The following is a 57671-nucleotide window of genomic DNA, read 5'->3' as shown; positions in this document are numbered from 1 at the left end:
CTCAGGGTGGAACGTAATGTAATTCGCCCCCGCCTTGGCAAAATCAGGAATGAGGCGATCGACGGGCTTAACCATCAAATGCACATCAATGGGTGCGGTGATGCCATAATCACGCAACGCTTTGCACACTTGTGGTCCAAAGGTTAAATTCGGCACGTAGTGATTGTCCATTACATCAAAGTGAATCACATCGGCGCCCGCACGCAAAACCTCGGCGACATCATCACCAAGACGCGCTAAATCTGCTGATAAAATAGACGGAGCGATTAAATATTGCATAGTGTACCTGTATGATTTTTCAAAACGCGTTAAGATAAACAGTTTACTACGTTAGGCAAATAGTGTGAAATAAATTCATCTCATTAAGCAAGGAGTTTTTTATGGCATTTGATCCAAGCCAAATCACCTTTTTTGCGCGTTTTGAGCGCGATATTCTCGCGGGACGCAAAACCATCACTATTCGCAACCGTGATGAAAAAGACTATATTCCGAACACCCTAGTGGATGTTCGCACGTTTGAAGCAGGGCGTTGGTTTGCCAAAATTCGCATTTTAAGTGTAACACCGATTAGCTTTGATGCGATCAATGATGAGCATGCCAAACAAGAAAATATGACGCTTGACCAGTTAAAATCGGTGATTAGCGACATTTACCCCAATGAAACCGCACTTTATGTTTTGACCTTTGAGGTGGTAGCACGCTAAAGTAACGTGTGGTCATTTTTTGCGATTTTTGCGCCATTTTTTTAATAATGGCTCGCTGTGAATAGGCTCTTCTTGATAGTCGAATACGGGCAGCGATAAGCGAAAATAAATTGCCAGTAAACGCAACCCAAACCCTGCTAGCAGTGTGATGATGACCACCAAATCGTGTGGTACACCAAAGTGCGGTAGCCCCCAATAAATGGCGGCAGAGAGCATCGCAATGCTGGCATAGAGTTCTTTTTGAAAGACGAGCGGAATGCGGTTGCACAACAAATCACGCAGCACACCACCAAATGCCCCAGTAATGACGGCGGCCACAGAGGCAATGATAAAGCCGTGCCCCATGCTAAGTGCCACTTGCGCACCGATGATAGAAAAGACGATAAGCCCAAGTGCATCCAGCACTAAAAAGACGGTGCGAAAATAGCGCATCAGTGGTGCGGTGAACACAGTTGCCACCGCAGCTCCAGCCACGATGAGAATATAATGTGGATGGGCCACCCAGCCAAGCGGATAGTGCCCAAGCAGCATATCCCGAATCGAGCCTCCACCAATGGCGGTCATCGAGGCGATAATAATGACGCCAAAGAGATCCATTTTCTCACGCCCCGCCGCCAGTGCGCCTGTTATGGCTTCTGCGGTTATCCCAATGATGTATAAAATGCTCAGTAGCATACATTTCACCTCAATTATTAAGCGCATAGACTAAAACGAAATGCCCGAAAAATAAAGTGAAAAGTGCGGTTTGGCATGTGGTATGGGATTGATTTTGTGATCTTAGGCGAACTTTGTGATGTTAGAGATGGATAGGTGGTTTTTTATCCGTTATGATGTGAAAAAAATGTTAATGGCATATGCTATGATTCACGTTAAAACCCAAGCCTATTGGCGAGCGACCGCACTTTTATCGCTTTCATCGTTTTTGGTGTTCTGTAACCTTTACACGGTGCAACCCTTGTTATCGATGTTTGCTGAGCGTTATCAAATAGGTATTCAGGTGGCAAACTGGATTTTTGCCTCCGCATCGTTGGGCATGAGTTTGTGTTTGATTCCATGGGCGATTTTGGCGGATCGCTATGGACGTCGTTTGGTCATGATCATCAGCCTCAGTTTGACCGCACTTTTTACATTTTCACTGATCTTTAGCCATTCTACCTACCTGTGGATTGTGTTGCGCTTTTTGCAAGGCGTGGCGTTGGCAGGGCTGCCTGCTGTGGCGGTGGCGTATATTAGTGAAGAATTTGAAGCCAACGCAGTGGTTGCGGCGGTGGGGATTTATATCGCAGCGAATTCCATTGGGGGGATTTCAGGACGGTTGATTGGCGGCTTTTTGGCGCAGTGGTTTGATATACATGCACCGATGGTGTTTACAGGCGTGATCACGCTCATCGGAGCATTATTGACCGCACTTTATCTTCCACGAGAGCAGCATTTTTCCCCCCAAGCCTTAGGTGTGAGGACTATTTTTGCCAATTTATGTGGGCATATTAAAAACCCATTGCTGTGGCGGACGTTTATTATTAGTGGCATTTGTTTTGGTATGTTCATTAATCTTTATTCCGTAGTGGGGTTGCGGCTACAAAATAGCCCATGGCATTTAAGTACCTCTCAGGTGTCGATGCTCTTTTTGTGCTATCTTTCAGGGACGTTTGCTGCGTCAATGGCGGGGCGTTTTAGCCGTCGTTTTAATGCACCACGCGGTATGCTGATTGGTTGGGTTATTTTGATGTGTGGCATTGGTTTTTTGGCAAGTTCGTCGCTGTGGTTGATGGTATTCGGTTTATTGATTTGTGCTGTTGGCTTTTTCTTTACTCATGCACTTGCCAGTGCGTGGGTTGGCAAGAGTGCTAAAAATGCGCGTGCACTTGCCAGTGCACTTTACCTTTCTTGTTATTACCTTGGCGCCAGTTTTGGTGGTGATTATTTACTGGCAGTATGGCAGCATGCGCCATGGCATTGGGTGCCGTTTGCAGCGATGGGATTATTATTAATTGTGTTATGGCTAATATTGGGGTTGCACAAGGCGTGTAAATAAAACATTACATTATTGTTTTTGGATTAAAAAAGTTTAATATGATATTGAATATTCCTATGCTAGTCGGTAGAATTTTGTATCCTATATGGAAATGAGATGTAAATAATAATATACAATTTTAAACTGACGATATTAGGATATTCTATGACGAAGGAACTCAATGACGTAGCTTCTTATTCTGCTCTACGTTACCGCATCAAGGCATTTGGACCCGGTATTTTAATGGCATCTGCCGCAATTGGCGGTTCACATCTTATAGCTTCTACGCAAGCTGGAGCAATTTATGGCTGGCAGCTTGCACTGATTATTGTACTTGCGAATTTTCTTAAATATCCCTTTTTTCGTTTTGGTACGCAATATACGTTAGAAACGGGGGAAACACTACTTGATGGCTATATGAAAAAAGGTAAAGTCTATATTTGGGCCTTTTTGATCACGAATGTGATTATGAGCGTAGTGAATATTGCGGCAATATCGTTGTTATGTGCGGTGATTATGGGGTTTCTGTTGCCTTTCAATGCGGATATTCCTGTTTTGACGGTCTGTGTGATGATAATTAGCACCTTGATCCTCGTGTTTGGCAAATACCGTGTTCTTGATAGTATCTCCAAAGTTATTATGTTGACATTAACGATTGCGACAGTGATTGCCGTTGTTATTGCATTGAGTCGCGGTGCTGTGGCTTCTGCGGATTATATTGGTCCAAGCCCTTGGAATATGGGGGCATTAGGTTTTATTGTTGCACTTATGGGATGGATGCCAGCGCCAATGGATATTACGGTATTTAATTCTATGTGGGTGGCAGCTAAACGACGTTTAATGCCTGTGTCTTATCGTGAGGGAATGTTAGATTTTAACGTTGGTTATATAACAACCGCACTTTTAGCTCTTATTTTTCTCGCATTAGGCGCATTAGTACAGTATGGTGCGGGCGAAACAGTACAAATTGCAGGTGCGCAATATGTTGGGCAATTAATTAATATGTATGTTGTTACCATTGGCGAGTGGGCTCGCATTTTGATTGCTTTTATTGCATTTATGTGTATTTTTGGAACCACGCTGGCTGTCATTGATGGGTATTCCCGTGGCACTCTAGAAAGCATTCGAATTATGTTAAGGAAAAAACAGAGCCGCCCAACTTATGTGAATTCAGTGATTATTTTAAATGTGATTGCAGCATTAATTTTGGTTTTTTTCTTCAAAAATGCACTGGGACCAATGTTAAAATTTGCGATGATTATGTCCTTTGTATTCGCACCAGTTTATGCAAGCCTAAATTTTACCTTAGTGCGAACGGGTGAACATCGTGTTACAGGCTGGCTGTATTGGTTATCGGTAATTGGATTGCTTTATTTGGTTGGATTTTCGCTTTTCTTTATCATACAACAGATTGGTTTGTTGGACTAAAACAATAAAAGTGCGGTTTTAACCGCACTTTTGTATTTTATCACTAATTTATTTCGTCTGCTTAAAGGCGATTTTAAACATATTTCTATCTAATATCTTATCTTAATTGCAAAATAAACCAATAGATTATTGCTTTATTTTTAGCACTTTATTTTGTTTTTACCATAACTGTTGGTTATCAATTTGTTAAATTTTATTTGCTAATTCATTGAGTATTAAATAAAATCAGAAAAAAGTTGTTTGGTGGTTTAACATCTTTTTATTTTATTTAATATTGTTTTTTTATTTTTTTATAGACAAATATTTTATTTTACATAAATTGGCGAATATCTCTCAACATCATCATGTTTGCCATTTGATGAAATACTAAGGAGCAGTTATGCAAAATGCCACATCCCCCGATCATGAACACTCGACTTGGAATTCGAAATTACGCGCACTTGGCCCTGGCATTTTAATGGCATCAGCGGCAGTAGGTGGCTCGCATCTTATTGCATCAACTCAATCTGGTGCAATTTATGGTTGGCAGTTGGCGTTGATTATTGTATTGGCGAATCTATTTAAGTATCCGTTTTTCCGTTTCGGTGCGCAATATACGTTGGATACTGGCAATACATTGCTGGAAGGGTATCGCCAGAAAGGTCGCATTTATTTGTGGATTTTTACGATTATGAATTTGTTTGCCACTGTGGTGAATACTGCCGCAGTAGGATTATTATGTGCGGTGATTTTAACGTTTGTGTTGCCGTTTAGCGTGCCATTACCTTTATTGAGTATGGTGGTGTTGGTCTTGAGCTTAACCATTTTACTTTTTGGTAAGTATCGTATTTTAGACAGTATTTCCAAAGTCATTATGATTGCGTTAACGGTATCAACCGTAATTGCGGTTATTATTGCCTTTGGACGTGGTGCCGTTGCTCCACCAGATTACATTGGCGCAACACCGTGGAATATGGGTGCATTAGCCTTTATTGTTGCGTTAATGGGGTGGATGCCTGCACCTATTGAAATTTCTGCCGTTAATTCTATGTGGGTGGTGGCAAAGCGTCGTTTAAATAAGTTTTCTTATAATGACGGCTTGTTTGACTTTAACGTGGGTTATATAGGGACTGCTATTTTAGCTTTGGTTTTTTTAGCATTAGGGGCATTAGTACAATATGGCTCAGGTGTTGAAGTTGAAAAAGTAGGGGGCAAATACATTGCACAATTAATTAATATGTACGCCTATACGATTGGCGACTGGTCGCGTTGGCTTATTGCGTTTATTGCATTTGCCTGTATGTTTGGCACGACAATTACGGTGATTGATGGCTATACCCGCACCAGTGTGGAAAGTATCCGTTTGTTATTAAATAAAAAGCATACTCGCCAAAGTGTATTAAATGTTGCAATGGCAATCACCACTGTTTCAGGGATTGTTGTGCTATTTTTCTTCAATAATGCGCTGGGGCCAATGTTGAAGTTCGCGATGATTGCCTCATTCGTCTTAACGCCAATTTTTGCTTTCTTGAATTTATTGTTGGTTATGAAAGGTGAGCATCGTGTGCGTGGTGGCTTGTTTGTTCTTTCTATTGTAGGCTTAATTTATTTAACAGGTTTTGCACTATTGTTCATTGCGCAACAGCTTGGTCTATTTAGCTAATAGAGTATGACGATTATCATCAAAGTGCGGTTTTGACCGCACTTTTTGTTTTTGACATTTGGCAAGCAAAAAAAGCGGAAAATCTAGCCGTAGGGGGAATATTGCGGTACAATCCACCAATTAACTTGAAGATAAAAAAGACTGTAAGAGAGCCTTTTTGTAGATGAAAAATATTCGTAACTTTTCTATTATTGCCCATATTGACCATGGGAAATCAACTTTGTCGGATCGCTTGATTCAAACCTGTGGTGGACTTTCTGATCGTGAAATGGCAGCACAAGTGCTAGATTCCATGGATTTAGAGCGTGAGCGTGGCATCACCATAAAAGCCCAAAGTGTTACGTTAAATTATAAAGCCAATGATGGTGAAACTTATCAATTAAATTTTATTGATACGCCAGGGCATGTGGATTTTTCTTATGAAGTATCGCGTTCACTTGCTGCATGCGAAGGGGCGTTGTTAGTGGTGGATGCGGGTCAAGGTGTGGAAGCACAGACACTGGCAAATTGTTACACTGCCATTGAAATGGATCTAGAGGTAGTGCCGATTTTAAATAAAATCGATTTGCCAGCGGCTGAACCAGAGCGTGTGGCAGAAGAGATTGAGGATATTGTCGGCATTGATGCCATTGATGCCGTGCGTTGTTCAGCGAAAACGGGCGTGGGCATTGATGAAGTTTTGGAAGAGATTGTTAAAAGGATTCCCGCACCAGAGGGCGATCCAAATGCGCCACTGCAGGCATTAATTATTGATTCGTGGTTTGACAACTACCTTGGTGTGGTGTCTTTAGTGCGGATTAAAAATGGCACACTCAAAAAAGGCGATAAAATCAAAGTAATGAGCACAGGTATTGCTTATGGTGTTGATCGGTTGGGGATTTTTACTCCGAAACAACTTGATACGACGGAGTTAAAGTGCGGTGAAGTGGGTTGGATCGTCTGCGGCATTAAAGATATTTTAGGGGCACCAGTGGGCGATACGCTGACATTGCAGCACAATTCAGCGAGTGCACCGTTGCCTGGTTTTAAAAAGGTTAAACCGCAGGTATATGCTGGCTTGTTCCCTGTCAGCTCGGACGATTATGAATCGTTTCGTGATGCCCTCGGCAAATTAAGCCTCAATGATGCTTCACTTTTCTACGAGCCTGAAAACTCGACCGCACTTGGCTTTGGTTTCCGCTGTGGTTTCCTTGGACTTTTGCATATGGAAATCATCCAAGAGCGGTTAGAGCGAGAGTATAATCTCGACTTGATTACCACGGCACCAACCGTAATTTATGAAGTGCAGTTGACAGATAACACAGTGGAATACGTTGATAGCCCAGCCAAGTTACCGCCGTTGAATAATATTGCAGAAATCCGCGAGCCGATTGCAGAATGTAATATTTTGGTGCCGCAGGATTATCTCGGTAATGTGATCACGCTGTGTGTGGAAAAGCGCGGCGTGCAGACGAATATGGTTTATCATGGTAATCAAGTGGCATTGACCTATGAAATTCCACTGGGTGAAGTGGTGCTTGATTTCTTCGATCGTTTAAAATCCACTTCGCGCGGTTATGCCTCTCTGGATTATGGTTTTAAACGTTTCCAAGCGGCGAATATGGTGCGGGTTGATATTATGATTAACGGCGATAGAGTGGATGCCTTAGCGTTAATTGTGCATAAAGACAATGCGCCATATCGTGGTCGTGAGTTGGTGGAAAAAATGAAAGAACTCATTCCACGACAACAATTTGATATTGCGATTCAAGCGGCAATTGGTAACCATATTATTGCGCGCTCTACGGTAAAACAGCTACGCAAGAATGTATTAGCGAAATGTTATGGTGGGGATGTCAGCCGTAAGAAAAAACTCTTACAGAAACAAAAAGAGGGTAAAAAACGGATGAAATCACTCGGTAATGTGGAAGTCCCGCAAGAGGCCTTTTTAGCGATTTTACATGTTGGTAAAGACTAACAGGAGAGTGTATGTCTAAATTTTTTCTCCCCCTTTTACTGGTTGGCGGATATGTATTTTGGCGTTTTTTAGACAGCCAAAATTTACCGAACACCTTTTCGATTTTGTTAATTGTATTCACGCTGATTTCAGGTGCTGTGTGGTGTTATAACCGCTTTTCTCTTGAACCTAAACGTAAGCGTCAAATTGCTCGACTTGAACAACGCTCTGGCAAAACATTGAGCGAAGATGAACGTGCGAAAGTTGAGCCACTTTCAGAGGGGGGGGAATTTATTGCGTCACTTTTCCCCGTGTTAGGGATTGTGTTGTTGGTGCGTTCGTTTATTTTTGAACCGTTTCAGATTCCATCGGGCTCAATGGAACCAACTCTACGTGTTGGGGATTTTTTGTTGGTCGAGAAATACGCTTACGGCATCAAAGACCCGATTTTTCAGCATAAGCTCATTCCAACAGGTGAGCCAAAGCGTGGTGATGTGGTTGTGTTCAAAGCACCACCACAACCGAATGTGGATTATATTAAACGCATTGTTGGTTTGCCAGGTGATCACATTCATTATGATCAACAAAGTGGTACGTTGACTGTCACGCCAGCACAGTGTGAAACCGCACTTTGTAAGCCAGACGTCTATCAATACAGCGATGTTAAACCGAATCCAGAATTTTTCTATCATGGCAATGCACAGTTGGAATTAACCGAAAAAGGCGCAGTGACACATCAAATTTTATTGAATCCTGTGCGTTTTTATTACGATGCGGCTTATTTCAAGCAGCCAAATTTGCCTGCTGGGCAATGGGTGGTGCCAAAAGGCGAATATTTTGTCATGGGTGATAATCGTGATAACAGTGATGATAGTCGCTTCTGGGGCTTTGTGCCAGAGCAAAACCTCGTGGGTAAAGCACGCTGGATTTGGTTAAGTTTAGATAAGAAACAAGGGCAATGGCCAACGGGCATTCGTGCTAGCCGCTTTTTCACTAGTATTGAATAGGACAATAAATGCAACACGATCTTGCACGCTTGCAGCGTAAATTAGGCTATCAGTTTCAGCATATTGGGTTGTTGAAACAAGCATTAACACATCGCAGTGCGGATAGCAAACATAATGAGCGTTTTGAATTTTTGGGCGATTCCATTTTAAATTTTATTATTGGCGAAGCACTTTTTCATCAGTTTGCTCGCGTTGATGAAGGGGATTTGAGTCGCATGCGCGCCACGTTAGTGCGTGAGCAAACACTAGCACAACATGCACGTAACTTTGAATTAGGTGATTATATGCGCCTTGGTGCCGGTGAACTAAAAAGTGGTGGTTTTCGTCGCGATTCTATTTTAGCTGATTGTGTGGAAGCCATTATTGGGGCAATGTATTTGGATTCCAATTTGGAAACCGTCATGCCAGTGGTGCAAATGTGGTATAAAACTGACTTGGCTAATATTAAGCCTGGGGAAAATCAAAAAGATCCCAAAACACGCCTGCAAGAGTATTTGCAAGGCAAACATTTAGCGTTGCCAAGCTATGAAGTGATCGCAATTGAAGGTGAAGATCACAACCAATCATTCAAAGTGCGGTGTGATGTCAGTGGCCTGAAGCTGACCGCACTTGGTATTGGGCAAAGTCGCCGAAAGGCAGAACAAGCTGCTGCTGAGCAGATCTTAGCACAGATTTTATAAGAGATATTATGACAAAACAGAATGAACATCAGCCAACCTATTGTGGCTTTATCGGGATAGTCGGTCGCCCGAATGTTGGAAAATCCACACTATTAAATCGCCTGTTGGGGCAGAAAATTTCTATTACCTCTCGCAAGGCACAAACGACTCGTCATCGCATTTTAGGGATTGATACTGAAGGTGCTTATCAAGCGATTTATGTGGATACGCCGGGTTTACATATCGAAGAAAAGCGTGCGATTAATCGCTTGATGAACCGTGCAGCTAGCAGCACGATTGGCGATGTAGATTTAATTTTCTTTGTGGTCGATGGCACGCATTGGACAGACGATGATGAAATGGTGCTTAACAAACTACGCAACTCTCGTGCACCGATTATTTTAGTGATCAATAAAATTGACAACATCAAAAATAAAGATGAATTATTACCGTTTATTGCCGATATGGAGAAAAAACTCCATTTTATGGCGGTCGTACCTATTTCAGCGACGCATGGCAATAATGTTGATCAATTGAAAAAATTAGTGCGTGAGCATTTACGTGAAGGGGTACATCATTTTCCTGAAGACTATATTACCGACCGTTCACAACGTTTTTTAGCCTCTGAAATTATTCGTGAAAAATTGATGCGTTTTATGGGGGAAGAGTTACCTTATTCGGTCACAGTGGAAATCGAACAATTCAAAACGAATCCCAAAGGCGTGTTGGTGATCCATGGGCTGATTTTGGTTGAACGAGACGGTCAGAAGAAAATGGTCATTGGTAAGCAAGGGCAGAAGATTAAAACTATTGGTATCGAAGCACGTGCCGATATGGAACGCTTATTTGAAAGTCAAGTCCATCTGCAATTGTGGGTTAAGGTTAAATCAGGCTGGGCAGATGATGAACGGGCGTTAAAAAGTCTCGGCTACAGTGATGATTAAGCCGTTTAATACCAATTTGTTCGTGAGAGTAAATTGGTATTTTTTTATCAATTAAAAACCGCACTTTACTTATTATGATAAAGGAAATATATGAACAAGCTACTTTACCAAGTTGAAGATAAACCGCCATTTTTATTAAGCCTATTACTCGGCGGGCAACATTTGCTTGCAGCACTTGGCGGTATTATTGCGGTGCCATTAGTGATTGGCAATGTACTGCAATTAACAACGGAAGATACGATCATTTTGGTTAATGCTGCTTTGTTAGTATCAGGGATTGTTACAATGATCCAATGTCAAGGTGTAGGGGCTGTAGGCATTCGTTTGCCAAGTGTGATGGGAACAAGCTTTACATTTGTGGCGGCCGCATTGGCGATAGGTTTTAGTCAAGATGGGGTAAGTGGCATTTTAGGCGCATCGTTAGTTGGTTCATTGGTGATGATTATTGGCAGCTTTTTTATGCCAACTATTCGGAAATTGTTCCCACCGGTGGTCACAGGGACGGTGGTTATGATGATCGGATTGAGTCTGATTCCTGTTGCGGTTGATTGGTTTGCAGGTGGGCAACGAGGTGATGCACATTATGCAGACCCAGCTAATCTTGCGATGGCAACGTTTGTACTGTTGATTGTGGTCGTGTTGGTGCAATGGGGGAAAGGCATTTTTTCTGCGGCGGCAATTGTGATTGGCATGCTCACTGGGTATATTTTATGCTTGATTTTAGGTTGGGTCGATTTTTCGGGCGTGCAACATGCACAAGCCTTTGCATTGCCTCAACCATTACATTTTGGGCTGAGTTTTCCAATCTCAGGCATCATTGGCATGAGCATTGCTTACTTGGTGACGATTGTTGAATCCAGTGGTAATTTTTTGGCTTTAGGCAACGCCACGCAAACTGAGATTACAGGTAAGCATTTGCGTGGTGGTGTATTGTGTGATGGCTTGGGGTCTGCGTTTGCGGCAGTTATGTCAACCACGCCATTTTCCTCATTTTCACAAAATATTGGTGTGATTTCACTTACTGGCGTTGCCAGCCGTTATGTAGTCACAATAACAGGTACACTATTAGTGTTGGCGGGGCTGTTCCCAGTGTTCGGTGCATTGATTGTCTCCATTCCTTTGCCCGTGCTAGGTGGGGCGGGACTGATGATGTTTGCGATGATTATCGCCGCAGGTATTCAAATGCTTGATCAAGTTGAGCGAAATAAACGTAATGGATTAATTATTGCTATCTCAATTGGGTGTGGCTTGGCAGTGACAACACGACCTGAAATTTTGGATAAATTGCCGAGTTTTGTGAAAGAAATTTTTGGTTCAGGCATTACTGTCGGTTCGCTATTGGCATTGATTTTAAATGCGATTTTACCGCATGATCTTGGTAATACGACAGAGAAATCCTAGTTGCAAAAGTGCGGTTTTAAACGCTAAGATAGGGCGATGAGTGAGTATTGGCAACGGGGATTTGTCCTGCATCGAAGCCCCTATAACGAAAGCAGTTTATTAGTCTCGCTGTTTACCGAACACAGCGGGCGGTTGACTGTGCTGGCGAAAGGCGCGCGAGCTAAACGCTCCCATTTAAAAAGCCTATTGCAATCCTTTACCCCCTTATTGTTGCGTTTTAGTGGCAAAGGTGATTTAAAGTTGCTCACAAAAGCAGAAGCCGCTGCGTTGGCGTTGCCGCTGGAAAATACCGCACTTTTTAGTGGTTTTTATGTGAATGAACTGCTCTCACGGGTGCTTGAACCCAACACCGCTTATCCGCACTTATTTGACGATTATCTTACCTGCTTGACCGCACTTTGTCAGGCGGGTAACCATGTTGAGCCTGAGTTGCGCCGTTTTGAATTTAAACTGTTGCAAGCCCTAGGCTATGGCGTGGATTTTACACATTGTGCGGGCACAGGCAAGCCTGTTGAGCCAGAAATGTTTTATCAATACCGCGCTGAAAAAGGCTTTATTGCCTCCATGTTGGATAACCAACTGCGTTTTAAAGGCGAAGCCCTGCTTGCTTTTGCCAGTTTAACCTTTGATAGCCCTGAGATTTTACACGCCGCAAAGCGGTTTACACGAATGGTGCTTAAACCTTATCTAGGTGCTCAGCCATTGAAAAGTCGTGAACTTTTTTTAGCACAAAATTTGCACTCAAAATAGCCATTAAGCGTTGGCAAGTGTGCTTCTTATCGGTAAACTTAATGATTACATCAATTAATGGGAGGGGCTTGTGAAATTGCGTATGAAGCCATTTTGGCGTTTCGTGTTATCAGGCGTGTTTGCGTTGAGTTCTATGGCGTATGCCGAGCAGACAGTATTACTTAAAGTGCGGGGTATCGATAATCCAGAGCTTTATAATAATGTGCGCATTTACCTTTCTCAGTTAAGCAATGACGAAGCCGATGGCTCAGAACGTTACCAGTATTTGGTCACTCAAACGATTGAAAATGCGTTGCGTGCCTTAGGGTATTTTAATAATAAAATCAGCTACACGTTTGAGCCACGGGCTGGCATAAAAGACTTACTTTATGCCAATGTTACGCTTGCACAGCCTGTAAAGCTCGGTGAAAATGAAGTGTCTATCATTGGCGATGCAGCCCAAAATCAAGCCTTTCTGGATTTAAAGAAAACTATTCCGAGTGCAGGCACGATCCTCAATCAAGGCACGTATGACGATTTTAAATCTACATTACAGACGCTGGCGGTCAAACAAGGCTATTTTGATGCTGATTTTCAAATCTCACAATTGCTGGTGATGTTGCAAGAACATTTGGCGATTTGGCACATGATTTTTGATAGTGGGCAACGTTATCATTACGGCAACGTAACATTTGAACATGCGCAAATTCGAGAGGATTATTTGCGTAATATGCTCAATATCAAATCGGGCGAACCTTATTTGATCAACGATCTTTCTACAATGACCGCCAATTACACGTCAACGAACTGGTTTAGCTCTGTACTCTTACAACCCACACTGGTCAGTGAAGAAAAACGGGTGGATTTAAATGTCTTAATGCGTCCGAAGAAAAAGAATAATATGGAGATCGGTATTGGCTATGCCACTGATGTTGGACCACGCTTACAATTGAGCTGGAATAAACCGTGGATTAACAGTCGTGGACACAGTTTTAGAAGCAGCTTCTATATTTCTAAACCGCAACAAACCGTGGAAATGACCTATAAAATTCCCTTGCTGAAAAATGCGTTGAAATATTATTACGAATATTCAGCAGGACTTGATCGTGAACGCACCAATGATACCCATGCCGATACGGTCACGTTAGCGGGGCTACGGTATTGGAAGCACGAGAGCGGTTGGCAGTATTTCTTGGGGTTACGTGCACGTTATGACGCTTTTACCCAAGCTGATGTCTCTAACCGCACTTTGTTGATTTATCCGACCGCAGGGCTCAATCGTACTCGGCTGCGTGGTGGAATGTTTCCAAGCTGGGGGGATGCGCAAAATATCACGTTTAATCTTGGGCAAAACATCTGGGGTTCGGATGTCAATTTTTTTAGCGTGAGAGCCAGCTCTGCCTGGATTCGGACTTATTTTGATAACCATCGTATTTTACTGCGTTTTGACGCAGGTTATATGAAAAGTGCGGATTTTAATCGTATCCCACCCGCGTTACGCTATTTTGCAGGGGGCGATCGCTCCATTCGAGGCTATGGTTATAAAAAAATCTCCCCTAAAGACAAAAATGGCAAGTTAGTGGGGGCATCACGCTTAGCGACCGCCAATTTTGAATATCAATATCAAGTTTACCCAAATTGGTGGGGCGCGGTGTTCTACGACACAGGATTGGCGGCTGATAGTTATCGTAGGAAAGCACTGCGTTCAGGCGCGGGTGTAGGGGTACGATGGGCTTCGCCTGTAGGCGCAGTAAAACTGGATATTGCCACTCCTGTGCGTGATAAAGATGGCAGCCATAATATTCAATTTTACATCGGATTAGGAACAGAATTGTAATGGCAGAACAAGCGGAAAAAGTGAGCACCACATCAGAACAACAGCCGCAGAAAACGCACAAGCATAAGTGCGGTTGGCGTAAGTTCTTGTGGGTCATCTTGTGTTTTGTGGTACTGGTGGTCGTTGCTTTTGGTGTGCTGCTTGGTACAGGCGTGGGGCAACGCAATGTGCTGAAATGGGCAGATAGTTTGTTGGATCAGTTGCACATTGGATCGATTGAGGGCAGCTTGAGCGAAGGCTTGGTGCTAAAAGAACTCACTTATCAAGCAAATGGCGTTGCAGTACGTGTGGGCGATATGCGTGCCCAATGGCAATTAGGGTGTTTGCTTCAACGTAAAATTTGCATTGATGATATTACGGTGCGACACGCCGATATTGCGGTGGATACCAGCCAATTACCGCCGTCAGAGCCATCACCACCGCGTGAAATGCAGAAAATTCATCTGCCTGTGGCGGTGGAGATTAAGCACGTTCAGTTAAGCGAGATGACCACTCAAATCGATCAAACGCAGGTAAGTCTGGGTAATTTTACGACCGCACTTTCATTGAATAATGACAGTGGGTTGACCATTATGCCCACGACGATCGACGGTGTAGCTGTGCATCTGGTGGCACGGGAAAGTGAAAATCAAACCTCAGAGGCGGAAAGCCGAGAGGAAAAAACAGCAAGTGCGGTTAATCCGATGGATTGGGACGCATTACGCACACAATTACAACAGCCATTGTTGGGCAAACTGAAAACAGTGGTGTTGCCATTTGCTATCAATGTGCAGGGCATTCAAGGGCAAGATTGGCACTATCAGCAACAACATAGCACTGGCGATGATTTGGCTATTGCCGTTGCGCAATTGCGAGTACAACTGCAAGCCGATGAAAGCAAAATTGCCTTGCCGCAGTTGATGCTCAAGAGCAATCTGATTGATCTTGAAGGGCAAGGCGAAATCACGTTAAGTGGCGAATATCCGCTTGATGTTCACCTTCAGGGGCAAACCTATGATCTGAAACAAGGCGAACGGGTATTATTGCCAGCCACTAAACTGACTGTGGAGCTTATTGGTGCATTAGCACAAACCACCCAGTTCACACTCTCTACCAGCGAGGGGTTTGAGGCGAAGCTGGCTGGGGATATTCAACTTAGCCAGTCAAAGAATCCATTCAACGTGACGCTTAGCGCACCGCACTTTCATTATCCATTGGCACTGCACAAAGATGAGAGTCCGCAGTTCGCTGCTGAAAAACTGAATGTCAATGTGAGTGGCGATTTACTGAACTATCATATTGCATTTGATAGCCTGTTACGGGGGCAGTCTATCCCTAAATTGCACGCGAATTTAGCAGCCGACGGCGAATTGACCGCACTGAATATTCACGCATTAACCCTTGATGGCTTGCAAGGGCAAAGTCAACTGCAAGGTCAGTTGGACTGGACGCAAGGGGTGCGTTGGCAAACCGCACTTTCGCTACAGCATATTAACACTGCTGAATTTACTCCAGATTGGAAAGCCGTACTCAATGGCGGTTTGAAAAGTGAAGGTGTGGTCAATGGTGAGACGTGGCAGGCTAGTGTGAGTGAATTAGATGTGCAAGGTAAACTCAATGGGCAGCCTTTACAACTCACTGGACGGGCACAAAGCAGCACTGAACGCCTATTGAATGCCGATGATCTCAAATTACTTTATGGCAATAATACATTGCGTGTGAATGGTTATTTGGATCAGCATTCTGATTTGCGGGTAGATATTAATGCACCGAATCTTGCGGGATTGCTGCCAGGATTAAGTGCGAGTATGCAGGGTAATGTGGTGCTGCAAGGCGATATTAAAAAGCCGTATGCGTTGTTGGATCTGACCAGCTCCAGATTGGATTTTAACGACGTGCACCTGCGTAATCTGTCTGCAAAAGGCAAAGTCAATGTTGATGAGCAAATCCAAGGTGGGTTGTATCTTGATTTAGCCTCGTTGCAGTTTAATGATATTCAGCTGAAACAGACGAAGATTATTGCTGATGGCAGTGAGCAAAATCACAAACTGAATATTCGAACCCAAGGCGAGCCTGTGTCTGGTACCTTTAATGTGTATGGAAGTTTTGATCGTGCCAAGCAAGTATGGGGCGGAACGTTGGCGAAAATTCAGCTAACATCGCCAGTCGGAAGTTGGAAAAATGATCAAAATATCAAATTAAACGTTGATCTTGCTAAAAGCGAGGCGGAGGTTGCCGCGCATTGTTGGTTAAATAATCAAGCACAAATTTGTTTTCCTTCCGCGTTTAAAGCAGGCAAGCAAGGAGACGTGCCGTTTGAGTTAAAACACGTTAATCTGACCATGCTAACGCCTTTTTTAGACGATAAAATGCAGCTTACAGGCATGCTGAACGGACATGGGCACGTTGCGTGGTTTGATAATAAACCGTTTGCATTAGACGTTAATATCAATAGCCCAGCGATTGCGTTTAAGCAAAAAATAGATTACCGCACTTTCCAACTGGATCTGAGCAATTTGAGCCTGAACAGTACCATTAAAGATAATACGTTGAACCTTAAAAGTGCGGTTGAGATTAATCATCAAGGGACATTGAGCAGTGATATTAACATTGCAGATTTACCGAAATCTCGCCAACTTAGCGGTAATGTGGCACTCAATGCACTGCGGCTAGGGCCGTTGGTCAATCCATTATTGGCAAAAGGCGAGCAAGTAAAAGGGGCGATAAATAGCTATTTGCAATTTGGCGGGAGTTTGCAAGCCCCCTTGCTTAACGGACATTTTAATGTATCGGATTTGGCGTTAAAGATGTTCACCAGCCCTGTTCAAATTAGCGATGGGCAGCTTAATCTTGCATTTAATGGCACGTCATCAACTTTACAAGGGGTGTTGAAAACACCTGATAGCCAGTTAAATTTAAGCGGCGATGCGTCATGGAAAACGCTTGAACAGTGGCAAGCCCATTTAAATGCGAACGCTAACCGCTTTAAGGTGAATATTCCGAAAATGGCGAAATTAGAGGCAAGCCCAAATATCGATGTGCATGCAACCCCTAAATTGGTCAACGTAACAGGGACTGTAGATGTGCCTTGGGCGAGAATCAAAATTGAAGAATTGCCTGAAAGTGCGGTTGCAGTGAGCAGTGATATGGTCATTGTTGATGCGAAAAATCGTGCCACAGTGCGTAATGTCGTGCCTCGCCAAGAGACAATGCAGTTCTCTTCTGATGTGAAGGTGAATATTGGTGATGATGTATTCCTCGATGCGTATGGTTTGAAGGCAAATTTGGTTGGCACGCTGGATGTGCGTCAAGAAAAAAATCTTGGACTCTATGGGCAAGTGGATATAAAAAATGGACGCTATAATTCCTATGGGCAAGATTTGCTGATTCGTCGTGGACAAATCAGTTTCTCAGGACTTGCTTCGCAGCCATTTTTAAATATTGAAGCCATTCGCAATCCCGAAGCGATGGAAAACAGCAAAATTGTGGCAGGTTTAAAAGTCACGGGCATTGCTGATCAGCCTGATGTACAAGTGTTCTCCGAACCTGCCATGTCGCAAGATGAAGCACTTTCTTACCTCTTAACAGGACGTGGGTTGGATAATAGTGGTGATGCCGCCTCAGGTGCCTCTATTGGTGCCGCTATGTTGGGCTTAGGGCTTTCCAAAGGTGGAAAAGTGGTTGGTGGCATTGGCGAAGCCTTTGGTATTAGCGATCTTTCACTCGACACCGCGGGCATCGGCGATAGTTCGCAAGTGGTTGTCAGTGGTAATATCACGCCACGGCTGCAAGTGAAATATGGCGTTGGATTATTTCAACCGATAGCTGAACTGACACTACGCTACAAGATCATTCCACAACTGTATTTGCAGTCCGTTTCGGGGGTTAATCAAGCGGTTGATTTACTCTACCAATTTGAGTTCTAAACGCTAAAAGTGCGGTTCATACCGCACTTTCTGTTTTTTCGCAACGGTGTGATTGAATTGTACGCAAAAAACGATTATGTTATCAAAATAAGGTTATTTTATTGAAGAGAGCAGCATGAAGCACACGAGCCAGCCAGAAAATACCGCACGCACTGTGCGGGAATTCGCCGCCATTGATCTTGGGTCAAATAGTTTTCATATGATTATTGCACGCATTGTCAATGGGTCAATTCAAGTGCTGTCTCGGTTAAAGCAGCGTGTACAGTTAGCGCAGGGGCTTGATGAAAATAACCAGCTTAGCCAAGCGGCGATTGCCCGTGGTGTGGCGTGCTTAGCCCTGTTTGCTGAACGTTTACAAGGCTTACCCACAGAGAATATTCGTACCGTTGGAACTTACACCTTACGCCAAGCGGTGAATAAAGCCGATTTTCTTAAGGCGGCGAAAGCGGTTTTTCCCTATCCTATTAACATCATTTCAGGGGAAGAGGAAGCAAAGCTGATCTACTCTGGCGTGTGCCACACGCAGTCTGAATCGGGGCGAAAATTGGTGGTGGATATTGGCGGTGGTTCAACGGAAATGATTGTTGGCGACGGTTTTTTACCCTTGCTTGCCAACAGTCGTAATATGGGCTGTGTGAGCTTTGAGGTGGCTTTTTTCCCGAATGGCGAGATTAGCCGTGAACGTTTTAATCAGGCGCATCAAACCGCACTTTCACGCATTGCGGACCTTGCAAAACCTTATCAAACCTTGGGTTGGGATACTGTGCTAGGTTCATCGGGTACCGTCAAAACGGTAAGTCAAATTGTGCAGGCGAATTTTGACCCCAGCGGGCTTATCACCGCAGAGATTTTGCAGAAATTGATTGCCAGTGTCTTGCAAGTGGATCATTTTTCTAAACTCAATTTAAAAGGCTTAAATGCTGAGCGAGCCAGTGTTTTTGTACCTGGATTGGCGATTTTAAGTGCCTTGTTTGAGAATTATGGCATCAAGCAGATGCGCTATTCCGATGGGGCATTACGCGAAGGGGTCATGTATGGGCTGGAGAACGGGTTTATTGTGGATAACATTCGTGAGCGAACCGTTGAAAGCCTGATGGAGCATTTTGTCGTGGATAAAGCGCAAGCGTTGCGGGTTACCGATACGGCAATGCTATTGGGGCAGAAATACCGCTGTTGGGAGAACCGCACACAGGCAGAAGAGCTGTTGAATATCTTATTTTGTGCCGCATTTATTCACGAAATTGGGTTATGTATTAACCATAAAGGTGTGCAAAAACATTCGGCCTATATTGTGGAACATAGCGATTTGCCGGGCTTTGATTATCATCAACAGCAACTGCTAGCAACCTTAGTACGTTTTCATATAAGTGCGGTGCATCTGGATGATATAACCATTCCAGCTCGTTATGTTCAGCGTGATGTTGTGGCGTTACTGGTAATGTTACGTTTGGCGATTATTATTAATCGCTCTCGCCAAGCCACAGAGCCTGCCGAGCGGTTTGAATTTCAGGTGCGAGAAAAGTGCGGTGTGTGGCAATTGCAATTTGAGCCAAATTATCTGGCGCGCAATCCGCTAACCGAAAAAGAGTTATTAGAAGAAGGCGCGCTGTTGCATGCACTTGGCATTGAGTTGCGCATTGCGTGATTAATTTTCTAACACGCCACCAAATTCATCGCGTAATTGCGTTATAAAGGTCAGTAGCGTGTCGCTCATTAAGAGAAAATCTGCCTCAAAACGTTGTTGCACATCTTCTTTGACAATATCATCATTTTGCTGGCGTAAATGGTCGCTAAATTTAATCCGTTTGAGGCTAGCATCGTTGGCGAGTACCGCACTTAAGCGATTTTCCCAGTCTAATGCTAATTTACTGACCACTTTTCCGGCATTAAAGTGCGCCTGAATTTCATCGCTGTCGAGTTCTTGTTGCTTGCAGCGAATGACGGACTCATCACGGCTAGAAATCAACTCAGCCTCGCCTAGCGTGTTCAACCATGCGGGCAGTTCATCATTGGCTATCCACGCCGTCATAACCGCACTTGGCTCATTGATAAACGCCAGTGGAACAACGGGCAACGAGCCGAGCGATTTGCGTAATAGAGCAAGGGTTGCTTCTGCGCGAGTTGCACTGGCAGCATTGATGAAAATAAATCCAGCTGCGGGATCAATAAAAAGTGCGGTCTGCTGGTGTTTGCTGAATGCTTGTGGTAGGAGCGAATGCACCACATCATCTTTTAACGCTTGTTTCTCCACTTTACTTAATTTGCGTTGTTCTTGATCTTCACGCTCGAATAAACGTTCTTCAAATGCTTTTTTTACCACGGCTGCGGGCAGAATTTTTTCCTCTTTTTGTGCGATTAAAAATAGTCTTCCAGCGTGGGCAAATAGCAATTCATCACTGCCAGCCAGTGGAGCAAACCAGCCAAAATGGCTTAGGTCGTGCTTGCCACAAGGGTGAAAGGCTTGCGCTTGTAACGCTTTGCTCACGGTTTGCTCGCTTAAGTCAATCGTTTTGGTTAAGCGGTAAACCATCACATTTTTAAACCATTGCATTATATCTTTCCATTATCACTCAATGATAGAATAGATTTATTGTACTGATTCTTGAGCGAGATAGCGATGAAAAATACAAAAATCGCCTTTATTGGCGCAGGTAATATGAGCAAGGCGTTAATTTCAGGGTTATTGCGGTCAGGTGTTGCGGCTCAGCAGTTAATTGTAAGCAACCCGAGCCAGCCGAAATTGACCGCACTTTCACAACACGGGGTTCACACCACGCAAGATAATAATGAGGCAATGGATTTTGCAGATGTTGTGGTTTTGGCGGTGAAGCCACAGATGATGGCAAGCGTATGCCAAGGGGTAAGTGCGGTAAATCTACACAATAAGCTGTTGATCTCCATTGCCGCAGGAATGCTGATTGCGCGTATTCAGCAGTTGTTGCCCACTGCGTCAGCCATTATTCGTGCGATGCCGAATACCCCTGCATTATTGCAAGCGGGGATGACGGGGCTCTTTGCCAATGCACCGTGTTCACATGAACAAAAAATGCTTGCTGAAACACTGTTTGGTGCGGTGGGTAAAGTGTGTTGGGTTGTCGCAGAACGCGATATTAATGCGATCACCGCAGGTTCAGGCTCAAGCCCCGCGTATTTTTTCTATGTGCTAGAGGCGATGCAAACCGCACTTTTAGCGATGGGGCTGACGGAGCGGCAAGCCAGAGGGCTGATTGAGCAAGCGATGGCTGGTTCTGCCAAAATGGTCGTGGAAAATCCTCAGCTCAGTTTGGGGGAATTGCGTACGCAAGTAACCTCAAAAGGCGGCACCACAGCCGCTGCAATTGCAGAATTTGAAAAGTGCGGTTTGGCAGATATTATCGCTCAAGGTATGCACCAAGCGGTTGCTCGTGCGCAGGAAATGGAGCAGCAATTGTGATTAAACTTTCTCCTTTTGCTTGGTTGATTGCCAGCTTTATCGGCTATTTCGCCGCATATGGTGTATTTTTGCCTTTTTTGCCTGTTTGGCTACAATCGCAGCATTATAGCGATGAGATGATCGGGCTGATTGCCGCCAGTGCATTTTTATTTCGTTTCATTGGCAGTATGGTGTTTTCTCAGTGGATAAAGCTGCCCTCGCATCTGATTCCCACCTTGCGTGCGATAGGTTATGTTAGTTTGTTGCTCACAGTGGGAATGATTTTTAGTGCGCACAGTGCATGGTTGTTGTTTATCTTTATTGCACTATTTAATGTGGTATATGGTGCAGGTGTGCCGTTGACGGATTCTTTGGCGGGCACATGGCAACAGCAGGTGCCGTTGGATTATGGCAAGGCGCGCTTAACGGGATCTTTGTCATTTATTGCGGCGAATTTGCTGGCAGGGTATGTGCTGGCATTATGGGGGGATGAAAATACACTGTGGTTAATGAGTGTGCTGCTGCTGGTGTACATTATCGCACAGCATGCCACCCCCACGGTTGTGCCACAAAATCCGACAGATGACGAACAGGCGCATGAGGAGGCAAGCTATAAACGCATTTTCACTAACCGTCCGTTGGTTGCCTTATTGGCGGTGTTGGCATTAATTCAGGGGGCACACGGCGCATATTACGCTTATGGCGTGTTGTATTGGGCGCAGCAAGGTATCAGCGTTGAGCTTACCGGTTGGCTGTGGGGCATTAGTGTCGCTGCGGAAGTGATGTTATTCTTTTTTGCTAGCCGCTTATTCAAAGCAACCTCGTTGACCGCACTTTTAACGGTATCTGCGTTATTTTCTGTGATTCGCTGGGCGGGTATGGCGTATGTCGACGGCTTTTTTGCTTTTCTATTATTGCAATGCTTGCATGCGTTTACCTTTGCGATCTGTCACTTTGCCACCGTGCGCTATATTTCCGCTCAGCCAAGCCGTTTAATCCCTAAATTACAGGCGTTATATAGCGGTGTGTGTAGCTGTTTAAGCGTTGCATTGCTCATGTTGCTAGCGGGTGGGTTGTATAACAGCAATCCTGCGTGGGCGTTTATGGCAATGGCATTAGCGATTGTGCCGACATTCCCATTACTGGCGTATATTAAACGCCATTTGGTGTAAAACGAGACCGCACTTTACACAAAAGTGCGGTTAACATTAAGGCAAAAAGAGCTTTATTTCTTAGCATAAAAATTTTATACTACCGCCCTAGTTCCAATAAGGAACTAGATTATGCAACATGTAACGTCAAATTATACCTATCACAGCCTGCCATTGCGCGGCATGCTTAACTATTTCCATTGGCAACGATCCTCATTTATTGAGGATTTTTTTTGCCCGCAAAACACAACAGCACTACACTATCATAATCTCGGAGTAAACGATGCAACACGTTCGTACTTTTAACACCTATATCCGCGACGAAATCATTAAACAAGGTGGCTGGGTCAATGCTCACGCTCACGCAGACCGTGCTTTCACGATGACTCCTGATAAAATCGACATTTATCGGCGTTGTAACTTGCAACAAAAATGGGATTTAGTGGATGAAATCAAACGTCAATCAAGTGTGGAAGATTATTACGCACGTTTTTGCCAAGCAATTGAAATGATGATTCAGCAAGGCGTAACAGCATTTGGCACGTTTGTTGATATCGATCCTGTGTGTGAGGATCGCGCGATTATCGCAGCCCATCGCGCGCGCGACGTGTATAAAAATGACATTATCCTTAAATTTGCGAATCAAACCCTGAAGGGGGTGATCGAGCCAACCGCACGTAAATGGTTTGATATTGGTGCCGATATGGTAGACATGATCGGCGGTTTGCCATACCGTGATGAGCTTGAGTATGGTAAGGGTTCAGAAGCCTTTGATATTTTAATGGAAGCGGCAAAATCGCGTGGCATCATGTGTCATGTGCATGTGGATCAGTTTAATACACCGAAAGAAAAAGAAACGGAAATGCTGTGTGATAAAACAATCGAACATGGCATGCAAGGGCGAGTTGTCGGCATTCATGGCATTTCCATTGGCTCACATTCGAAAGAATATCGTTATAAATTATATGAAAAAATGCGTCAAGCCCAGTTAATGATGATTGCCTGTCCAATGGCGTGGATTGATTCTAACCGTAAAGAAGACTTAATGCCATTTCATAATGCCCTAACCCCCGCTGATGAGATGATTCCCGAAGGTATCGTCGTGGCATTAGGCACGGATAATATTTGCGATTATATGGTGCCATTGTGTGAAGGTGATATGTGGCAAGAATTAAGCCTGCTTGCCGCAGGTTGTCGTTTCCCAGACATTGAAGCGATGATTAATATTGCTAGCGTGAACGGGCGTAAAGTCCTTGGATTAGATTAATAGCAGTTATCATTTTGTCATCGCTAACCGCACTTTATATGCTATAAAGTGCGGTTTGAGTTTACGCTGAGTGTGAATATGCATCATGCTGTAAACGGTATTGCACCAAATCTTCTATGGTTAATACACACAACTGATGTTGCATCGCAAATGCCACAATGTCATTGGTGCGTGCCATAGAGCCATCATCGTTTGTTATCTCACAAATCACGCCTGCGGGAATCAAGCCAGCAAGGCGAGCTAAATCAACAGCGGCTTCGGTGTGTCCACGCCGAGTTAGCACACCACCTGATTGTGCCTTTAATGGAAAGATATGGCCAGGACGGTTGAGATCGTTCGGTGTGGCATTCGGGGCGATAGCGGCTTTAATGGTAGTTACGCGATCGGTGGCACTGACCCCCGTACTCACGCCGTGTGCCGCTTCAATGGTAACCATAAAGGCGGTGCGGTTTACGCAGGTGTTGTGTGCGACCATCGGCTGAAGTGCTAGCTGTTCACATTGATTTTCCGTTAGACAAAGGCACACAATACCGCTGCCAAAACGAATTAACATGGCCATTTGTTGTGGCGTAATGGTTTGTGCGGGGAAAATTAAATCGCCTTCATTTTCACGATCTTCATCATCCAACACCAATACACCTTGACCTGCGCGAAAGGCATCAAGTGCACGTAGTACACGTTGTTCACTGTTGCCAAATGGGGAAAGAATAGACTGATTCATAGTAATATCCTTGTATTAAGTTACTAGAATCAGGGCATGATGATTAGCGTATAGCACATGCCATACGCAACACAGACAACTGTGTCCTCTTTCATCCAGACTGTAACTGTCGGCTTCGGAATTGCACCGAATCTGCTGACTTTAAGCGAGGCTTAAACGCTCGTGGGCTTTACCACCGGTGGGGAATTACGCCCCGCCCTGAGAACGCCTTTATTATATGCTAAATTTGTGTTGTGTGGATAAATAATTTCCATTTAGGGCAGCAATTTCGTAAAATGGAGCATATATATTTACATTGAATAAAAAAGGAATATTTATGCTAAATCCAAAAAAATTGGAGCAAATTGCACAGCAAATTCATGATGCCTTGCCAAAAGGTATTAAGGAATTTGGTGGTGATATGGAAAATAAGCTCAAACAGGTAATCCAGGCGCAATTAACGAAACTTGATGTGGTAAGTCGCGATGATTTTGAGGTGCAAACCCAAGTGCTAATGCGTACACGTGAGAAGCTGACCGCACTTGAGATGCGAGTCGATGAACTTTCACGTCTATTGGGCAAAACCCAAGTGCAGAATGATAGCAGCATTGAGCCAGCCCCAGCGGTATTTAATGAAAATGATACAGCTCAATAGATGAGATAAAAGGAGTGCAATATGTCATTTGCGTATTTACAACAAAAACGTAAACAGCTTAATTTAAAAGTCAATGAAGTATGCGAGCAAGCCGGTGTAACGCGTGCTTACTTTAATCAACTCGTGAGTGGCAAAATTAAAAATCCTAGTGCAATTAAATTACAGGCATTGCATAAAGCACTCAATATTACTGCACAAGTGGACAAAAAAGTGGGTGTCATTTTTGGCAAATTTTATCCCGTACATACAGGGCATATTAATATGATTTTTGAAGCCTTTAGTAAGGTGGATGAAATTCATGTGGTGGTGTGCACGGAAAGTGAGCGTGATTTGAAGCTGTTTTATGACAGTAAAATGAAAAAAATGCCAACACCACAAGACCGCCTGCGCTGGATGCAGCAGATTTTTAAATATCAACAAAAGCAAATTTTTATTCATCATCTCGTGGAAGATGGCTTGCCAAGTTATCCTAACGGGTGGGAAGCGTGGTCTTTGCGTGTACAAAATCTTTTTCAGGAAAAAAATGTTAATCCCACCATTGTGTTTAGCAGTGAACCACAAGATAAAGCACCTTATGAAAAATACTTGGGCTTGAAAGTGCATTTAGTCGATCCAGAACGCAAGTTTTTCAATGTGTCGGCGACCAAAATTCGTAACCATCCATTCCATTATTGGAAATTTATCCCGAAAGAAGTGCGTCCTTTCTTTGCAAAAACCATTGCGATTTTAGGGGGCGAAAGTAGCGGTAAAACCGTGTTAGTCAACAAATTAGCTACGGTGTTTAATACAACGTCGGCATGGGAATATGGGCGCGAATATGTCTTCGAACAGCTCGGCGGTAATGAACAAGCCATGCAATTTTCTGACTACCCGTTAATGGCGATCGGGCATTTGCGTTATGTGGATTACGCGCTTCGCCATGCGCACAAAGTTGCTATTGTGGATACTGATTTCATTACAACACAAGCATTTTGTATTCAATACGAAGGCAAAGCACATCCATTTTTGGACTCAATGATAAAAGAATATCCCTTTGATATTACGATTTTACTGTCGAATAATACCAAATGGGTGGACGATGGACTTCGTAGCCTTGGCGATAAAAAATCACGTCAACGGTTTCAAGATTTGCTGAAAAAACTGCTGGATAAATACCAAGTGCCTTATATTGAAATCAATTCGCCGAGTTATCTTGAACGTTATGATGCAGCTAAAGCGATTGTGGAAAAAGTCCTCAATGAAGAAGATTTGCCTCAATTGCATCATGATGATGTGAAAGGAGCTTAAATGTTACTGTTTGCAGGTGATCCTCATGGCAGTTATGAACATTTATTGCCGATTGTGCAAACACAGCGTGATATTGCGCTGATTATCCTAGGAGATTTGCAGTTACAAGATTGTGCTGCTCTCGATCAACTTGGACAATTTTGTGATTTGTGGTTTATTCATGGCAATCACGACAGTAAAACAGTACAGGCATTTCAGGCCTTATGGGGAAGTCATTGGTGTGAGCGAAATTTACATGGCAAAGTCGTGGAGATTCAAGGGGTAAAAATAGCGGGGCTTGGCGGGGTGTTCCGTGGGCAAGTCTGGATGCCACCGAATAAACCGCTCTTTTTTGATCCTATTCACTACTGCCAATATTGCCCGCCAGAAAAAATTTGGCAGGGCGGATTGCCATTGCGCCACCGCACATCCATATTTTTATCTGATATTGAAACCCTCGAGCAACAACAAGCCGACATTTTAGTGTGCCATGAAGCCCCTAAACCGCACCCGTCGGGGTTTCACGTGATCAATCAACTGGCAGGGCGAATGGGGGTGAAAAAAATATTTCATGGACACCATCACGATAGTTTTGACTATACCGCCTATCCTAAACGCGATGCTTTTGACGTAATTAATGTCGGTTTTCGCAGCCTTGCCACCCAAGATGGCGAATTTTTATTAATCGGGATTGATGATAGAGAATAAAAGTGCGGTTATTGACCGCACTTTTTACGCAGATCTTAGTTGACATACTAGCTGACTAAAAAAGTCAAATAAACACGAGCAGAAATGGAAAAGAACGGTTAAAATACCTACAACAATGCAAATCCCTTCACCCAATTAGATAAAAGGACACAAGATGAATATCTTAATCATTGGAAACGGCGGACGTGAACACGCACTGGCATGGAAAGTGGCACAATCAGAGAAAGTTGAACGCGTGTTTGTTGCGCCAGGTAACGCGGGCACCGCACTTGAGCCTAAAGTCGAAAATATTGCTATTGCCGTTACAGATGTGGCACGTCTGGTCGAATTCGCCCGAGAGAAAGCCATTGATTTAACCATTGTTGGTCCTGAAGCACCACTGGTTTTAGGGGTGGTCGATGCTTTCCGTGCAGCAGGATTGAATATCTTTGGTCCAACCAAAGCAGCTGCTCAGCTTGAGGGGTCGAAAGCATTTACTAAAGATTTTCTTGCTCGACATAATATCCCAACGGCACAGTATGCCAATTTTACCGACGTTGAGTCTGCGCTTGCGTATGTGAGAGAAAAAGGTGCGCCAATTGTGATTAAAGCGGACGGTTTGGCGGCGGGGAAAGGGGTCATTGTTGCAATGACGCTTGAAGAAGCAGAAAGTGCGGTTCAGGATATGTTAGCGGGCAATGCGTTTGGTGATGCGGGGCATCGTATTGTCGTCGAAGAGTTTCTGGACGGTGAAGAAGCCAGTTTTATCGTGATGGTCGATGGTAAGCATGTTGAGCCGATGGCGACCAGTCAAGACCATAAGCGTGTAGGCGAGAATGATACTGGTTTGAATACAGGCGGCATGGGAGCGTATTCGCCAGCCCCTGTGGTAAGCGATGAGATTCATCAGCGTATTATGAATGAAGTGATTATGCCTACGGTGGAAGGAATGGCGGCAGAGGGGAATACATACACTGGCTTTTTATACGCAGGATTGATGATTATGCCTGATGGACAACCGAAAGTGATTGAATATAACTGCCGCTTTGGCGATCCAGAAACCCAACCAATTATGATGCGTTTGCAATCGGATTTGGTTGATCTCTGCCTAGCAGCGTGTGCAGGGCAACTGGATAAAGTGCAATCCCAGTGGTGCAGCCAAGCTGCATTAGGCATCGTGTTAGCGGCCGAAGGTTATCCTGGAGACTACCGCAAAGGCGATGAAATTTTAGGTGCGAAAAGTGCACTTGATGGTGCGAAAGTGTTTTTAGCTGGCGTAAAAGCGCAAGACGGTAAATTAGTTACTGACGGGGGGCGTGTACTCTGTGCGACAGTATTGGGCGATAGCGTGGCGCAGGCACAGCAGAAAGCGTTGGCATTAGCGGAAAAAATCACCTGGAATGGACGTTTTTATCGCAGTGATATTGGGCATCGCGCCATTGCACGGGAGAAGGTCAACGCTTGAGAGCAGGATTAACCGCACTTTGCTGTTGCGCGTTGTTAGGGTGTGCACATCAAGAGGAACAAATGGCTTCATCTGCGTTAGTCGGTGAGTGGGTATGCCCGATGACACAAGCAAAACAACGCATGGCACAGACGGATTATGTCACATTTAAGCCAGACGGCACACTCCATGGCAAAGGTAGCTTTGTGTACCCGATGAACAAACCGCGATTTCGTTTCAGCCAAACATTTCAAGGGAAGTGGCGTATGGAGGGCAATGTGGTGCATATTTCGGTTGTGAATGCTTCGCTTGAACGTCAACATAGCAACAGCACGCAACACCGCTTGAAAACATCAACGAAATGGCGTGCACAAGAGCAGACATTATTTGCAAAAGCAAATGCACAGTATCGATCTGGGAAAGTTGACGCCACATTTGAGGTGATTGATCTTTCTAAGCGAGAATTTTCCTATGTGCAATATCGCTCCGATCAACGTTACTACGGCGGCTGTGTGCGAGCGCATACTCAACGGCGCGAAAGATGAAATCCGAGCTGACTGCACTTTGTATAATATTCCATTATGAAAGGGAACTGGCGAATAGAAATTTTATGGTGGCTGCAAGCGTTAATGAATCCTATTCATTGATGGTGTGAAAAAATTGATGATGTTGACTATTTGAACACAGCGCAAAAACCGTTAGACTATACACAATTGACCTCCAATAAAACAAGGAAAAACTATGTTAAAACGTGCTATGAATATCGCAGATTATGATCCACTGTTGTGGGAGGCTATCAAAGCGGAAGATCGCCGCCAAGATGAGCATATTGAATTAATTGCGTCAGAAAATTACGCCAGCCCACGAGTGATGGAGGCGCAGGGATCACAATTAACCAATAAATATGCGGAAGGTTATCCTGGTAAACGTTATTATGGTGGTTGTGAGCATGTTGATGTGATTGAGCAATTAGCCATTGATCGTGCGAAAGCATTATTTGGAGCCGATTACGCCAATGTTCAACCGCACTCTGGTTCTCAAGCGAATGCAGCCGTGTATATGGCGTTGTTAAATCCTGGTGATACGATTTTAGGCATGAGTTTGGCACATGGTGGACATTTGACTCACGGTGCTGCGGTCAGTTTCTCTGGTAAAATTTATCATGCTGAGCAATATGGTATTACTGATGATGGCGTGATTGATTATGATGCGTTACGCGAGCAAGCCTTGGCAGTTAAACCGAAAATGATTGTGGGTGGATTCTCAGCTTATTCACAAGTGGTGGATTGGGCAAAAATGCGTGAAATCGCCGATGAAGTAGGCGCATATTTATTTGTAGATATGGCACACGTCGCAGGGCTGATTGCCGCAGGTGTATATCCAAGTCCAATTGAGCATGCGCATATTATTACGACAACAACCCATAAAACATTAGCAGGCCCGCGTGGCGGCTTAATTTTGGCGAAAGGTGGTGATGAAGAGCTTTATAAAAAACTCAACAGTGCGGTGTTCCCAGCAGGGCAAGGTGGCCCATTGATGCACGTGATTGCCGCGAAAGCCGTATGCTTTAAGGAAGCGATGGAGCCAGAGTTTAAAGCATATCAACAGCAAGTGGTGAAAAATGCCAAAGCTATGGTTGAGGTATTTAAAGCGCGTGGTTATAACATTGTATCCAATGGTACAGAAAATCACTTATTCTTAGTTGATTTAGTCAATAAAGGATTAACAGGCAAGGCTGCTGATGCTGCACTGGGTAAAGCGAATATTACCGTGAATAAAAATGCAGTGCCAAATGATCCGAAAAGCCCATTTGTCACCTCAGGTATCCGTGTCGGTACACCGTCCATCACGCGTCGCGGCTTTAAAGAGCAAGAGGCTGAAGTGTTGGCGGGTTGGATGTGTGATGTATTAGACAATATCGAAAGTGATGAGGTGATTGCACAAACCAAAGAAAAAGTGATGGCGTTGTGCAAACGTTTCCCTGTTTATGCGTAATATGCAATATAAAAGCGAGAGTTATCTCGCTTTTTACGTTCATTAGCAAAGTGCGGTTAGACCGCACTTTTTATTATGTATTGCTTACATCGTGTAGTGTATTTTTGCGTGTAAAGATATTTAATAAAATATAGCCCAAAATCGCAGAAGAAACAGAGCCCATTAAAATACCGATACGTGAAAGGGTATTAATCTCTTCACCTGAAAATTCAAAAGCAAGCCCTGATAAGAACATCGCCATTGTAAAACCGATACCACATAGCGTGGCAACAGCGAAGATCTGTTTTAAATTCACCTCAGGTGGCAGTTTCGCTAATTTTAATGCCACTGCGATATAAGAAAATCCAAATACACCGATGGTTTTTCCAACTAATAATCCTAGTGCGATCCCAACAGGGAGGGCACTGAAAAGCGTATCACTGCTTATTCCCACAAGCGATACACCAGCATTTGCAAATGCAAAAATGGGTAAAATAAAGAATGCCGACCATGGATTTAACGTATGTTCTAAATGTTCAAGTGGGCTGTCGCCATGTTTGTCTTTTAATGGGATCATAAAGCCAAGCACCACGCCAGCCAGTGTGGCGTGCACGCCTGATTTGAGTACGCATATCCACAATACTAAGCCAACCAGCATATAGCCAGTTAATGAGCTGACTTTTAGGCGATTCATAATAAATAATACGCTGATACAGATAGCAGCTCCGATCATTGCGGCACTGCTCAATTCACTGGCGTAGAAGATCGCAATCACAACAATGGCACCGAGGTCGTCAATAATGGCTAATGCCAGCAAAAAGATTTTCAATGAAAGCGGTACTTGTTTGCTGAGTAATGCCATAATGCCCAGTGCAAATGCGATATCGGTCGCCATTGGAATTGCCCAGCCCTCCATGGCAATAGGATCGCTGTGGTTTATTCCCCAAAAGACAAGTGCGGGCATAATCATCCCACCAATAGCGGCTAAGACGGGCAAGATAGCTTGCTGATAGCTTGATAACGAGCCGATGAGGATTTCACGCTTAACTTCTAACCCCACCAATAAAAAGAAAATGGCCATTAGTCCATCGTTGATCCATAACAACAATGCTTTGCTTAACCCATATTCTCCGAAGCTCACGGTGAACTTGGTATTGAGCAAGTCAAAATAAATCGCTGCTAATGGCGAGTTTGCAAAAATCAGTGCCAGCACCGACGTGGACAATAAAATAATGCCACCTGCGGATTCTAATTTTAAAAACTTTTCGATAAACGAGGTCATATTACTCCTTAGATTTCAAAATGCCTTTTTATTTGCATAAAGTGCGGTTCTATTATAACTGATTCTTATAAGAGATGAGGATAAGAATATAGAGTTAGTTCACACTTTTGTATATTTATATGGATAACTGATTGACACCGTCATAGTGTAGCTATATTTTCAATGTTACATAAATGTTCAACAAATGTTAATTTATTTTGGGTAAGGAGATCGTATGAAATTGGTAAAACATTCATTCGCGGCATTAATGGGTGCATTTTGCGTTCTTGGTTTAAGTGCATGTGATGAGAAAAAAGAGAATACAGTTGCACAATCAGCAGAGAACCCTAGTACAGAACAAGAGGGCTTGCAGACTAAATTTGTGACAATTGCCACAGGCGGTGCGTCTGGGCCGTATAATATTATTGCCACTACGTTAGCCGAAATTTATGCGAAAGATTTCAATACGAATTCAAAAACACAAACCACAGGTGCTTCTGTCGAAAATATCAATTTGATTAATCAAGGTAAAGTCGAAATGGCGTTTGTGATGAGCGATGTTTTAAGCGATGCGGTTAATGGCACAGGTAATTTTAGTCAAAAGTTAGATAGTGTTAGTGAAATAGCTGCACTTTATCCTAACTTTGTACAAATCGTTACCTCAGGGAAAACTGGGATCAAGACCATTACGGATTTAAAAGGCAAACGTGTGGCAACGGGTGCACAAAATTCAGGCGTGGAAGTGAATGCACGCAATTTGCTGGCGGGTTTTGGCATTACTTATGATGATATTAACGTGGATTATCTTGGTTATGCAGAAGCGGCTGATGCCCTTAAAGCAGGCAAAATTGACGCCGCCTTTCTCACGAGTGGCTTGCCTAATTCGTCATTGATGGAATTACAACAAGGTTTTGATTTGCAGCTAGTCAGTATCCCAGCTGAAGGCGCGGCCAAAATTGCTGAAAGCAAACCTTATTTTACCCCAATGGACATTCCAGCTAACACCTATGGCAATGCAGAACCTGTACCGACCGTGGCAATTAAAAATGCGTTGGTGGTACAAACTAGCATGAGCACTGACGATGTCTATAAATTAACTAAGCGTTTTTTTAAAAGTTTACCGCAACTTGTCACTGCTCACCAAGCGGCTAAAGGCATTAGTGTAGAGGGCGCACAGCAAGGACTTGTTGCACCGTTGCATCCAGGTGCTGAAAAATATTATGCTGAAGTGAACGCCCAATAATGAGAAAACACCAAAAGTGCGGTTTAATCGGTATTGTGCTGACCGCACTTTTGAGTTTCTATCCGCTTCAAGGAATTGAAGTTAAAAGCCAAAACATAAATTGCCTGTTGCACACGAGTGCATTTCAGTTGCGGTGGCGGCATTCGGTAGAGTATCAATTATGGATTGAACAATACCGTGTTGAAAAACAAAATATAGTGCTCTTTGCAACATGGCTGCAAACATTTGGCGCGGGTACACCGTCACAAGGAGAATACATCGCCGCACCGCCAGGATTTATCGGCTTAAAACAAGATATTACATTGCCTGAACTCAACTGGGCGGTATCACGCAATATGCAAGGTGTATTATTAGCAAATAATGATGAATTTGAACTGTATCAACGTGTTCCTGATTACAGCAACGTGACGATTCGAGTAGCAAAACGTCCAATTTATTTGTTTTTATGGAGAAAATGTCAATGAGTGATATAAACCACTCGTCCACCACATTGAGTGCGCATGAACGCGCTGTTTTAGAAAAATTTGATCGCGAATCGGTTACTCGCCAGTTAAAGTGCGGTTTTCAACGTTATGCTGTCTCAAGCATTGCGATTTTTTATTCTTTGTTCCATCTCTATATTACATTTTATCCGCTACCGACGTTGTTGCAGCGATCCGTACATGTTGGCGTAGGCTGTTTGTTGATTTTTTTACTATATCCGGTATCAAAAGCCGCAAGACGCGATAATATTGCGTGGTTTGATTGGATTTGGGGAGCCGCAGCATTAGCAGGTGTTGGTTATTTAATCTATCAGTATGATGCCATTATGACTGTGCGTGGCGGTATACCTAATCAGTTTGATATTATTTTTGCGATGTTAACCGTTTTAGTGGTATTAGAAGCGGCAAGGCGGATTACTGGCTGGATTTTGGTGATTTTTGCGTTGATTTTTTTAGCCTATCCCTTTATTAGCTCTATGAGTTTTATGCCAAATCGATTATTGACTCGCCCTTACGATATTGGTGATATTTTTGGACAGCTTTATCTTAAAACGGAGGGGCTATATTCGTCTGCTATTGGTGCATCCGTGACATTTATTTTCTTGTTTATTCTCTTTGGTGCATTTTTAGGGCGTTCGGGTATGGGGCAGCTATTTAATGATCTTGCCTTGGCATTAGCGGGTGATAAACAAGGTGGACCTGCTAAAGTTGCCGTAATTTCGAGTGGATTTATGGGCAGTATTAATGGTGCCGCAGTTGCAAATGTGGTGAGTACTGGCGCATTTACGATTCCATTGATGAAAAAAATAGGCTACCGCAAGGAATTTGCGGGAGCCGTGGAAGCAAGTGCATCCGTAGGGGGGCAAGTATTACCGCCTATTATGGGGGCAAGTGCATTTATTATGGCGGAAACGACAGGCGTGAGTTATGGCACTATTGCACTAGCCGCACTTTTACCTGCGGTGCTGTATTATTTAAGCGTGATTGCACAGGTTCATTTTCGTGCAGGCAAGCGCAATTTAAAAGGCATTGCGCGTGAGCAATTGCCACAATTGGGTGCAGTAATGAAAGCGCGTGGACATATGCTATTACCTATTGTTGCGTTAGTCTGGTTTTTAATTGAGTCAGTTCCGATTGGCTATGCCGCTGCATATACGATCGGCATCACTGTATTGGTCAGTCAACTACGACGTGAAACTCGCATGGGGTGGCAAGATATTCTCGGTGCGTTAGAAGATGGGGCGCGTCAAGCTCTTCCTGTAATGGCGGCTTGTGCGGTGGTTGGGATTGTGATTGGCGTGGTAAATTTAACCAGTTTTGGATCAGTGATGACCTCATCAATTGTTGCATTAGGCGCAGGATCGCTATTGTTAACGTTGATTTTAACGATGCTGGCGTCGATGGTATTAGGTATGGGCTTGCCTTCTATTCCAGCTTATATCATCACAGCAACTATGGCAGCACCAGCGTTAGCAACGTTTGATATTCCTGTGTTAGTTGCACATATGTTTGTCTTTTATTTTGGTATATTTGCAAACATTACCCCACCTGTCGCGTTGGCTGCGTTTGCAGGGGCGGGTATTTCAGGCGGCGATCCCATGAAAACAGGCTGGCAATCTTTACGCTTAGCACTTGCTGGTTTTATTGTCCCATTTATGTTTGTCTATAATCCGACTATGTTAATGATAGACCCAACAGGGCTTGCGATAACGGCGAGAGAGTTCCCATTGCCAAGTTTGTTGGCGATTCTCAGCGTGATTGCGACTTCTCTGATTGGTGTGTTAGGGCTTTCTGCCGCGCTAGAAGGCTATTTTAAACATAACCTATTGTTATGGCAGCGTATTATTTTAGCGTGTGGCTCATTGATGTTGATTACCCCAGAGTCTATAACAGACGTTATTGGCTTGATCTTAGTTGCTGTGATCATATTGCTGAATATAAAAACAAGGACTGTATTACCTAAGTAAAGGCATCAATAACGAACATATTGAGGTTTTTTATTCGCTTGGAGAGAGTAATTCAGATAATTTGAGCGAAGTCGCGTTTTTTGATCGGTGATTTGCGTAGAATACCGCACTTTTTATTTTTCTTGCGGATAAAATCCTTTACAATGAAGAAAACATCACAACGAGGGTAAGCGTATGATTATTGTAACAGGTGGCGCAGGTTTTATTGGCAGCAATATTGTAAAAGCCTTAAATGATAAAGGACGGCGTGATATTTTAGTGGTGGATAATCTCACCGATGGAACCAAATTTGCCAACTTGGTGGATTTAGACATCGCTGATTATTGCGATAAAGAGGATTTTATCGCCTCAATTATGGCAGGTGATGAATTAGGTCCTATTGATGCGGTGTTCCACGAAGGGGCATGCTCAGCCACCACAGAGTGGAATGGCAAATATATGATGCAAAATAACTACGAATATTCTAAAGAATTATTGCATTATTGTCTCGAACGTCAAATCCCTTTCCTGTATGCCTCGTCGGCAGCCACCTATGGCGACCGCGACACATTCATTGAAGAGCGTCAGTTTGAAGCACCACTGAATGTATATGGTTACTCCAAATTCTTATTTGACCAATATGTACGAGAGATTTTGCCTGAAGCACAATCGCCTGTGTGCGGTTTTCGCTATTTCAATGTGTATGGGCCACGTGAGAGCCATAAAGGCAGCATGGCAAGTGTTGCATTTCATTTAAATAATCAAATTTTAAATGGCGAAAATCCGAAATTATTTGCAGGTTCTGAGCATTTTCGCCGCGATTTTGTTTATGTAGGCGATGTGGCAGCAGTGAATTTATGGTGTTGGGAGCATCGTATTTCTGGCATTTATAACTGTGGTACAGGCAATGCAGAAAGTTTTGCTGAAATTGCCAAAGCGGTCATTGCTTTCCACGGCAAAGGCGAAGTGGAAACTATACCATTCCCTGAACATTTAAAAAGCCGTTATCAGGAATACACGCAGGCGGATTTAACCAAATTGCGTAGTGCAGGCTACGACAAGCCATTGAAAAATGTGGCAGAAGGTGTGGCGGAATATATGGCGTGGCTCAATCGATAAAAGGTCAAGTGCGGTGAATATCTTAATTATCGGACCGTCGTGGGTGGGGGATATGATGATGTCCCACAGTCTTTATCAGCAATTAAAAAAAACGTATCCTGAATGCAATATTGATGTGCTAGCACCAAACTGGTGTCGAGCCTTGTTGACCCGTATGCCAGAGGTGAGAGAAGCACTTGAAATGCCCATTGGACATGGGCGTTTTGCGTTACGTGAGCGTTACCGTTTAGGCAAAGCGTTGCGAGGGCAATATGACATGGCGATTGTATTGCCAAATTCGTTTAAATCAGCCTTGATCCCATTTTTTGCGCAGATTCCCGTTCGCCGTGGCTGGCTGGGGGAAAGCCGTTATGGGCTGTTGACAGACTGGCGAAAAAATAAACATGGCTACCCTTTGATGGTGCAGCGTTATGTGGCTCTTGGGTTTGAAAAATCGGCGGTTCCCACAGCAACGACAATGAAAATTGAAAAACCGTATTTACAACTCGAGCAAAGTGCGGTTGACCAAACACTCACTAAATTTGCTCGCCAAACCGAACTGGCAGCGCATCGTCCTGTGATCGGTTTTTGCCCTGGTGCGGAATTTGGACCAGCGAAACGCTGGCCGCACTTTCATTACGCTACCCTTGCCAGCAATTTAATCGATCGAGGTTACCAAGTACAGATTTTTGGCTCCAATAAAGATGAAGAGGTCGGCGAACAGATCAAAACCGCACTTTCTGCTGAACAGCAAGCTTTCTGCCTCAACTTAGCGGGTCAAACGAGTTTACCCGAAGTTATTGATTTAATTTCTACCTGCCAAGCGGTGGTCAGTAATGATTCAGGCTTGATGCATATCGCAGCGGCACTTCGTCGCCCTCTGGTGGCGTTATACGGCCCAACCAGCCCAGAATACACCCCGCCACTAAGCGATAATGTGGACATCATTCGTTTAATTGACGGCGGTTTGATCAAAGTGCGGTCAAGTAAAGACAGTCCACAAGGCTACCATCAAAGCCTGATTGACATCACGCCAGATATGGCATTGACCGCACTTGAGCGAGTGCTACAACCTAGCGTGGTGCAATGATGAAAGTGTGTATCGTCAAAACCTCATCGATGGGGGATATTCTCCACACATTGCCTGCCTTAACCGATGCTAAGCAAGCCATAGGCGATATCACCTTTGATTGGGTGGTGGAAGAAAATTTTGCCGAAATCCCACACTGGCATGCCGCCGTCGAGCAGGTTATTCCAATTGCGATTCGTCGCTGGCGAAAGCATCTTTTTCAGTCAGCAGTGTGGTCAGAGTGGAAAGCCTATCGCACACGGTTACAACAACGCCACTATGATGTGGTGATTGATGCACAAGGTTTGTTTAAAAGTGCTTTTTTTGCGACACGTTTAGCGCAGGGGATAAAGTGCGGTTATGATCGCCATTCCATTCGTGAGCCTATTGCAACCTTATTTTACGATAAACACTATAACATTGCTCGTCAGCAACACGCGGTGGAACGGATTCGTCAGCTTTTTGCGGATGTGCTGGGCTATTCCTTACCAGCGCATAAAGGTGATTATGCCATTGCGCAGCATTTCCAGCATCAAGGTACACAGCCACCTTATTGTGTGTTTATCCATGCCACCACGCGTGATGAAAAACATTGGCAAGAAAACTATTGGCGGGAACTTATCGCCCGTACCACCGCACTTGGAATTACGGTTAAATTGCCATGGGGCAATGCCAATGAGCGAGCCCGTGCAGAGCGTTTGGCTCAAGGGTTTGAGCATGCCACAGTGCTTCCTAAAACCAGTTTGGGTGAGATTGCGTCGATTTTAGCAAATGCGACCAGTGTGGTTGCGGTGGACACGGGGTTGTCGCATCTCACTGCAGCACTTGATGTGCCCTGCATTGGGCTTTATGGCGCGACCGATCCCAAACTCATCGGCAGTTATGGCAAACATCAAACCGCACTTTCAGCAGAAACGATGGCGGCACTTTTGCCTGAACATGTATGGCACCATTTAAAAGCCCAAATTGAGAAATAATAAAATGGCGGTTTGATTTAGATCAACCGCCATTGTTCATTATGGGCTATGATAAAGCATAAGGAGAATATAATGACAGAATTAGTGACATTGCAGCCTGAATTACAGGAACGTTTATTGCGTTACGTTAAAATTCATACCACATCGGATGCAAGCAGTGATACCGTGCCGAGTACCCCACAGCAGTGGGATTTGTTACATTTGTTGATGCAAGAAATGCAACAAATGGGCTTGGATGAGATTAGCCTTGATGAGAAGGGCTATCTGTTTGCCAGTCTCCCTGCGAATGTAGAAAATGCCCCTGTTCTTGGGCTTTTAGCACATGTGGATACAGCACCTGATTTTAATGGGGAGAATGTGCATCCGCAGATTATTGAAAATTATGATGGTAAAGATATTGCGTTAAACGGTAGCGGCGATGTGCTTTCACCTGCGCAATTCCCGCATTTGACCGCACTTTTAGGTCACACGTTAGTGACGACTGACGGCACGTCATTACTGGGTGCCGATGATAAATCGGGCATCGCAATTATTCTCTGCGTGGTGGCCTATTTGCAAGCCCATCCAGACATTCCACACGGTAAATTGCGTATTGGTTTTACGCCAGATGAGGAAATTGGGCGAGGCCCGCATCACTTTGATGTGGAAAAATTTGGCGCAGATTTTGCCTATACCTTAGATGGCGGCCCGGTGGGCGAATTGCAGTTTGAAAACTTTAATGCGGCTGAAGCGACGGTAACATTCTTTGGGCGTTCTGTTCACCCAGGCAGTGCAAAAGGTAAGATGATCAATGGTTGGGAGCGTGCTTGCGAATTTCATGCTGCATTACCGCCCCATTTAACCCCTGCGACAAGTGAAGGCAAGCAAGGATTTATTTATTTGCGTAAGATTGATGGGAATTTAGAGCGTTGTCAATTGCATTATGCCTTGCGAGATTTTGAGCGTTCAGGTTTGAGCGAAAAAGAAGCACAGTTGCAAGCAACATTACACCAAATGCAGCAAAAATATGGCGAAAAGTGCGGTCAGCTTGAGGTAAAACAGCAATATGCCAATATGCGTGACAAAGTGGCGGATTTCCCTGCGTTAATTGATGTGCCTAAACGCGTTATGCACGCGATGGGAATTACGCCAAATCTTGAACCGATTCGCGGTGGTACTGACGGTGCACAGTTGTCATTTATGGGCTTACCAACCCCTAATTTATTCACGGGAGGTGAGAATTTTCACGGCAAATTTGAATTTATTTCGGTTGATGTGATGAACCAAGCAGCGAATGTCTTGCTAGGCACCATTCAAGCACTCGCAAACAAAGCGTAAGGAGAGAAAACATGGGATTACTACTTGGATTTCTAACCATTTTTTTGGTTGGTTGGCTGATAATCAAACGTTACAATGCTAAAGGGGTGTTATTTACAGCAGGCATCTTATTGCTGATTGTTGCGGCATTTATGGGGCATTCGCCACTTAAAGAAAGCACGGGCACAAGTGTAACAGACATTGTTGAGTATATTTACCATTTAATGGAAAAACGTGGCGGTGGGCTGGGCTTGCTCATTATGATTTTAATTGGTTTTTCCTATTATATGTCAGAAGTTGGGGCAAATGATGTGGTCGTGCGGGTGCTATGTAAGCCGTTAAAACACATAAAATCGCCTTACCTGCTCTTGGTTGGTGGGTATTTAATTGCTTATCAAATGGGATTTGCTATTGGTTCTGCTACCGCACTTGGTGTTTTTTTGATGGCAACATTCTTCCCTATTATGACACGACTTGGCATTTCAGCACCCAGTGCGGCGGCAGTGTGTGCGACCACATCTGCGGTGAATCTTAACCCAACCGCAGCGGATTTGATTTTAGCAGCGGAAAAAGCAGAAGCCAACATTATTGATTTTTCATTCTTTACCATTTTACCGATGAGTATTGTGGCATTATTGGCAATTGCAACAGCGCACTTTTTCTGGCAGCGTTTCTGTGATAGACAAGAAGGATTGCATCCTGAGCAAGTGCAATTTCAACCCACAGACAGCGTTGATCCTAACACGCTTTTAACAACCAACGCGCCAACCTATTATATTGTGCTGCCGTTTTTACCGATTGCAGGCTTGATTTTGTTTAATGGCACCACGCTCCCGCAGCTCTCACTTGGAGCGGTTGTGGTGTTAACCATTTTAATTACCGCACTGATTGAGTTTATCCGCAAACGCAGCGCACAAGCGGTGTATGAAGGTATTGAAGTGTGCTACAAAGGCATGGCAGAAGCTTTTTCTGGCGTAGTAATGTTGTTAGTTGCAGCTGGTGTATTTGCAGAAGGTTTAAACCAAATCGGCTTTATTCGTGATCTGATTGATACAACCCAGCAATTTGGATCAGCAGCACTGATTATGATGTTAACGTTGGTGGTTATTACTATGTTGGTCACCATCGCATCTGGTTCTGGGAATGCTGCATTCTATGCGTTTGTTGAAATCGCACCTAAATTAGCTACACACTTAGGCATCAACCCAGCGTATCTCATTGCGCCAATGGTGCAAGTCTCTAACACTGCACGAGGCATGTCGCCAGTATCTGGCGTGATTGTAGCAGTCTCTGGTGCGGGGAATATCTCTCCATTATTACTGGTTAAACGCACCAGTGTGCCATTGTTAGTCGGCGCAGTTGTTATTGTGCTTTATACCATTTTTGCAATACCCACCGTGGTATAATCCATATCAAAGTGCGGTCTAGACCGCACTTTTCTTTTTCGAGCATGCCTTGAAACCGCACTTTTTATACCCATATAGTGATCATTGAACAGTGAAATGCAAAGTGCGGTGACACTTTGTTTGATGAGGTGAATTATGACCACAATAGTCAGTGTGCGTCGCAACGGTGAAGTTGTTGTCGGCGGTGATGGGCAAGTGTCTTTAGGAAATACTGTCATGAAAGGTAATGCCCGCAAAGTGCGGCGTTTATATGGCGGTAAAGTGCTGGCAGGTTTTGCGGGCGGCACGGCAGACGCATTCACATTATTTGAATTGTTTGAGCGTAAACTTGAAATGCACCAAGGGCATTTATTAAAAAGTGCGGTCGAACTTGCAAAAGAGTGGCGCACCGATCGGGCGTTGCGTAAATTAGAAGCGATGCTGATTGTTGCTGATGAAAAAGAATCGTTGATTATCAGTGGGCTAGGCGATGTGGTACAGCCAGAAGCGGATCAAATTCTGGCGATTGGTTCAGGTGGAAATTATGCACTTTCAGCAGCGCGTGCACTAGTGGAGAATACGGATCTATCTGCACGCGAAATTGTTGAGAAATCCCTTAAAATTGCAGGGGATATTTGTGTTTATACGAACACGAATTTCACGATTGAGGCACTGCCTTAATGGGATGGTTTTATCTCCTGATCGCAGGGCTCATGGAAATTGGATGGCCAGTCGGGTTGAAAATGGCAACTCAGGCTGAAACGCGCATTTTGGGGATTATGATTGCAGTTGTCTTTATGGCAGCAAGTGGTGCGCTATTATGGCTGGCACAAAAAACAATTCCAATTGGGACAGCCTATGCTGTTTGGACCAGTATTGGTGCCGTGGGTGCGTTTGTGGTTGGCGTTTTGTTTTATCAAGACAGCCTCACATTTTGGCGTACGTTAGGGGTATTGTTAATTATTGTCGGCGTTGTGGTATTAAAACTTGCCACACCGTAGTGAATTTGAAAGGAAAAATATATGTCTGAGATGACTCCAAGAGAAATAGTATCTGAATTAGATCGCCATATTATTGGACAACGTGAAGCAAAACGTGCTGTTGCCATTGCATTGCGTAATCGTTGGCGCAGAATGCAATTACCTGAGCCACTGCGTCATGAAGTGACGCCGAAGAATATTTTGATGATCGGTCCAACAGGGGTTGGTAAGACAGAAATTGCTCGCCGTTTAGCGAAATTGGCTAATGCACCGTTTATTAAAGTGGAGGCGACGAAATTTACAGAAGTGGGATATGTGGGTAAGGAAGTTGATTCAATTATTCGTGATTTAGCCGATGTGGCGATGAAATTAGTACGCCAAACAGAAATTGAAAAAAATAAATTCCGAGCGGAAGAAGCGGCAGAAGAGCGTATTTTGGATGCACTGTTGCCGCCTGCCCAAAATCAATGGGGTGAAGCGGAAAAAACAGACACAAGTAGCCATACGCGCCAAGTATTTCGCAAAAAATTGCGAGAAGGGCAGTTAGATGATAAAGAAATTGAAATCGATGTAGCCCAAGCGGCGATGGGGGTTGAAATTATGGCACCTCCAGGTATGGAAGAGATGACGAACCAATTGCAATCGTTGTTTCAGAATATGTCTAGCGGTAAAACCAAAAAACGCAAAATGAAAATTAAAGATGCGTTAAAAGTGCTGACTGAAGATGAAGCGGCAAAATTGATCAATCCTGAAGAGCTAAAACTCAAAGCAATTGAAGCTGTGGAGCAACATGGCATCGTCTTTATTGATGAAATTGATAAAATCTGTAAACGTGGTGAAACCTCAGGACCAGATGTTTCTCGAGAAGGTGTGCAGCGAGATTTATTGCCATTGGTAGAAGGTTCAACCATTAATACGAAGCACGGTATGGTGAAAACCGACCATATTTTATTTATTGCTTCGGGGGCGTTTCAAGTGGCTCGTCCGTCGGATTTAATTCCTGAATTACAAGGGCGGTTACCTATTCGTGTAGAATTAGGCGCACTGAGTGCCAATGATTTTGAGCGAATTTTAACAGAGCCAAATGCGTCATTAACCGAGCAGTATCAAGCATTGATGAAAACCGAAGGGGTTGACATTGTCTTTACGGAGGATGCCATTGCAACCATCGCACAGGCGGCATTTACCGTTAATGAGAAAACAGAAAATATCGGTGCCCGTCGTTTGCATACTGTATTGGAGCGTTTAATGGATCAGATTTCATTTGATGCCAGTGAGATGAGTGGACAATGTGTTAGTATTGATAAAGATTATGTCCAAAATGCACTGGGTGATGTGGTGGAAAACGAGGATCTTAGTCGATTTATTCTATAAAAAAAGCGACCTTAAAGGTCGCTTTTTTTAGTGCATACCAAACTGTACAGTGCTGGATTTTGATTGCCAGCGTTCTTGCGAGTGTTCAGTTGTGCGAGTGCGTTTTTCTGTCGGTGTATTTTTAATTACCTCTGTGTGCACATCGCTTTCACGAATATAACGGCGTGAGCCTTGCTCATGTACTTTCATGGTTGCGGGAATGCCAACCGCACTTCCAAAACCAATATCACCGCCTGTGCCGACACGAATGCCCGTGATCTTTGCTGGGCGATTGACTGGTTGTGCGCTAGTCTTATTATGATCACTGGCATTGAGAATGTCGTTACTGTGCTCGTTCACTTGATGAACGTTTGCATTCGGGGTAGAAACACGTTTTTCATACTCCATCACAGTTTTATGATCTAATGGCTGTGATGGTGTTTGTTGTATTTGTGTGCAGCCAACCAAAGCCATAGGAAAAAGGCAAAGTGCGGTTTTGAGCATATTCATTGTGTTCTCCTTAAGTGAATGGGAAGGAGCTATAAAGCCCCTTTCATATTATACGTTTGCTTCAATTAACGTAGTCTGCTCTGGCGTTGGATGAAGATTTTTCCCCATTGCTTGTGCTAAACCTTGCTCCCGAATTTTTTGAGCACCTAATTGATCGCCGAGCTGCTCATAGACATAGGCTGCCATAGTGTAATCAGCAGCTTGACTTAGTGTAGGTTCGTTAATGAGATTATCTAAATACGTTTTTGCTTGTGCAAAGGCATCAATTCGTGCATTGAGATAACCTAGCGCACGGCTATAAGCAACTTGTAAAGCAGGATCATTACAGCTAACCAGTTGCTTTTCCAAGACTTTTATGAGCTTATTGTTTTTCTCCCATTGTAGGAATGGCAACTGCTCAAGCAGAGCGAGTTTATCGGCTTTTAGGTCAACCCGTTTGGCTGCATCAAGTGCGAAATCATAGGCTGATTCTTGATCATTTGCGGCAAGTAAGCGTTTAAGCATTCCGATTTGTGCATAGAGATCATGGTGACGTGCGCGTGATTGCACTTTCCACCAAGCAAGTAAACCGTCTACACCTTCTTCATTTAGTTTCTCATCTTGTAACCCATCCTCAATGGTGTGTTTTAAGCCCAATAATTGTTCTGAGTTATAATTTAAACGGTTTTCAACACGTTTATATAGCTCGTCTAAATGGGTATAAGCGTGGGATTGTAGATAAATATCGACAGCTAAACGCAACACTTCAGGGTTATGTGGGCAGGCAACGAGCAGGCTATCAATAGCACTGCGTGCAGCAGAAACTTTGCCTTGCAGCAATAAAATACGTGCACGCGCAATTTCGACAACTAAATTATCATTACCAGCCAGTTTTGTCGCTTCCATTAAGTAATGATTAGCATTGAGATCATCGCCTTTTTGTTGTGCGGCTTCCGCGGCTTTAATAAAATTTAAAACGGGCTCTGGTGCGTGCTTAGCGTTTTTCGCGATTAATTTTTCCGCTTTGGCGTAATCGCCTTCATTCATTTTCATTAAACCGGCCATTGTTTGTTTCTCTGCTTTCACACGTTTGCGACGAGAAAACCAGTGGTAGGTGTTATTACTCATTTTAAAGAAGCGGCTAATGAACCATTGTAAGAGGTAAATCACTGCCAAACTGACAACAAACAGCACCACCAGTGTTGGAATACTCATTTCGATGTTGTAGTTGGCAGTTGAAATCAGCACATAGCCTTGTTTACCTGATAGATAAGGTCCAGCGACAAGACCCGCTAATAAAAGTAACATTAAAAAGAGAACTTTAAACATTATCGCCTCCTATCACTGTACATTATCGGCGGGCTTAGGCTCAGCCAATTTTTCAGGCTCAGCATTGGCTTCGTGGGGTTGATGCTGATTGGCATTGGTTTTTTCTTCGCTATTTTCAGCATTGACATCATCCGATTTAACCGCACTTTGCTCGCTGGCTTTTGTTGAGGTAGAGAGTGTTTCTAGCACCTGATTATTGCGGTTTAATACCGCACTAATGGTTTTCCACGCGCTTAGTTGTGCGGGAGCATCGATATAAATAGACTGTTCTTTAAGCTGATCGACTTGTTGTAGAAATTGCTCGACGGAAGCATCGTCTGTATCAAAATAACTGCGTAACCAAGTGGCAACAGAATCCAAGGATTGTTTATACACTTCGTTTTGTTGGCGTGGCACGGCGGCAAGCGCAATTTGCAAACTCATACGGATATTTTCTCTCAGATAAATATCTTGATTTGGTGCAAGTAACTCTGGCGTGTCTTTATCTTTTTTACTTACCCGAATAAAATGATCTAAGAACGACGTTGCGCTTTTTTCCAAGTTTTGTTGCCAGTCATCAACGGAATCGCTCACTTCGACATTATCATTATTTGTGTTAAGCGATAGCACTTTTAAATTATCCACTTGTGAAATAAGCAGGCTTAATTTAGACATAATCAAGTCTTGATCGACATCATTGAGATTTTGAAGTTGATTGATGTCTTGGCGAATTGCAGAGCGAATGGCCACGGCTTGCGATGTTTGTACTTTTTCAAGGCTTGCATCCGCACTTTGTAGTAGCGAAATAACGGTGTCAATATCGCCATCTAGCACCAGTTTGCGTTGTGCATTAGTGAGCAGGAAATCGGCTTCCGACATCAACCAGTCGCTGGCTTGAGATTTATTATTAAAGCTCAATTTATTCAGTTGATTGCGTAATTCAGCTTGTTGTGCTTTTTCTAAATCCACATGATTACTCAATGCTTGTAACTGTGTATTAGCTTGCGCTAATTGTGCTTTAGTGTTTGCTAATTCTTGTGCTTGGGCTTCTTGTGTTTGTTTTAATTGCGAAAGTGCGGTTTCAAGCGCAGCGGTATCATTTGATGGTGTGGCTGAATTGCTCTGATTGGCTTGCTGAAGTTGTTGGGCAAGCTCATGGTATTTTTGCATGCCAAAATAGTAGCCAGCACCACCGACGCTGAGTGCGATGAGGATTGCCAAGAGTGCTAGCCCTTTGCCGCCACTCGACGAGCGAGCGTTTACCGTAGTTGCTGTTTCAACACTTTTGCACTCTGGGTTTGGTTTATCCGCGTTATCAGTTTGATTTTCTTGCTTTTTATCTTGTGCTTGTTCAGATACGGGTTTCGTTGCGCTGAATTTCGCTTTCTGATTCGCTGACCGCACTTTATTGTCCCCTTGTTGCGCCTTCGACGTGTCTTTATTTGGCGTTACGTCGTTGCTTTTATGTTGTGCCTCATTCGAGGACGGGTTGCCATTAGTCGGCAATTTTGGGGTTTTATCACTCATATTCTTACCTCATTGACTAGTCTTGTTCATCTCGAAGCGAGCATAATTTCGCAAGTATAGACATATTATCTGCACGTGTTGCGTGTGTTACGTTGTGCCAACCATACGTAAGAGCCTGTTGTGAGATGCGCGCACTGATTGTCACCAATTGTTGTTCCAATAACCAATTATGATCGTTTTTTGGCACAGATTCCACTAAATAACGTAAAATTTCGCCACTTGTCACAATTATAGTGCTAATTCCCGCACGTTTCCAAATACTCACTTGAGAAGGCATATCATATTGAATGGGATTGCGTTGATAGGTTTCTACAAACTCTGCATCAATGCCACGGGTAGTGAGCTGCTGTGCGATAAGGTTGCGCCCACCATTGCCGCGTAAAATCAGCATTTTTTTGCCTGTAAATGATCGTATGTTGGGGTGGGCTAGTAAACCCTCGCTATTTTCATGTGGGAAGGCATACGCAACGCCACATTCTGTGCACTGGCTAAGTTGTTGAGCGGTTTTTGCGCCCACGGCAAAATAGTGAATATCGTCTCGCCAATGAAACCCTACGTTATTTAAGGCGTGGCGAGCATAGTGAACCGCACTTTTGGAGACGGCCAAAATGCCGTCGCATGGGCTTAATCCCTTGATGAGATTAGGTAATGTATTGAGATCGCGCCCAGGACACATTTCAATCATTGGCACGTGTAAGGTGGCAAAACCGTGTTGATTGAGTAGCTGACAGAGTGCTTCGCCTTGTTTGCCAGGGCGTGTTACCAAAATTGCCATCGCTAGTTTCCGTTTAAATAGACGCTGTCTAGCAATGCCTGTGCCCCTTGTGCCAGCAGACTTTCAGCTAAATCGATGCCTAACTGTTGGGCTTGAATAAAAGGGGCGACGCCTTGAGCTCGCAATAGCGTTTTTCCCTCGACTTCGCCAACCAATGCGCGCATCTGAATCTGGTCGCCTACAATTTCAGCAAAGCCCGCAATCGGCACTTGGCAACCGCCTTGTAGTCGAGTATTCATTGCCCGTTCTGCACTCACACAAAGTGCGGTATGCTCATCTTGTAAGGGGGAAAGTAACGAATTGATTTCATCGTCGTCAATGCGTGTTTCAATCCCTAACGCCCCTTGTCCAACAGCGGGTAAAATATGGGAAGGCGAGATGATTTCGCGAATGCGTTGTTCAAGCCCTAATCGTTTTAAACCACTAGCAGCCAGAATAATGGCATCAAATTCACCCGCATCTAGCTTGCTTAGGCGTGTGCCTAAATTGCCACGCAACGATGTGATCTGTAAATCAGGGCGTAAGGCTTTTAATTGTGCTTGCCGACGCAGGCTGGAAGTCCCCACTACCGCACTTTGGGGTAATTCGGCAAGGTTTGCATAGTGGTGTGATACGAACGCATCATAAGGGTTTTCACGCGCGCAAATCACACTTAAGCCTAAGCCGTCAGGAAATGCCATCGGTACATCTTTCATGGAATGCACCGCTAAGTCCGCACGATGCTCTAAAAGTGCGTGTTCGAGTTCTTTAACAAATAACCCTTTGCCGCCAATTTTTGCCAATGGGGTGTCTAAAATCACATCACCTTTGGTAACCATCGGTAACAGTTCCACTTGCACATTTGGGTGGAGCTGTTCTAACCGCACTTTGATATGTTGGGCCTGCCACATTGCCAGTGGACTTTGGCGAGTTGCAATTTTAATAATTCTTTGCATAGTCTTAAAAAGCCAATGAATACTGGCTTTGCAGTGTAGCACGTTAATTGGGTTTTGTCAGGCGAAGCGGGCGGCGTATTGTACTAAAAAACCGAGCATCAGCTCGGTTTTGATAATGAAAGTGCGGTTATTTATTGGCAAAATATTGCTCTAAATCATCGCTACCGCCGATGTGTTTTCCGCCAATAAAGACTTGCGGTACGGTGTGGCGACCACTGATTGCACGCAGGCTGACGGTGGTGGCATCGTGACCTAGAATGATTTCTTCATATTGCAATTTGTGATCAATTAGCATTTGTTTTGCTTTTGCGCAATATGGGCAGCCAGGTTTAGTGAAAATGGCGATAGAGTCTTGGGTTTTGTGATCTGGTGCGATGTATTTCAACATAGTGTCTGCATCAGACACTTTAAATGGATCGCCTGGCTCTTCTGGCTCAATAAACATTTTTTCAACCACGCCATCTTTAACAAGCATAGAATAACGCCATGAGCGTTTGCCAAAACCAAGATCGGCTTTTTCTACTAACATGCCCATCCCTGCAGTAAATTCGCCATTACCATCAGGAATAAAGCGGATGTGCTCTGCTTTTTCATCTTCTTTCCACGCATTCATGACGAAAGTATCATTGACAGAAACCACCAAAATGTCATCAACACCGTGCTCTTTAAACGTCGCTGCAAGCTCGTTATAGCGAGGAAGATGGCTTGATGAACAGGTTGGTGTGAATGCACCTGGCAGCGAGAATACGATCACGGTGCGGTTTTTAAAAAGTTCGTCGGTAGTAATATCAACCCATTGATCGCCTTGGCGAGTGTGAAACGTTACGTTAGGGACTTTTTTCCCTTCCATTGACTGTAACATACTGTTCTCCTTATGTTATGAGATAAATCAAAATAAACAAGCGGTTTATTAACTTGCCCTTGATTATAATTGCAAATCGATTATAGTTATAATCAATTAAGACAATCCTTTCAATCGCTTTTTTCTATGAGGTGCAGTGTGAATATTCGCGATCTTGAATATCTCGTGGCATTATCTGAATATAAACACTTTCGTAAAGCTGCCGATGCGTGCAATGTAAGTCAGCCAACGCTTAGTGGGCAAATTCGTAAATTGGAGCAAGAATTGGGCATATTGTTGCTTGAACGCACCAGCCGCAAAGTGCTATTTACCCAATCGGGAATGCTCTTGGTTGACCAAGCACGCAAAATTTTACTTGAGGTGCACATTTTTAAAGAAATGGCAAGTAATCAAGGTAAAGAGATGAGCGGGCCGCTGCATATAGGGGTAATTCCAACGTTAGGCCCTTATTTGTTACCGTGTATGCTACCCGTGCTCGAAAAGGATTTCCCCGAGCTGGAAACGTACCTTTATGAGGCACAAACGCAAACCTTGTTAGACAAATTGGAAAGTGGACAGCTGGATTGTGCTATTCTTGCGCAAGTGCCAGAAACAGCAGACTTTATTGAAGTGCCGATGTTCCAAGAGCCAATGTTATTGGCGGTTGCCCCACAACATGCGTGGGCGCAACGTCAAACGGTAAATCTTGAAGAATTGAAAGATCACGAAATTTTAATGTTAGACGATGGGCATTGTTTACGCAATCAAACAATGGATTATTGTTTTACCGCAGGGGCGAAAGAGAATCAGCATTTTCAGGCAACGAGCCTTGAGACGCTGCGTAATATGGTTGCCGCAAACACTGGGGTTACGTTAATGCCCAAATTGGCCATTTTAAATGAGGGCAAGCGTCGAGGTGTTAATTACATTCACTTTGTACAGCCTCAGCCCTACCGCCATATTATTTTGGTTTATCGTCCTGGCTCACCGTTACGAAATCGTTATGAGCGCATTGCAAAAATTATTCAAAGTGCGGTCGAACCGATTTTGGCACAGTCAGTCTAGGGGGCATTATGGGGGTTCGAGCACAGCAAAAGGAAAAAACGCGTCGGGCATTGGTTGATGCCGCGTTTAATCAGCTCAGCGCAGAAAAAAGTTTTTCTAACCTTAGCTTGCGAGAGGTGGCACGTGAAGCAGGCATTGCGCCAACATCGTTTTATCGCCATTTTCGTGATATGGACGAATTGGGGCTAACAATGGTTGATGAGGCTGGGTTGATCTTGCGTCAGCTGATGCGTCAAGCACGCAAACGCATTGAAAAGGGCGGTAGTGTTATCGCCATTTCAGTGGAAACGTTTTTTGAATTTATCGCCCAACGCCCGAATATGTTTCGTTTATTATTGCGTGAAAGCTCTGGCACATCACACGCTTTTCGCACAGCGGCGGCCCGTGAAATTAAACATTTCGTTGATGAATTGGCAGAGTACATCGCCCAGCGTAATGATTTTTCTGATTATGTTGCCTATATTCAGGCGGAAGGCATGGTGACCATTGTGTTCACCGCGGGGGCTAACGCCCTTGATATGAGTGCTAAAGAGCGGTTAGCCTTACAAGAGCGAGTTACCTTACAGCTCAAAATGCTTGCACGAGGTGCTGTGCCGTTACTAGGTGAACACGGCGTGACGGCAACAACATAACCTTTTTGCTACAACACAAGAAAAATAAAACGTTAATATAATAAAAAGGCTGCATTTGCAGCTTTTTTAGTAGTGCGGTGGTGGCGTTTCCTCGCTCATTGATGCGATATTGCTAGTTTGTAAATCAGTGAGTTTTCGCGCAAGTAACCGCACTTGTTGTTGCAGTTTGTCGATAGCAAATTGCTGGTTTATTAGAGCTTGGTTGAGATCGTCAATCATGCCTTCTTGAAAGGTAATTTTTGTTTCGAGTTCGGCAATTTGGCTTAATAAAAAGGTTTGTTCATTCATCATTATTTTAAAAAAGTAAAAAATTTTGCAAACACTTTAAACTATTCCCTGTCAAAGATATAGTGTAAGATACACAAACGTAAATTTAAATATGAAAGGGCAATTTTATGCTAAATAAAAAATTATCATTAGTAACAGCAATTGTAGTAAGTGCGGTGGCAAGCTCTGTCTTTGCCGCAGATAATGCAAAAGATAGCACATTTGTGGCTGATTCATCTTATGCAGTAGGTGCATTGATGAGCAAGCAGATGCAGCAAATCATTGAAAGCCAAAAGGACTTGGTCACTTATGATAAGGCACAAGTGCTTAAGGGGTTTACCGAGACTTTTAATGACAAAGGCAAATTTGATGATAAACAACTGGGTGAGCAGTTGACGAAACTGGATAACGTGTTAAAAGAAAAAACACAAGCTAAAATAGAAGCCGATGCCAAAGCTGCCGAGGAGCAGGGTGCAAAATTCCGTGCGGAATACGCAAAAAAAGATGGCGTGAAACAAACCAAATCAGGCTTGTTGTATAAAATTGAAAAAGCGGGAAGTGGCGATGTTGTAACGCCAGAAGATACCGTAAAAGTGCACTATAAAGGCACGTTGGTCAATGGGCAGGAGTTTGATAGTTCATACACGCGTGGTGAGCCTGTTGAGTTTCAGTTAAACAAATTAGTGAAAGGTTGGGTGGAAGGTATTCCATTGATCAAAAAAGGCGGTAAAATTCAGTTAGTGGTGCCACCTGAATTAGGTTATGGCGCACAGGCTACGGGCTCAATTCCGCCAAATTCAACACTTGTATTCGATATTGAATTACTGGATGTTACAAAAGCGAAAAAATAACGCATACAATAATCGGCAGGGGATTTCCCTGCCTTTGCCTTGATAATAATGATAACTATGCAAATGGACTACGTTTTTAATCAACAAGACAATGCAATTTTAGAGTCTTACACTGCTGTTGTAGATGGGCTGGCTGCCTTAATTGGGGAGCATTGTGAAATTGTGTTACATTCACTTGAGGACTTACAACATTCTGCCATTTATATCGCCAATGGGCATAACACGAACCGCAAGGTGGGTTCGCCGATAACAGATCTGGCGTTAAGCTCATTGCACCATATGCAAACGGATAATGTCTCCAAGCCTTATTTCACACGCGCCAAAGGCAATGCGCTGATGAAATCGGTCACCATCGCCATTCGCAATCCACAACAGCGTATTATTGGACTGTTGTGTATTAATATGAACTTGGACGCACCATTATCACAATTTTTGCAAGCTCTCGTACCAACGCAGACACAGCCAGAACTTGCAGGGCCAGTCAATTTTGCACATTCGGTAGAAGACTTAGTAGCGCAGACCATTGAGCATACTATTGATGAAATTAATGCTGACACCAGCGTGGCGAACAACAGCAAGAATAAGCAGATTGTCTATGCGCTGTTTGAAAAAGGCATTTTTGATATTAAAGATGCGATCCACCAAGTGGCGGATCGGCTGGATATTTCCCGCCATACCGTTTATCTCTATATCCGTCAAATTAAACAAGACGACACGGAGCTATAATGCGCTATGTATTGCAAGTGAGCCAATCGCCGCATTCTGGTACAGGAAACGCGCTGGCATTAGCATTTGCAACGGAATTGTTAAAGTGCGGTCACGACATTACCCAAATTTTTTTCTATCATGATGGCGTGTTGACGGGCAATCAATTTAATTACCCTGCCAACGATGAACCGCACTTAACTGCCCAGTGGCAGGCGTTTGCCGAAAAACACCAAGTGCGGTTAACCCTGTGTATCGCTGCAGCACAGCGGCGTGGCATTGTTAATGAAGATAGCAGTGCAACAGGTAAGCTGAATAATCTTGCACCGCACTTTGAATTAGCAGGGCTGACGGATTTTATGCAAGCGGCATTACAAGCGGATCGGGTGATCAGCCTATGATCAAACTCGCCATTGTATTTACCCATTCCCCCTTTGAAAGTGCGGTTTCCCGCGAAGGGCTGGACGCTGCATTGGCGGCGACGGCATTTTTAGAACCTGAAGAGCTGGCAGTATTTTTTCTCGGTGATGGTGTGCTAAATCTCAAGTGCGGTCAACAACCCCATCTGATTGGGCAGGTCGATTTTCTCAAACGTTTTAAACTGCTTGCGTTGTATGAAATAGAGCAGTGCTACGCCTGTGCAGACTCTTTATGTGATTTTGAGCTCACAGAGCAGGATTTACTGCTCGATTGCCAAGTATTAACACGACATGTGCTCATCGCCAAACTACAAAGTGCGGTCAACATTCTCACGTTTTGAGGTTGCTATGCTATATACCTTTTCCAAAGCCCATTACAATCTTGATGAATTAACGCGAATCCTGACGCAAGTTAGTGAAAATGATAGCATAGTCCTTTGGCAAGAGGGGGTGCTCCTTCCACTAAAATACCGCACGTTATTTACATCGCTCAATGTCCCACTTTATGCGCTTGAATGCGATATCCATGCACGACATCTCACCGCACTTTATACATCATTGCCCACTATTGCATTGATGAGTCTGAGCAAGTTGGTTGCACTGAGCGAGCAATATCATCCGCAACTAGCATTATAGTGTGAACGCATAGAGAAAAATCGGCATTAAACTTGACATCATTGTATGCAAAGACTACAATTTGTCGTCCATCTTGTATAAGATGGTGTATTTTTATACATTCTATTTATGAATAATTATTAAAACTGGAGCTTTTTTAATGGCAACTATCAACCAGCTAGTACGCAAACCGCGTGTGAAGAAGGTTGTAAAAAGCGCCGTTCCTGCGTTACAAGCATGTCCGCAGAAACGTGGCGTGTGTACTCGTGTGTACACTACTACACCTAAAAAACCTAACTCAGCACTACGTAAAGTTTGTCGTATTCGTTTAACTAACGGTTATGAAGTTACTTCATATATCGGTGGTGAAGGTCACAACCTTCAAGAGCACAGCGTTGTGCTTATTCGTGGTGGTCGTGTTAAAGACTTACCGGGTGTGCGTTATCACACTGTTCGCGGTGCATTAGACTGTGCAGGCGTGAAAGATCGTAAACAAGGTCGTTCTAAATACGGCGTGAAGAAACCTAAAGCTTAATGGACTCCGTTAAGTAAGGCCAAACGTAATATTTTAGCAACCTATTAATATCACCAGACTCCAGTAAAAAAGAGTTTTGGGTAACCTGAAGAAAAATACGGAGAAATGCCATGCCACGTCGTCGTGTGATTGGTCAACGCAAGATCCTTCCAGATCCAAAGTTCGGATCAGAATTGCTTGCAAAATTTATTAATGTGTTAATGGTAGATGGTAAAAAATCTATCGCAGAAAAAATTGTATACAGTGCATTAGATATACTCGCAGAGCGCACTGGAAAAGAACATTTAGACGCGTTTGAAGCTGCGCTTGACAATGTTCGTCCAACCGTTGAGGTTAAATCTCGTCGTGTTGGTGGTTCAACCTACCAAGTGCCGGTAGAAGTTCGTCCGGTTCGTCGTAACGCCTTAGGTATGCGTTGGATCGTTGAAGCTGCGCGTAAACGTGGTGACAAATCAATGGCTTTACGCCTTGCTAATGAACTTTCAGATGCAGCGGATAATAAAGGTGCTGCGGTGAAAAAACGTGAAGATGTTCATCGCATGGCTGAAGCAAACAAAGCGTTTGCTCACTATCGCTGGTAATACCGCACTTTTGTGTAAACGAATCGCAGGCTTTATGTTGAGCCTGCGTAACAAATTTTTTTCAACGCCTAACGAGAGGAAATAATCGTGGCTAGAACTACTCCCATTGAGCGCTATCGTAACATCGGTATCAGTGCTCACATCGACGCAGGTAAAACAACAACCACTGAGCGTATTTTGTTCTATACTGGGATAAGCCATAAAATTGGTGAGGTGCATGATGGTGCCGCAACCATGGACTGGATGGAACAAGAGCAAGAGCGTGGTATCACCATTACTTCTGCGGCTACAACGGCATTCTGGAGCGGAATGTCAAATCAATTCCCACAACACCGTATCAATATTATCGATACTCCAGGACACGTTGACTTTACGATTGAAGTAGAGCGTTCAATGCGTGTACTTGATGGTGCGGTAATGGTGTATTGTGCAGTTGGTGGTGTACAACCTCAATCTGAAACAGTATGGCGTCAAGCAAACAAATATAGCGTACCACGTATTGCGTTCGTGAACAAAATGGACCGTACGGGAGCTAACTTCCTACGTGTTGTTGAGCAAATTAAAACTCGCTTAGGTGGTACGGCAGTGCCAATTCAATTGCCAATTGGTGCAGAAGAAAACTTTAAAGGTGTTATTGATCTTTTAAAAATGAAGGCGATCAACTGGAATGAAGCTGATCAGGGTATGACATTCACTTATGAAGACATTCCTGCTGAATTAAAAGATCTTGCCGATGAATGGCATCAAAACCTAATTGAGTCAGCGGCAGAAGCATCTGAAGAGTTGATGGAAAAATATTTAGGCGGTGAAGATTTGACTGAAGAAGAGATCAAATCTGCTATCCGTACTCGCGTACTGAATAACGAAATTATACTTGTAACGTGTGGTTCAGCCTTTAAAAATAAAGGTGTACAAGCCATGCTTGATGCTGTGGTTGATTATCTTCCTGCGCCAACTGACGTTCCAGCGATTAAAGGAATTAATCCTGATGAAACGGAAGGTGAGCGTCATGCAAGTGATGAGGAACCGTTTGCTGCGCTTGCATTTAAAATTGCAACAGACCCATTTGTGGGTAACTTAACGTTCTTCCGTGTTTATTCTGGTGTTGTAAATTCAGGTGATACTGTATTGAACTCAGTGAAAGATAAACGTGAACGTTTTGGTCGTATCGTACAGATGCATGCGAATAAACGTGAAGAAATCAAAGAAGTTCGCGCAGGCGACATCGCAGCAGCCATCGGTTTGAAAGATGTAGGCACTGGGGATACATTGTGTGCGCAAGATGCACCAATTATTCTGGAACGTATGGAGTTCCCAGATCCCGTAATCGCGGTTGCGGTTGAGCCGAAAACCAAAGCTGACCAAGAGAAAATGGGTATCGCACTTAGCCGTTTGGCACAAGAAGATCCGTCTTTCCGTGTGCATACTGATGAAGAGTCAGGCGAAACCATTATCTCTGGTATGGGTGAGTTGCACTTAGATATTATCGTTGACCGTATGCGTCGTGAGTTTAAAGTTGAAGCGAATGTTGGTAAACCACAAGTAGCTTACCGCGAAACTATCCGTACTGCCGTTAATGATGTTGAAGGTAAACACGCAAAACAATCAGGTGGTCGTGGTCAATATGGTCATGTTGTTATTGATATGTATCCATTAGACCCAGAAGGTCCAGGATATGAATTTGTCAATGAAATTAAAGGTGGTGTAATCCCTGGTGAATATATCCCTGCCGTTGATAAAGGTATCCAAGAGCAGTTAAAATCAGGTCCGCTTGCAGGTTATCCAGTAGTTGATCTTGGTGTACGCTTGCACTTTGGTTCATATCATGATGTTGACTCATCTGAATTGGCGTTTAAATTAGCTGCTTCACTTGCGTTCAAAGCAGGTTTTGCGAAAGCAAATCCAGTATTGCTTGAGCCAATCATGAAAGTGGAAGTGGAAACACCAGAAGAGTACATGGGTGATGTGATCGGTGACTTAAACCGTCGTCGTGGTTTAGTTGAAGGCATGGAAGATTTAGGGCTTGCGAAAATTGTTCGCGCACAAGTGCCATTATCTGAAATGTTCGGTTATGCAACTGACTTACGCTCACAAACTCAAGGTCGTGCATCATATTCAATGGAACCATTGAAATATGCTGAAGCACCAACAAGTGTTGCCAACGCCGTTATTGAAGCGCGTAAAGCAAAATAATTTTGTTAACCAAGCCGTAAGCTCTGGTGCTTACGGTCTCACACATAAGGAAACTTAATCGTGTCTAAAGAAAAATTTGAA

Annotated in this window: 55 protein-coding genes and 1 riboswitch (1 of these 56 running past the window's edge); of the genes, 43 read left to right on the top strand and 12 right to left on the bottom strand. The window is 43.8% G+C overall.

Translation table 11 applies throughout. The annotated features are described in order from the left end of the window. Positions 1-279, bottom strand: the 5' portion of a protein-coding gene (gene rpe / locus HPC40_RS08530; RefSeq protein WP_208119070.1) for a ribulose-phosphate 3-epimerase. 393 nt of this gene lie to the left of the window's left edge; only the first 279 of its 672 coding nucleotides appear in the window; it begins with the start codon at positions 277-279; its stop codon lies off the left edge, out of view. Between the two features lie 101 nt (positions 280-380). On the opposite strand from rpe, the gene yqfB reads away from it, so the two are divergent. After that, a complete protein-coding gene (yqfB, locus tag HPC40_RS08525; RefSeq protein ID WP_208119069.1) occupies positions 381-704 on the top strand; it encodes a N(4)-acetylcytidine aminohydrolase in 324 nt (107 codons plus the stop codon). Between the two features lie 12 nt (positions 705-716). On the opposite strand, the gene HPC40_RS08520 is transcribed toward yqfB, so the two are convergent. Beyond that, positions 717-1379: a trimeric intracellular cation channel family protein gene (locus HPC40_RS08520; protein ID WP_208119068.1), complete on the bottom strand. Its 663-nt coding sequence runs from the start codon at positions 1377-1379 to the stop codon at positions 717-719. Positions 1380-1497: 118 nt separating this feature from the next. On the opposite strand from HPC40_RS08520, the gene HPC40_RS08515 reads away from it, so the two are divergent. The 12 genes from HPC40_RS08515 (at position 1498) to ppx (ending at position 19851) form a co-directional block, all read left to right on the top strand. Then, complete coding sequence (locus HPC40_RS08515; protein ID WP_235972370.1) at positions 1498-2739, top strand: MFS transporter; 1242 nt, start codon at positions 1498-1500, stop codon at positions 2737-2739. Between the two features lie 144 nt (positions 2740-2883). Continuing rightward, the gene (locus tag HPC40_RS08510) at positions 2884-4146 is read left to right on the top strand and encodes an NRAMP family divalent metal transporter (RefSeq protein ID WP_235972367.1); all 1263 of its coding nucleotides are present in this window, start codon (positions 2884-2886) and stop codon (positions 4144-4146) included. Between the two features lie 379 nt (positions 4147-4525). Then, positions 4526-5788 (top strand): NRAMP family divalent metal transporter, encoded by a 1263-nt coding sequence (locus HPC40_RS08505; RefSeq protein WP_208119067.1) that lies wholly within the window; start codon positions 4526-4528, stop codon positions 5786-5788. Positions 5789-5951: 163 nt separating this feature from the next. Continuing rightward, the gene (gene lepA / locus HPC40_RS08500; protein WP_208119066.1) at positions 5952-7745 is read left to right on the top strand and encodes a translation elongation factor 4; all 1794 of its coding nucleotides are present in this window, start codon (positions 5952-5954) and stop codon (positions 7743-7745) included. Between the two features lie 11 nt (positions 7746-7756). Next, positions 7757-8731: a signal peptidase I gene (lepB, locus tag HPC40_RS08495; RefSeq protein ID WP_208119065.1), complete on the top strand. Its 975-nt coding sequence runs from the start codon at positions 7757-7759 to the stop codon at positions 8729-8731. Positions 8732-8739: 8 nt separating this feature from the next. Next, a complete protein-coding gene (gene rnc, locus HPC40_RS08490; protein WP_208119064.1) occupies positions 8740-9411 on the top strand; it encodes a ribonuclease III in 672 nt (223 codons plus the stop codon). 8 nt (positions 9412-9419) lie between these two features. Continuing rightward, positions 9420-10334 (top strand): GTPase Era, encoded by a 915-nt coding sequence (gene era / locus HPC40_RS08485; protein WP_208119063.1) that lies wholly within the window; start codon positions 9420-9422, stop codon positions 10332-10334. Between the two features lie 90 nt (positions 10335-10424). Beyond that, positions 10425-11735 (top strand): uracil-xanthine permease family protein, encoded by a 1311-nt coding sequence (locus HPC40_RS08480; RefSeq protein ID WP_208119062.1) that lies wholly within the window; start codon positions 10425-10427, stop codon positions 11733-11735. Positions 11736-11771: 36 nt separating this feature from the next. Next, complete coding sequence (gene recO, locus HPC40_RS08475) at positions 11772-12485, top strand: DNA repair protein RecO (RefSeq protein WP_208119061.1); 714 nt, start codon at positions 11772-11774, stop codon at positions 12483-12485. Between the two features lie 82 nt (positions 12486-12567). Continuing rightward, positions 12568-14301, top strand: a complete 1734-nt coding sequence (gene tamA, locus HPC40_RS08470) for an autotransporter assembly complex protein TamA (RefSeq protein WP_208119107.1) — start codon at positions 12568-12570, stop codon at positions 14299-14301. Next, a complete protein-coding gene (gene tamB / locus HPC40_RS08465) occupies positions 14301-18206 on the top strand; it encodes an autotransporter assembly complex protein TamB (protein WP_208119060.1) in 3906 nt (1301 codons plus the stop codon). The genes tamA and tamB overlap by 1 nt, the downstream gene beginning before the upstream one ends. A gap of 115 nt (positions 18207-18321) precedes the next feature. Then, on the top strand, positions 18322-19851 hold the full coding sequence (gene ppx / locus HPC40_RS08460) for an exopolyphosphatase (RefSeq protein ID WP_208119059.1): 1530 nt from the start codon (positions 18322-18324) through the stop codon (positions 19849-19851). On the opposite strand, the gene rdgC is transcribed toward ppx, so the two are convergent. Next, entirely contained in the window at positions 19852-20757 is a 906-nt protein-coding gene (gene rdgC / locus HPC40_RS08455; RefSeq protein WP_208119058.1) for a recombination-associated protein RdgC, read from the bottom strand. 66 nt (positions 20758-20823) lie between these two features. Between rdgC and proC the strand changes: the two genes are divergently transcribed. The 3 genes from proC (at position 20824) to HPC40_RS08440 (ending at position 24036) form a co-directional block, all read left to right on the top strand. Next, the gene (gene proC, locus HPC40_RS08450; protein WP_208119057.1) at positions 20824-21639 is read left to right on the top strand and encodes a pyrroline-5-carboxylate reductase; all 816 of its coding nucleotides are present in this window, start codon (positions 20824-20826) and stop codon (positions 21637-21639) included. Then, positions 21636-22790: a 3-phenylpropionate MFS transporter gene (locus HPC40_RS08445; protein ID WP_208119056.1), complete on the top strand. Its 1155-nt coding sequence runs from the start codon at positions 21636-21638 to the stop codon at positions 22788-22790. Before proC ends, HPC40_RS08445 begins: the two co-directional genes overlap by 4 nt. A 262-nt stretch (positions 22791-23052) precedes the next feature. Then, positions 23053-24036, top strand: coding sequence for an amidohydrolase family protein (locus HPC40_RS08440; protein WP_208119055.1), 984 nt, complete (start codon positions 23053-23055; stop codon positions 24034-24036). A 61-nt stretch (positions 24037-24097) separates the two neighbouring features. On the opposite strand, the gene ribB is transcribed toward HPC40_RS08440, so the two are convergent. Beyond that, positions 24098-24757 carry a 3,4-dihydroxy-2-butanone-4-phosphate synthase gene (gene ribB / locus HPC40_RS08435; RefSeq protein ID WP_208119054.1) on the bottom strand — a complete coding sequence of 220 codons (660 nt, stop codon included), beginning with the start codon at positions 24755-24757 and terminating at the stop codon, positions 24098-24100. A gap of 79 nt (positions 24758-24836) precedes the next feature. After that, a riboswitch (FMN riboswitch) is annotated at positions 24837-24967 on the bottom strand. A gap of 106 nt (positions 24968-25073) precedes the next feature. Between ribB and ubiK the strand changes: the two genes are divergently transcribed. From ubiK to glyA, 6 genes are all read left to right on the top strand, one after another. Then, the gene (ubiK, locus tag HPC40_RS08430) at positions 25074-25391 is read left to right on the top strand and encodes a ubiquinone biosynthesis accessory factor UbiK (RefSeq protein ID WP_208119053.1); all 318 of its coding nucleotides are present in this window, start codon (positions 25074-25076) and stop codon (positions 25389-25391) included. A 21-nt stretch (positions 25392-25412) separates the two neighbouring features. Next, positions 25413-26678, top strand: coding sequence for a multifunctional transcriptional regulator/nicotinamide-nucleotide adenylyltransferase/ribosylnicotinamide kinase NadR (nadR, locus tag HPC40_RS08425; RefSeq protein WP_208119052.1), 1266 nt, complete (start codon positions 25413-25415; stop codon positions 26676-26678). Then, on the top strand, positions 26679-27365 hold the full coding sequence (locus tag HPC40_RS08420; protein WP_208119051.1) for a metallophosphoesterase family protein: 687 nt from the start codon (positions 26679-26681) through the stop codon (positions 27363-27365). 154 nt (positions 27366-27519) lie between these two features. Beyond that, positions 27520-28809 (top strand): phosphoribosylamine--glycine ligase, encoded by a 1290-nt coding sequence (gene purD / locus HPC40_RS08415; protein ID WP_208119050.1) that lies wholly within the window; start codon positions 27520-27522, stop codon positions 28807-28809. Then, positions 28806-29333, top strand: a complete 528-nt coding sequence (locus HPC40_RS08410) for a hypothetical protein (protein WP_208119049.1) — start codon at positions 28806-28808, stop codon at positions 29331-29333. Before purD ends, HPC40_RS08410 begins: the two co-directional genes overlap by 4 nt. Positions 29334-29529: 196 nt before the next feature. Next, the gene (gene glyA / locus HPC40_RS08405; protein WP_208119048.1) at positions 29530-30783 is read left to right on the top strand and encodes a serine hydroxymethyltransferase; all 1254 of its coding nucleotides are present in this window, start codon (positions 29530-29532) and stop codon (positions 30781-30783) included. A gap of 73 nt (positions 30784-30856) precedes the next feature. On the opposite strand, the gene nhaA is transcribed toward glyA, so the two are convergent. Next, complete coding sequence (gene nhaA, locus HPC40_RS08400; protein ID WP_208119047.1) at positions 30857-32044, bottom strand: Na+/H+ antiporter NhaA; 1188 nt, start codon at positions 32042-32044, stop codon at positions 30857-30859. A 214-nt stretch (positions 32045-32258) separates the two neighbouring features. On the opposite strand from nhaA, the gene HPC40_RS08395 reads away from it, so the two are divergent. The 11 genes from HPC40_RS08395 to hslU all read left to right on the top strand — a co-directional run bounded on the left by HPC40_RS08395 (position 32259) and on the right by hslU (position 43873). After that, positions 32259-33266 carry a TAXI family TRAP transporter solute-binding subunit gene (locus HPC40_RS08395; protein ID WP_208119046.1) on the top strand — a complete coding sequence of 336 codons (1008 nt, stop codon included), beginning with the start codon at positions 32259-32261 and terminating at the stop codon, positions 33264-33266. Further along, complete coding sequence (locus HPC40_RS08390; protein ID WP_208119045.1) at positions 33266-33730, top strand: DUF1850 domain-containing protein; 465 nt, start codon at positions 33266-33268, stop codon at positions 33728-33730. Before HPC40_RS08395 ends, HPC40_RS08390 begins: the two co-directional genes overlap by 1 nt. Next, positions 33727-35715, top strand: coding sequence for a TRAP transporter permease (locus HPC40_RS08385; protein WP_208119044.1), 1989 nt, complete (start codon positions 33727-33729; stop codon positions 35713-35715). The genes HPC40_RS08390 and HPC40_RS08385 overlap by 4 nt, the downstream gene beginning before the upstream one ends. 174 nt (positions 35716-35889) lie before the next feature. Continuing rightward, positions 35890-36813, top strand: a complete 924-nt coding sequence (gene rfaD / locus HPC40_RS08380) for an ADP-glyceromanno-heptose 6-epimerase (RefSeq protein ID WP_208119043.1) — start codon at positions 35890-35892, stop codon at positions 36811-36813. A 13-nt stretch (positions 36814-36826) separates the two neighbouring features. After that, positions 36827-37882 carry a lipopolysaccharide heptosyltransferase II gene (gene waaF, locus HPC40_RS08375; protein WP_208119042.1) on the top strand — a complete coding sequence of 352 codons (1056 nt, stop codon included), beginning with the start codon at positions 36827-36829 and terminating at the stop codon, positions 37880-37882. Continuing rightward, positions 37882-38838 carry a lipopolysaccharide heptosyltransferase RfaC gene (gene rfaC / locus HPC40_RS08370; RefSeq protein WP_208119106.1) on the top strand — a complete coding sequence of 319 codons (957 nt, stop codon included), beginning with the start codon at positions 37882-37884 and terminating at the stop codon, positions 38836-38838. The genes waaF and rfaC overlap by 1 nt, the downstream gene beginning before the upstream one ends. Positions 38839-38910: 72 nt before the next feature. Then, the gene (gene pepT, locus HPC40_RS08365) at positions 38911-40155 is read left to right on the top strand and encodes a peptidase T (RefSeq protein ID WP_208119041.1); all 1245 of its coding nucleotides are present in this window, start codon (positions 38911-38913) and stop codon (positions 40153-40155) included. A gap of 11 nt (positions 40156-40166) precedes the next feature. After that, positions 40167-41540, top strand: a complete 1374-nt coding sequence (gene dcuC, locus HPC40_RS08360; protein WP_208119040.1) for an anaerobic C4-dicarboxylate transporter DcuC — start codon at positions 40167-40169, stop codon at positions 41538-41540. Between the two features lie 135 nt (positions 41541-41675). Beyond that, positions 41676-42200 carry an ATP-dependent protease subunit HslV gene (hslV, locus tag HPC40_RS08355; RefSeq protein ID WP_208119039.1) on the top strand — a complete coding sequence of 175 codons (525 nt, stop codon included), beginning with the start codon at positions 41676-41678 and terminating at the stop codon, positions 42198-42200. After that, positions 42200-42520: a DMT family transporter gene (locus tag HPC40_RS08350; protein ID WP_208119038.1), complete on the top strand. Its 321-nt coding sequence runs from the start codon at positions 42200-42202 to the stop codon at positions 42518-42520. Before hslV ends, HPC40_RS08350 begins: the two co-directional genes overlap by 1 nt. 21 nt (positions 42521-42541) lie before the next feature. Then, the gene (gene hslU, locus HPC40_RS08345) at positions 42542-43873 is read left to right on the top strand and encodes an HslU--HslV peptidase ATPase subunit (protein WP_208119037.1); all 1332 of its coding nucleotides are present in this window, start codon (positions 42542-42544) and stop codon (positions 43871-43873) included. A gap of 27 nt (positions 43874-43900) precedes the next feature. Here hslU and HPC40_RS08340 read toward each other — a convergent pair whose 3' ends face one another. The 6 genes from HPC40_RS08340 to HPC40_RS08315 form a co-directional block, all read right to left on the bottom strand. Continuing rightward, positions 43901-44362 (bottom strand): hypothetical protein, encoded by a 462-nt coding sequence (locus HPC40_RS08340; protein ID WP_208119036.1) that lies wholly within the window; start codon positions 44360-44362, stop codon positions 43901-43903. 48 nt (positions 44363-44410) lie between these two features. After that, positions 44411-45670, bottom strand: a complete 1260-nt coding sequence (locus tag HPC40_RS08335) for a heme biosynthesis HemY N-terminal domain-containing protein (RefSeq protein WP_208119035.1) — start codon at positions 45668-45670, stop codon at positions 44411-44413. Positions 45671-45682: 12 nt separating this feature from the next. Beyond that, entirely contained in the window at positions 45683-47176 is a 1494-nt protein-coding gene (locus HPC40_RS08330; RefSeq protein WP_208119034.1) for a uroporphyrinogen-III C-methyltransferase, read from the bottom strand. Positions 47177-47192: 16 nt separating this feature from the next. Beyond that, positions 47193-47951: a uroporphyrinogen-III synthase gene (locus HPC40_RS08325; protein WP_208119033.1), complete on the bottom strand. Its 759-nt coding sequence runs from the start codon at positions 47949-47951 to the stop codon at positions 47193-47195. Between the two features lie 2 nt (positions 47952-47953). Further along, on the bottom strand, positions 47954-48886 hold the full coding sequence (gene hemC, locus HPC40_RS08320; protein WP_208119032.1) for a hydroxymethylbilane synthase: 933 nt from the start codon (positions 48884-48886) through the stop codon (positions 47954-47956). A gap of 127 nt (positions 48887-49013) precedes the next feature. Further along, positions 49014-49748, bottom strand: coding sequence for a glutathione peroxidase (locus HPC40_RS08315; RefSeq protein ID WP_208119031.1), 735 nt, complete (start codon positions 49746-49748; stop codon positions 49014-49016). Positions 49749-49886: 138 nt separating this feature from the next. Between HPC40_RS08315 and oxyR the strand changes: the two genes are divergently transcribed. Continuing rightward, positions 49887-50792 carry a DNA-binding transcriptional regulator OxyR gene (oxyR, locus tag HPC40_RS08310; protein WP_208119030.1) on the top strand — a complete coding sequence of 302 codons (906 nt, stop codon included), beginning with the start codon at positions 49887-49889 and terminating at the stop codon, positions 50790-50792. Positions 50793-50800: 8 nt separating this feature from the next. Continuing rightward, positions 50801-51424, top strand: a complete 624-nt coding sequence (gene fabR / locus HPC40_RS08305) for an HTH-type transcriptional repressor FabR (RefSeq protein ID WP_208119029.1) — start codon at positions 50801-50803, stop codon at positions 51422-51424. A gap of 66 nt (positions 51425-51490) precedes the next feature. On the opposite strand, the gene HPC40_RS08300 is transcribed toward fabR, so the two are convergent. Continuing rightward, positions 51491-51712: a SlyX family protein gene (locus HPC40_RS08300; protein WP_208119028.1), complete on the bottom strand. Its 222-nt coding sequence runs from the start codon at positions 51710-51712 to the stop codon at positions 51491-51493. Between the two features lie 107 nt (positions 51713-51819). On the opposite strand from HPC40_RS08300, the gene fkpA reads away from it, so the two are divergent. From fkpA to fusA, 8 genes are all read left to right on the top strand, one after another. Continuing rightward, the gene (gene fkpA, locus HPC40_RS08295) at positions 51820-52542 is read left to right on the top strand and encodes an FKBP-type peptidyl-prolyl cis-trans isomerase (protein ID WP_208119027.1); all 723 of its coding nucleotides are present in this window, start codon (positions 51820-51822) and stop codon (positions 52540-52542) included. A gap of 57 nt (positions 52543-52599) precedes the next feature. Then, entirely contained in the window at positions 52600-53268 is a 669-nt protein-coding gene (locus HPC40_RS08290; RefSeq protein ID WP_408021827.1) for a helix-turn-helix transcriptional regulator, read from the top strand. After that, on the top strand, positions 53268-53648 hold the full coding sequence (gene tusD, locus HPC40_RS08285) for a sulfurtransferase complex subunit TusD (RefSeq protein ID WP_208119025.1): 381 nt from the start codon (positions 53268-53270) through the stop codon (positions 53646-53648). The genes HPC40_RS08290 and tusD overlap by 1 nt, the downstream gene beginning before the upstream one ends. Next, positions 53645-54007, top strand: a complete 363-nt coding sequence (gene tusC / locus HPC40_RS08280) for a sulfurtransferase complex subunit TusC (RefSeq protein ID WP_208119024.1) — start codon at positions 53645-53647, stop codon at positions 54005-54007. Before tusD ends, tusC begins: the two co-directional genes overlap by 4 nt. A 7-nt stretch (positions 54008-54014) precedes the next feature. Continuing rightward, the gene (locus tag HPC40_RS08275; RefSeq protein ID WP_208119023.1) at positions 54015-54302 is read left to right on the top strand and encodes a DsrH/TusB family sulfur relay protein; all 288 of its coding nucleotides are present in this window, start codon (positions 54015-54017) and stop codon (positions 54300-54302) included. Between the two features lie 139 nt (positions 54303-54441). Next, the gene (rpsL, locus tag HPC40_RS08270) at positions 54442-54816 is read left to right on the top strand and encodes a 30S ribosomal protein S12 (RefSeq protein WP_208119022.1); all 375 of its coding nucleotides are present in this window, start codon (positions 54442-54444) and stop codon (positions 54814-54816) included. Between the two features lie 110 nt (positions 54817-54926). After that, positions 54927-55397, top strand: a complete 471-nt coding sequence (gene rpsG / locus HPC40_RS08265) for a 30S ribosomal protein S7 (RefSeq protein WP_208119021.1) — start codon at positions 54927-54929, stop codon at positions 55395-55397. An 87-nt stretch (positions 55398-55484) separates the two neighbouring features. Continuing rightward, positions 55485-57590: an elongation factor G gene (gene fusA / locus HPC40_RS08260; RefSeq protein WP_208119020.1), complete on the top strand. Its 2106-nt coding sequence runs from the start codon at positions 55485-55487 to the stop codon at positions 57588-57590. Positions 57591-57671: the final 81 nt, after the last annotated feature.

It is taken from the genome of Spirabiliibacterium falconis, assembly GCF_014885015.1.
Classification (GTDB): Bacteria; Pseudomonadota; Gammaproteobacteria; order Enterobacterales; family Pasteurellaceae; genus Spirabiliibacterium; species Spirabiliibacterium falconis.
Note: the sequence above shows the minus strand (reverse complement) of the source record. Positions and strands in the feature narration are given on the sequence as shown.

What these genes read in the sequence shown, in the direction of transcription:
- rpsL (WP_208119022.1), top strand. Translation starts at nt 54,442, where the DNA reads ATGGCAACTATCAACCAGCTAGTACGCAAACCGCGTGTGAAGAAGGTT.
- HPC40_RS08350 (WP_208119038.1), top strand. Translation starts at nt 42,200, where the DNA reads ATGGGATGGTTTTATCTCCTGATCGCAGGGCTCATGGAAATTGGATGG.
- purD (WP_208119050.1), top strand. Translation starts at nt 27,520, where the DNA reads ATGAATATCTTAATCATTGGAAACGGCGGACGTGAACACGCACTGGCA.
- rfaC (WP_208119106.1), top strand. Translation starts at nt 37,882, where the DNA reads ATGAAAGTGTGTATCGTCAAAACCTCATCGATGGGGGATATTCTCCAC.
- ppx (WP_208119059.1), top strand. Translation starts at nt 18,322, where the DNA reads ATGAAGCACACGAGCCAGCCAGAAAATACCGCACGCACTGTGCGGGAA.
- hslU (WP_208119037.1), top strand. Translation starts at nt 42,542, where the DNA reads ATGTCTGAGATGACTCCAAGAGAAATAGTATCTGAATTAGATCGCCAT.
- HPC40_RS08340 (WP_208119036.1), bottom strand. Translation starts at nt 44,362, where the DNA reads ATGAATATGCTCAAAACCGCACTTTGCCTTTTTCCTATGGCTTTGGTT.
- nadR (WP_208119052.1), top strand. Translation starts at nt 25,413, where the DNA reads ATGTCATTTGCGTATTTACAACAAAAACGTAAACAGCTTAATTTAAAA.
- HPC40_RS08420 (WP_208119051.1), top strand. Translation starts at nt 26,679, where the DNA reads ATGTTACTGTTTGCAGGTGATCCTCATGGCAGTTATGAACATTTATTG.
- lepB (WP_208119065.1), top strand. Translation starts at nt 7,757, where the DNA reads ATGTCTAAATTTTTTCTCCCCCTTTTACTGGTTGGCGGATATGTATTT.
- HPC40_RS08290 (WP_408021827.1), top strand. Translation starts at nt 52,600, where the DNA reads ATGCAAATGGACTACGTTTTTAATCAACAAGACAATGCAATTTTAGAG.
- HPC40_RS08330 (WP_208119034.1), bottom strand. Translation starts at nt 47,176, where the DNA reads ATGAGTGATAAAACCCCAAAATTGCCGACTAATGGCAACCCGTCCTCG.
- era (WP_208119063.1), top strand. Translation starts at nt 9,420, where the DNA reads ATGACAAAACAGAATGAACATCAGCCAACCTATTGTGGCTTTATCGGG.
- tamB (WP_208119060.1), top strand. Translation starts at nt 14,301, where the DNA reads ATGGCAGAACAAGCGGAAAAAGTGAGCACCACATCAGAACAACAGCCG.
- proC (WP_208119057.1), top strand. Translation starts at nt 20,824, where the DNA reads ATGAAAAATACAAAAATCGCCTTTATTGGCGCAGGTAATATGAGCAAG.
- dcuC (WP_208119040.1), top strand. Translation starts at nt 40,167, where the DNA reads ATGGGATTACTACTTGGATTTCTAACCATTTTTTTGGTTGGTTGGCTG.
- HPC40_RS08275 (WP_208119023.1), top strand. Translation starts at nt 54,015, where the DNA reads ATGCTATATACCTTTTCCAAAGCCCATTACAATCTTGATGAATTAACG.
- HPC40_RS08510 (WP_235972367.1), top strand. Translation starts at nt 2,884, where the DNA reads ATGACGAAGGAACTCAATGACGTAGCTTCTTATTCTGCTCTACGTTAC.
- hemC (WP_208119032.1), bottom strand. Translation starts at nt 48,886, where the DNA reads ATGCAAAGAATTATTAAAATTGCAACTCGCCAAAGTCCACTGGCAATG.
- HPC40_RS08385 (WP_208119044.1), top strand. Translation starts at nt 33,727, where the DNA reads ATGAGTGATATAAACCACTCGTCCACCACATTGAGTGCGCATGAACGC.
- HPC40_RS08480 (WP_208119062.1), top strand. Translation starts at nt 10,425, where the DNA reads ATGAACAAGCTACTTTACCAAGTTGAAGATAAACCGCCATTTTTATTA.
- ubiK (WP_208119053.1), top strand. Translation starts at nt 25,074, where the DNA reads ATGCTAAATCCAAAAAAATTGGAGCAAATTGCACAGCAAATTCATGAT.
- hslV (WP_208119039.1), top strand. Translation starts at nt 41,676, where the DNA reads ATGACCACAATAGTCAGTGTGCGTCGCAACGGTGAAGTTGTTGTCGGC.
- rnc (WP_208119064.1), top strand. Translation starts at nt 8,740, where the DNA reads ATGCAACACGATCTTGCACGCTTGCAGCGTAAATTAGGCTATCAGTTT.
- tusD (WP_208119025.1), top strand. Translation starts at nt 53,268, where the DNA reads ATGCGCTATGTATTGCAAGTGAGCCAATCGCCGCATTCTGGTACAGGA.
- HPC40_RS08325 (WP_208119033.1), bottom strand. Translation starts at nt 47,951, where the DNA reads ATGGCAATTTTGGTAACACGCCCTGGCAAACAAGGCGAAGCACTCTGT.
- glyA (WP_208119048.1), top strand. Translation starts at nt 29,530, where the DNA reads ATGTTAAAACGTGCTATGAATATCGCAGATTATGATCCACTGTTGTGG.
- ribB (WP_208119054.1), bottom strand. Translation starts at nt 24,757, where the DNA reads ATGAATCAGTCTATTCTTTCCCCATTTGGCAACAGTGAACAACGTGTA.
- tamA (WP_208119107.1), top strand. Translation starts at nt 12,568, where the DNA reads ATGAAGCCATTTTGGCGTTTCGTGTTATCAGGCGTGTTTGCGTTGAGT.
- rpsG (WP_208119021.1), top strand. Translation starts at nt 54,927, where the DNA reads ATGCCACGTCGTCGTGTGATTGGTCAACGCAAGATCCTTCCAGATCCA.
- HPC40_RS08300 (WP_208119028.1), bottom strand. Translation starts at nt 51,712, where the DNA reads ATGAATGAACAAACCTTTTTATTAAGCCAAATTGCCGAACTCGAAACA.
- HPC40_RS08390 (WP_208119045.1), top strand. Translation starts at nt 33,266, where the DNA reads ATGAGAAAACACCAAAAGTGCGGTTTAATCGGTATTGTGCTGACCGCA.
- HPC40_RS08315 (WP_208119031.1), bottom strand. Translation starts at nt 49,748, where the DNA reads ATGTTACAGTCAATGGAAGGGAAAAAAGTCCCTAACGTAACGTTTCAC.
- rdgC (WP_208119058.1), bottom strand. Translation starts at nt 20,757, where the DNA reads ATGCAATGGTTTAAAAATGTGATGGTTTACCGCTTAACCAAAACGATT.
- HPC40_RS08395 (WP_208119046.1), top strand. Translation starts at nt 32,259, where the DNA reads ATGAAATTGGTAAAACATTCATTCGCGGCATTAATGGGTGCATTTTGC.
- HPC40_RS08520 (WP_208119068.1), bottom strand. Translation starts at nt 1,379, where the DNA reads ATGCTACTGAGCATTTTATACATCATTGGGATAACCGCAGAAGCCATA.
- lepA (WP_208119066.1), top strand. Translation starts at nt 5,952, where the DNA reads ATGAAAAATATTCGTAACTTTTCTATTATTGCCCATATTGACCATGGG.
- tusC (WP_208119024.1), top strand. Translation starts at nt 53,645, where the DNA reads ATGATCAAACTCGCCATTGTATTTACCCATTCCCCCTTTGAAAGTGCG.
- HPC40_RS08335 (WP_208119035.1), bottom strand. Translation starts at nt 45,670, where the DNA reads ATGTTTAAAGTTCTCTTTTTAATGTTACTTTTATTAGCGGGTCTTGTC.
- rfaD (WP_208119043.1), top strand. Translation starts at nt 35,890, where the DNA reads ATGATTATTGTAACAGGTGGCGCAGGTTTTATTGGCAGCAATATTGTA.
- fkpA (WP_208119027.1), top strand. Translation starts at nt 51,820, where the DNA reads ATGCTAAATAAAAAATTATCATTAGTAACAGCAATTGTAGTAAGTGCG.
- HPC40_RS08440 (WP_208119055.1), top strand. Translation starts at nt 23,053, where the DNA reads ATGCAACACGTTCGTACTTTTAACACCTATATCCGCGACGAAATCATT.
- nhaA (WP_208119047.1), bottom strand. Translation starts at nt 32,044, where the DNA reads ATGACCTCGTTTATCGAAAAGTTTTTAAAATTAGAATCCGCAGGTGGC.
- yqfB (WP_208119069.1), top strand. Translation starts at nt 381, where the DNA reads ATGGCATTTGATCCAAGCCAAATCACCTTTTTTGCGCGTTTTGAGCGC.
- HPC40_RS08515 (WP_235972370.1), top strand. Translation starts at nt 1,498, where the DNA reads ATGTTAGAGATGGATAGGTGGTTTTTTATCCGTTATGATGTGAAAAAA.
- HPC40_RS08505 (WP_208119067.1), top strand. Translation starts at nt 4,526, where the DNA reads ATGCAAAATGCCACATCCCCCGATCATGAACACTCGACTTGGAATTCG.
- recO (WP_208119061.1), top strand. Translation starts at nt 11,772, where the DNA reads ATGAGTGAGTATTGGCAACGGGGATTTGTCCTGCATCGAAGCCCCTAT.
- pepT (WP_208119041.1), top strand. Translation starts at nt 38,911, where the DNA reads ATGACAGAATTAGTGACATTGCAGCCTGAATTACAGGAACGTTTATTG.
- fabR (WP_208119029.1), top strand. Translation starts at nt 50,801, where the DNA reads ATGGGGGTTCGAGCACAGCAAAAGGAAAAAACGCGTCGGGCATTGGTT.